The sequence below is a fragment of the Nakamurella endophytica genome, assembly GCF_014646215.1.
Classification (GTDB): Bacteria; Actinomycetota; Actinomycetes; order Mycobacteriales; family Nakamurellaceae; genus Nakamurella; species Nakamurella endophytica.
The window spans coordinates 1-57,167 of record NZ_BMNA01000016.1; the positions used below are offsets into that span (position 1 = coordinate 1).

Annotated in this window: 50 protein-coding genes and 3 pseudogenes (1 of these 53 running past the window's edge); 18 read left to right on the forward strand and 35 right to left on the reverse strand. The window is 73.8% G+C overall.

Translation table 11 applies throughout. The features are described 5' to 3' along the window. Positions 1–115 precede the first annotated feature (115 nt). Complete coding sequence (gene ypfJ, locus IEY37_RS19875) at positions 116–1,072, forward strand: KPN_02809 family neutral zinc metallopeptidase (RefSeq protein WP_188944676.1); 957 nt, start codon at positions 116–118, stop codon at positions 1,070–1,072. Positions 1,073–1,082: 10 nt separating this feature from the next. Here ypfJ and IEY37_RS19880 read toward each other — a convergent pair whose 3' ends face one another. Beyond that, positions 1,083–2,771: an LLM class flavin-dependent oxidoreductase gene (locus IEY37_RS19880; RefSeq protein WP_188944677.1), complete on the reverse strand. Its 1,689-nt coding sequence runs from the start codon at positions 2,769–2,771 to the stop codon at positions 1,083–1,085. A gap of 129 nt (positions 2,772–2,900) precedes the next feature. Between IEY37_RS19880 and IEY37_RS19885 the strand changes: the two genes are divergently transcribed. Next, positions 2,901–3,482 carry a MarR family winged helix-turn-helix transcriptional regulator gene (locus tag IEY37_RS19885; protein ID WP_188944678.1) on the forward strand — a complete coding sequence of 194 codons (582 nt, stop codon included), beginning with the start codon at positions 2,901–2,903 and terminating at the stop codon, positions 3,480–3,482. A 100-nt stretch (positions 3,483–3,582) separates the two neighbouring features. Here IEY37_RS19885 and IEY37_RS19890 read toward each other — a convergent pair whose 3' ends face one another. Beyond that, positions 3,583–4,842: an alpha-amylase family protein gene (locus tag IEY37_RS19890; protein WP_188944679.1), complete on the reverse strand. Its 1,260-nt coding sequence runs from the start codon at positions 4,840–4,842 to the stop codon at positions 3,583–3,585. A gap of 71 nt (positions 4,843–4,913) precedes the next feature. On the opposite strand from IEY37_RS19890, the gene IEY37_RS19895 reads away from it, so the two are divergent. Beyond that, positions 4,914–5,525: a TetR/AcrR family transcriptional regulator gene (locus IEY37_RS19895; protein WP_188944680.1), complete on the forward strand. Its 612-nt coding sequence runs from the start codon at positions 4,914–4,916 to the stop codon at positions 5,523–5,525. Between the two features lie 102 nt (positions 5,526–5,627). On the opposite strand, the gene IEY37_RS19900 is transcribed toward IEY37_RS19895, so the two are convergent. From IEY37_RS19900 to IEY37_RS19925, 6 genes are read right to left on the reverse strand one after another with little or no spacing between them, the layout of a single operon-like run. Beyond that, positions 5,628–6,434 (reverse strand): GntR family transcriptional regulator, encoded by an 807-nt coding sequence (locus IEY37_RS19900; protein WP_188944681.1) that lies wholly within the window; start codon positions 6,432–6,434, stop codon positions 5,628–5,630. Beyond that, a complete protein-coding gene (locus IEY37_RS19905; protein WP_188944682.1) occupies positions 6,434–7,435 on the reverse strand; it encodes a proline racemase family protein in 1,002 nt (333 codons plus the stop codon). Before IEY37_RS19905 ends, IEY37_RS19900 begins: the two co-directional genes overlap by 1 nt. 7 nt (positions 7,436–7,442) lie before the next feature. Then, complete coding sequence (locus tag IEY37_RS19910; RefSeq protein WP_188944683.1) at positions 7,443–8,339, reverse strand: dihydrodipicolinate synthase family protein; 897 nt, start codon at positions 8,337–8,339, stop codon at positions 7,443–7,445. Next, positions 8,336–9,889 (reverse strand): FAD/NAD(P)-dependent oxidoreductase, encoded by a 1,554-nt coding sequence (locus IEY37_RS22700; RefSeq protein ID WP_188944684.1) that lies wholly within the window; start codon positions 9,887–9,889, stop codon positions 8,336–8,338. The genes IEY37_RS19910 and IEY37_RS22700 overlap by 4 nt, the downstream gene beginning before the upstream one ends. Continuing rightward, complete coding sequence (locus IEY37_RS19920) at positions 9,873–10,145, reverse strand: (2Fe-2S)-binding protein (protein WP_188944685.1); 273 nt, start codon at positions 10,143–10,145, stop codon at positions 9,873–9,875. The genes IEY37_RS22700 and IEY37_RS19920 overlap by 17 nt, the downstream gene beginning before the upstream one ends. Next, positions 10,142–11,290, reverse strand: coding sequence for an NAD(P)/FAD-dependent oxidoreductase (locus IEY37_RS19925; RefSeq protein ID WP_188944686.1), 1,149 nt, complete (start codon positions 11,288–11,290; stop codon positions 10,142–10,144). Before IEY37_RS19925 ends, IEY37_RS19920 begins: the two co-directional genes overlap by 4 nt. Before the next feature lie 76 nt (positions 11,291–11,366). Here IEY37_RS19925 and IEY37_RS19930 point away from each other — a divergent pair, with 76 nt between their 5' ends. From IEY37_RS19930 to IEY37_RS19955, 6 genes are all read left to right on the forward strand, one after another. Next, positions 11,367–12,386 carry a proline racemase family protein gene (locus tag IEY37_RS19930; RefSeq protein WP_188944687.1) on the forward strand — a complete coding sequence of 340 codons (1,020 nt, stop codon included), beginning with the start codon at positions 11,367–11,369 and terminating at the stop codon, positions 12,384–12,386. Further along, entirely contained in the window at positions 12,383–13,339 is a 957-nt protein-coding gene (locus IEY37_RS19935; RefSeq protein WP_229674686.1) for an ornithine cyclodeaminase family protein, read from the forward strand. The genes IEY37_RS19930 and IEY37_RS19935 overlap by 4 nt, the downstream gene beginning before the upstream one ends. 222 nt (positions 13,340–13,561) lie before the next feature. After that, positions 13,562–14,206 carry a TetR/AcrR family transcriptional regulator gene (locus IEY37_RS19940; RefSeq protein ID WP_188944688.1) on the forward strand — a complete coding sequence of 215 codons (645 nt, stop codon included), beginning with the start codon at positions 13,562–13,564 and terminating at the stop codon, positions 14,204–14,206. A 101-nt stretch (positions 14,207–14,307) separates the two neighbouring features. After that, complete coding sequence (locus tag IEY37_RS19945; RefSeq protein ID WP_188944689.1) at positions 14,308–15,987, forward strand: MDR family MFS transporter; 1,680 nt, start codon at positions 14,308–14,310, stop codon at positions 15,985–15,987. Between the two features lie 182 nt (positions 15,988–16,169). Beyond that, positions 16,170–16,640, forward strand: a complete 471-nt coding sequence (locus IEY37_RS19950) for a hypothetical protein (protein ID WP_188944690.1) — start codon at positions 16,170–16,172, stop codon at positions 16,638–16,640. A 202-nt stretch (positions 16,641–16,842) separates the two neighbouring features. Next, positions 16,843–18,006: a DUF5005 domain-containing protein gene (locus tag IEY37_RS19955; RefSeq protein WP_188944691.1), complete on the forward strand. Its 1,164-nt coding sequence runs from the start codon at positions 16,843–16,845 to the stop codon at positions 18,004–18,006. Positions 18,007–18,025: 19 nt separating this feature from the next. On the opposite strand, the gene IEY37_RS19960 is transcribed toward IEY37_RS19955, so the two are convergent. Beyond that, positions 18,026–18,733: a GNAT family N-acetyltransferase gene (locus IEY37_RS19960; protein WP_229674687.1), complete on the reverse strand. Its 708-nt coding sequence runs from the start codon at positions 18,731–18,733 to the stop codon at positions 18,026–18,028. 129 nt (positions 18,734–18,862) lie between these two features. Here IEY37_RS19960 and IEY37_RS19965 point away from each other — a divergent pair, with 129 nt between their 5' ends. The 3 genes from IEY37_RS19965 to IEY37_RS19975 all read left to right on the forward strand — a co-directional run bounded on the left by IEY37_RS19965 (position 18,863) and on the right by IEY37_RS19975 (position 21,328). Next, positions 18,863–19,852 (forward strand): NAD(P)H-quinone oxidoreductase, encoded by a 990-nt coding sequence (locus IEY37_RS19965; RefSeq protein ID WP_188944693.1) that lies wholly within the window; start codon positions 18,863–18,865, stop codon positions 19,850–19,852. Positions 19,853–19,967: 115 nt separating this feature from the next. Further along, positions 19,968–20,504 carry a bacterial proteasome activator family protein gene (locus IEY37_RS22600; protein WP_188944694.1) on the forward strand — a complete coding sequence of 179 codons (537 nt, stop codon included), beginning with the start codon at positions 19,968–19,970 and terminating at the stop codon, positions 20,502–20,504. A gap of 149 nt (positions 20,505–20,653) precedes the next feature. Beyond that, on the forward strand, positions 20,654–21,328 hold the full coding sequence (locus tag IEY37_RS19975; RefSeq protein WP_188944695.1) for a DUF1345 domain-containing protein: 675 nt from the start codon (positions 20,654–20,656) through the stop codon (positions 21,326–21,328). Positions 21,329–21,402: 74 nt separating this feature from the next. Here the strand turns inward: IEY37_RS19975 and IEY37_RS19980 are convergent, their stop codons facing one another. Beyond that, on the reverse strand, positions 21,403–21,732 hold the full coding sequence (locus IEY37_RS19980; RefSeq protein ID WP_188944696.1) for a VOC family protein: 330 nt from the start codon (positions 21,730–21,732) through the stop codon (positions 21,403–21,405). Between the two features lie 88 nt (positions 21,733–21,820). Between IEY37_RS19980 and IEY37_RS19985 the strand changes: the two genes are divergently transcribed. Further along, positions 21,821–22,696 carry a sigma-70 family RNA polymerase sigma factor gene (locus IEY37_RS19985; RefSeq protein ID WP_188944697.1) on the forward strand — a complete coding sequence of 292 codons (876 nt, stop codon included), beginning with the start codon at positions 21,821–21,823 and terminating at the stop codon, positions 22,694–22,696. 226 nt (positions 22,697–22,922) lie between these two features. On the opposite strand, the pseudogene IEY37_RS22910 reads toward IEY37_RS19985, so the two are convergent. From IEY37_RS22910 to IEY37_RS20030, 9 genes and pseudogenes are all read right to left on the reverse strand, one after another. Next, a pseudogene (locus IEY37_RS22910) lies at positions 22,923–24,125 on the reverse strand (saccharopine dehydrogenase family protein); the annotation flags it as partial. Between the two features lie 120 nt (positions 24,126–24,245). Then, positions 24,246–25,169, reverse strand: a pseudogene (speB, locus tag IEY37_RS22915) (agmatinase); the annotation flags it as partial. 88 nt (positions 25,170–25,257) lie between these two features. Continuing rightward, complete coding sequence (locus tag IEY37_RS20000) at positions 25,258–26,181, reverse strand: pentapeptide repeat-containing protein (protein WP_188944698.1); 924 nt, start codon at positions 26,179–26,181, stop codon at positions 25,258–25,260. Positions 26,182–26,217: 36 nt separating this feature from the next. After that, the gene (locus IEY37_RS20005) at positions 26,218–27,648 is read right to left on the reverse strand and encodes an NAD(P)/FAD-dependent oxidoreductase (RefSeq protein WP_188944699.1); all 1,431 of its coding nucleotides are present in this window, start codon (positions 27,646–27,648) and stop codon (positions 26,218–26,220) included. An 83-nt stretch (positions 27,649–27,731) separates the two neighbouring features. Continuing rightward, complete coding sequence (locus IEY37_RS20010) at positions 27,732–29,300, reverse strand: aminobutyraldehyde dehydrogenase (RefSeq protein ID WP_188944700.1); 1,569 nt, start codon at positions 29,298–29,300, stop codon at positions 27,732–27,734. 5 nt (positions 29,301–29,305) lie between these two features. Continuing rightward, positions 29,306–30,205, reverse strand: coding sequence for an ABC transporter permease (locus IEY37_RS20015; RefSeq protein WP_229674689.1), 900 nt, complete (start codon positions 30,203–30,205; stop codon positions 29,306–29,308). A gap of 4 nt (positions 30,206–30,209) precedes the next feature. Then, on the reverse strand, positions 30,210–31,172 hold the full coding sequence (locus tag IEY37_RS20020; protein ID WP_188944701.1) for an ABC transporter permease: 963 nt from the start codon (positions 31,170–31,172) through the stop codon (positions 30,210–30,212). Next, entirely contained in the window at positions 31,169–32,260 is a 1,092-nt protein-coding gene (locus IEY37_RS20025; protein WP_373298402.1) for an ABC transporter ATP-binding protein, read from the reverse strand. The genes IEY37_RS20020 and IEY37_RS20025 overlap by 4 nt, the downstream gene beginning before the upstream one ends. Positions 32,261–32,382: 122 nt before the next feature. Continuing rightward, a complete protein-coding gene (locus IEY37_RS20030) occupies positions 32,383–33,726 on the reverse strand; it encodes a polyamine ABC transporter substrate-binding protein (protein ID WP_229674691.1) in 1,344 nt (447 codons plus the stop codon). Between the two features lie 574 nt (positions 33,727–34,300). On the opposite strand from IEY37_RS20030, the gene IEY37_RS20035 reads away from it, so the two are divergent. The 3 genes from IEY37_RS20035 to IEY37_RS20045 all read left to right on the forward strand — a co-directional run bounded on the left by IEY37_RS20035 (position 34,301) and on the right by IEY37_RS20045 (position 37,640). Next, positions 34,301–34,810, forward strand: coding sequence for an Lrp/AsnC family transcriptional regulator (locus tag IEY37_RS20035; protein ID WP_229674692.1), 510 nt, complete (start codon positions 34,301–34,303; stop codon positions 34,808–34,810). A 77-nt stretch (positions 34,811–34,887) separates the two neighbouring features. Continuing rightward, complete coding sequence (locus IEY37_RS20040; protein ID WP_373298403.1) at positions 34,888–36,210, forward strand: aspartate aminotransferase family protein; 1,323 nt, start codon at positions 34,888–34,890, stop codon at positions 36,208–36,210. Positions 36,211–36,245: 35 nt separating this feature from the next. Next, positions 36,246–37,640, forward strand: a complete 1,395-nt coding sequence (locus tag IEY37_RS20045) for an NAD(P)/FAD-dependent oxidoreductase (RefSeq protein WP_229674693.1) — start codon at positions 36,246–36,248, stop codon at positions 37,638–37,640. A 52-nt stretch (positions 37,641–37,692) separates the two neighbouring features. Here IEY37_RS20045 and IEY37_RS20050 read toward each other — a convergent pair whose 3' ends face one another. Continuing rightward, positions 37,693–37,887 (reverse strand): hypothetical protein, encoded by a 195-nt coding sequence (locus tag IEY37_RS20050; RefSeq protein ID WP_188944704.1) that lies wholly within the window; start codon positions 37,885–37,887, stop codon positions 37,693–37,695. A 152-nt stretch (positions 37,888–38,039) separates the two neighbouring features. Between IEY37_RS20050 and IEY37_RS22920 the strand changes: the two are divergent. Next, positions 38,040–39,156: pseudogene (locus tag IEY37_RS22920) on the forward strand (NADH:flavin oxidoreductase/NADH oxidase). 103 nt (positions 39,157–39,259) lie between these two features. Here the strand turns inward: IEY37_RS22920 and IEY37_RS20060 are convergent. The 11 genes from IEY37_RS20060 to IEY37_RS20110 form a co-directional block, all read right to left on the reverse strand. Then, positions 39,260–40,138, reverse strand: coding sequence for an HAD family hydrolase (locus tag IEY37_RS20060; protein WP_229674695.1), 879 nt, complete (start codon positions 40,136–40,138; stop codon positions 39,260–39,262). Next, entirely contained in the window at positions 40,135–40,767 is a 633-nt protein-coding gene (locus IEY37_RS20065; RefSeq protein WP_188944705.1) for a TetR/AcrR family transcriptional regulator, read from the reverse strand. The genes IEY37_RS20060 and IEY37_RS20065 overlap by 4 nt, the downstream gene beginning before the upstream one ends. 250 nt (positions 40,768–41,017) lie before the next feature. Then, the gene (locus IEY37_RS20070) at positions 41,018–43,825 is read right to left on the reverse strand and encodes a molybdopterin-dependent oxidoreductase (RefSeq protein WP_188944741.1); all 2,808 of its coding nucleotides are present in this window, start codon (positions 43,823–43,825) and stop codon (positions 41,018–41,020) included. 8 nt (positions 43,826–43,833) lie between these two features. Beyond that, entirely contained in the window at positions 43,834–44,655 is an 822-nt protein-coding gene (locus tag IEY37_RS20075) for an FAD binding domain-containing protein (RefSeq protein ID WP_188944742.1), read from the reverse strand. A gap of 28 nt (positions 44,656–44,683) precedes the next feature. Next, positions 44,684–45,529, reverse strand: a complete 846-nt coding sequence (locus IEY37_RS20080) for an ABC transporter permease (protein WP_229674698.1) — start codon at positions 45,527–45,529, stop codon at positions 44,684–44,686. Between the two features lie 44 nt (positions 45,530–45,573). Next, entirely contained in the window at positions 45,574–46,422 is an 849-nt protein-coding gene (locus tag IEY37_RS20085) for an ABC transporter permease (protein ID WP_229674699.1), read from the reverse strand. A 1-nt stretch (position 46,423) separates the two neighbouring features. Further along, on the reverse strand, positions 46,424–47,314 hold the full coding sequence (locus IEY37_RS20090) for an ABC transporter ATP-binding protein (protein WP_188944706.1): 891 nt from the start codon (positions 47,312–47,314) through the stop codon (positions 46,424–46,426). A gap of 37 nt (positions 47,315–47,351) precedes the next feature. Next, entirely contained in the window at positions 47,352–48,554 is a 1,203-nt protein-coding gene (locus tag IEY37_RS20095; RefSeq protein WP_188944707.1) for an ABC transporter substrate-binding protein, read from the reverse strand. A 287-nt stretch (positions 48,555–48,841) separates the two neighbouring features. Continuing rightward, on the reverse strand, positions 48,842–49,852 hold the full coding sequence (locus tag IEY37_RS20100; protein WP_188944708.1) for a formylglycine-generating enzyme family protein: 1,011 nt from the start codon (positions 49,850–49,852) through the stop codon (positions 48,842–48,844). Positions 49,853–49,931: 79 nt separating this feature from the next. Then, the gene (locus IEY37_RS20105) at positions 49,932–50,930 is read right to left on the reverse strand and encodes a tagatose 1,6-diphosphate aldolase (protein ID WP_188944709.1); all 999 of its coding nucleotides are present in this window, start codon (positions 50,928–50,930) and stop codon (positions 49,932–49,934) included. Positions 50,931–51,018: 88 nt separating this feature from the next. After that, complete coding sequence (locus IEY37_RS20110; RefSeq protein ID WP_188944710.1) at positions 51,019–52,278, reverse strand: ADP-dependent glucokinase/phosphofructokinase; 1,260 nt, start codon at positions 52,276–52,278, stop codon at positions 51,019–51,021. A 221-nt stretch (positions 52,279–52,499) separates the two neighbouring features. Between IEY37_RS20110 and IEY37_RS20115 the strand changes: the two genes are divergently transcribed. Continuing rightward, a complete protein-coding gene (locus IEY37_RS20115; RefSeq protein ID WP_188944711.1) occupies positions 52,500–53,324 on the forward strand; it encodes a DeoR/GlpR family DNA-binding transcription regulator in 825 nt (274 codons plus the stop codon). A 46-nt stretch (positions 53,325–53,370) separates the two neighbouring features. Here IEY37_RS20115 and IEY37_RS20120 read toward each other — a convergent pair whose 3' ends face one another. The 4 genes in view from IEY37_RS20120 to IEY37_RS20135 are tightly spaced (at most 23 nt apart) and all read right to left on the reverse strand, a layout consistent with a single transcriptional unit that may run on beyond the window. Beyond that, positions 53,371–54,294 (reverse strand): Gfo/Idh/MocA family protein, encoded by a 924-nt coding sequence (locus tag IEY37_RS20120; protein WP_188944712.1) that lies wholly within the window; start codon positions 54,292–54,294, stop codon positions 53,371–53,373. Positions 54,295–54,298: 4 nt separating this feature from the next. After that, positions 54,299–55,738, reverse strand: coding sequence for a sulfatase family protein (locus IEY37_RS20125; RefSeq protein ID WP_188944713.1), 1,440 nt, complete (start codon positions 55,736–55,738; stop codon positions 54,299–54,301). Further along, positions 55,735–56,571: an ABC transporter ATP-binding protein gene (locus tag IEY37_RS20130; protein WP_188944714.1), complete on the reverse strand. Its 837-nt coding sequence runs from the start codon at positions 56,569–56,571 to the stop codon at positions 55,735–55,737. The genes IEY37_RS20125 and IEY37_RS20130 overlap by 4 nt, the downstream gene beginning before the upstream one ends. A gap of 23 nt (positions 56,572–56,594) precedes the next feature. Continuing rightward, on the reverse strand, positions 56,595–57,167 hold the 3' portion of the coding sequence (locus IEY37_RS20135; protein WP_188944715.1) for an ABC transporter permease. It continues 219 nt past the right edge of the window; 573 of the gene's 792 nt are visible here — the last part of the coding sequence; its start codon lies beyond the right edge, outside the window; its stop codon occupies positions 56,595–56,597.

A 57,167-nucleotide genomic window follows, 5' to 3' on the forward strand; every position in this document is an offset into this window, starting at 1 on the left:
ACACCGCCATCGGAGGTCAACCACCCATCACCAGATTGACCAACCTCCCTGGGCAGTACACCTAGACTCGGGTACTGCTCCGGACAGGCAGCACGACGTCGCACAGGAGTGGTGGATGAGGTTCAACGACAACGCCGGGCTCGACGTCTCGCAGGTCGAGGACCGCCGCGGCGGCGGCGGAGGCGGCGGGATCGGGCTGGGCGGCGGGTTGGCCGCCGGCGGCGGCGGGCTCGGCCTGGTGGGCCTGCTGGTGATCGTGCTGATGAACGTCTTCGGCGGCAGCGGCGGCGGACCCGACCTGGGCCAGGCGACGTCCGGCTCGGGCTACTTCCAGCAGGCCGGCGCCGGCGGCGGCACCGGCACCTTCGACGACTCGCAGCTGCAGTCCGAGTGCCGCACCGGCGCGGACGCCAACACCAACGACGACTGCGCGGTGGTGGCCATCATCAACTCCGTGCAGGCGTTCTGGAGCCAGCAGCTGGCGCGGTCCGGGACCACCTACACCGAGTCCGACACGGTGTTCTTCGCCGGCTCGACCCCGACCGGGTGCGGCACCGGGCAGACCGGCATGGGGCCGTTCTACTGCCCCAGCGACCGCAAGGTGTACATCGACCTGAGCTTCTGGGACACCCTGCGCAGCCAGTTCGGCGCCGACGCCGGCCCGTTCACCCAGGCCTACGTGCTGGCGCACGAGTACGGGCACCACGTCCAGGACCTGCTCGGCACGAACTCGCGGGTCGGCACGGCGACCGGCCCGACGTCGGGGTCGGTCCGGCTGGAACTGCAGGCCGACTGCTACGCCGGGGTCTGGGCCAACCACGCGTCGACGACGGCCGGCCCGGACGGGCAGGTGCTGATCCAGGACATCACCCAGCAGGACCTGGCCAACGCCGTCGCCACCGCCGGCAAGATCGGCGACGACTACATCCAGACCCACCTGGGCTCCGGCTCGACCGACCCGAGCTCCTACACCCACGGCACCTCGGCGCAGCGGCAGAAGTGGTTCCAGCAGGGCTACACCACCGGCAACCCGGCGTCCTGCAACACCTTCGACACCAGCAACCTGGGCTGACCGCTCCCGGTCAGTACATGCCGAGCCGGGCCAGCGGCTCCACCAGCTCCCGCTCCTCGTAGGCCAGGTGCGACAGCAAGGTGTCGCCCAGCAGGTCCACCGCGGCGCGCAGCCCGGGCATGCCGTCCGGCACGGACACGAAGTCCACCAGCGCCCGGTCCACCGCCTCCAGCACGTCGTGGATGGCGTGATGCTCGACCTCGAGCCGGTCGATGACCGGCCCGAGCCGCGGGTCGCCGGCGCGCAGGTGCGGGAACATCGAGCGGTCCTCGATGGTGTGGTGCGTGGTGACGATGCGGCAGTAGGACTCGCAGTAGGTGCCGAGCGTCCACTTGTTCTGGCGCAACGTCATCGTGTTGATGTGCGACCGCGCCGCGCCGGCGTCCAGGGTTCCCGCGGCCACCTGGTCGACCAGGTCGTACAGCTGGGCCAGCTCCGCGCGGAGCCCGTCGTGCACGTCGACGAGGTGCTGGGCGGTCGCCTGGTCGTGCGCGGTGTACGTCCGGTCCGGGTCCGGCGCCGGGCCGGTGGGCCGCTCCGTCTCGTCCCACACCCGGCGGTTGCTGCGCCGGACGCCGTCGTCCGGGGTGGGCGTCACGGCGAAGCCGGCGCGGGCGACCGCGGGACGCGCCGTGGCGGACCCGGCGGGTGGCTGGGCGGTTGAGCCGGCGGGTGGCTGGGCCGGTGAGCCGGCGGCCGGCTGGGCGGGTGACCCGGCGGCCGGCGCCGGTGTCGATGTGGCTGTCGATGTGGCTGCCGATGTCGGTGTCGATGCCGGTGTCGATGCCGGTCCCGGGTCGGCGGCGCGGGCGGCGCGTTCGGCGTCCACGATCTCGCGGACGGCCGGCACGACCTCACCGGCCCAGCGACGGAACAGGTCCGGGTCGTCGCCGGACAGGATGAACACGCTGACGCCCTGGTCCAGCGTCCACCCGGCCAGCTCCTCGGCCCACTGCGCGGGCGGTCCCTGCAGCGGTCCCCGACCGCCGGCGGCGAAGGTGCCGTTGATGTTCAGCAACCGCCGGACGTCGGCGGGCGACCGGCCGGCCGCGGCCGCGGCGTCGTCGATCCGGGCGTTGCCGCTCTCGAGGTCGCCGGGCTGCAGGTACCCCAGGGACGGCAGCCAGCCGTCGGCCCGCTGCCCGGTCAGCGCGAGCATGCGCGGCCGGTAGGCGCCGAGCCAGAGCTCGACGTCGTGCGCCGGCGCGGGGCCACGCTTGGCGCCCAGCACCCGGTGATGCCGGCCGGCGACCCGCACGCCGCCGCGCGTCCCGGTGTCCCAGGTCTGCCGCAGGACGTCGATGCCCTCCGCCAGCGCCTGCACCGCCTCCCCCGCCGACAGCCGCCCACCGCCCATGGCCTCGATCCCGTCCCAGAATGCCCCGGCGCCGAGGCCGAGCTCGACGCGGCCGCCGCTGAGCAGGTCGAGGCTGGCGACGCTGCGCGCCAGCACGGCCGGTGGCCGCAACGGCAGGTTCAGCACGTTGGGGGCGAGCCGCACGGTCTGCGTCCGGGCGGCCACCCAGCTGAGCAGGGTCCAGGTGTCCAGGAACGCCGGCTGGTACGGGTGGTCCTGGAAGGTCACCAGATCGAGGCCGAGCTGTTCGGTGAGCACCGCCAGCTCGACGGTGCGCCGCGGGTCCGCCGCCGACGGCGTCACGAAGGTGCCGAAGGCCAGCGGGTGCAGGTAGTCGGTCACGGCCGGGCTGCCAGGTGGTGCACCGTCACGGGTCGGCCCCTTTTCTCGACGTCGGTCACTGGGTAAATGCTCTGCCCGACAGATTATCTGTTTTGGCGATCGTCTGCGTGTCCGCGGTACGGTCGACCCATGACGGACACCGGCGACCTCCCGCCGCTGGACGGCGACCTGGGCTGGATGCTCGGGGTGCTGTTCCGGGCCTACGTCCGGGCGTCGGACCATGCGCTGCAGGACCTGCCGGGCGGTCCGCGCGGGTACCAGGTGCTCACCGCGGCGGTCGCACGGCCGCCGCGGAACCAGGTGGCGATCGCCGACGAGCTCGGCCTGGACCGCACCGTGCTCACCTACCTGATCGACGACCTGGAGGCCGCCGGGCTGCTCACCCGGCGGGCCGATCCGGCCGATCGCCGGAGCCGGCTGGTCGAGGCCACGGACGCCGGGCGGGCGGCGTGGAGCGGGCACCGCCAGGTCCTGGACCGGGTCGAGGCCGGGTTGCTCGGCCCGCTCGACGCCGCGGACACCGACACCGTGCGCCGGCTGCTGCAGCGACTGGCCGGTGCGGCGCAGCGGCGGGATCCCGTCGCGGACCTGTGCCAGGTGGCGGAGCGGGTGCAGCGCGACGCGGATCCGGGACCGCACCCGGCTCCCGGCGCGGCGGCGCGGCGGCCGGCCCGGAGCCCGCGGCGGCCCCGCCGGACGGCCGCCGGCTAGGGCGTGCGGCTCGGGGCGCCGTCCGCGCCGGACGTCGGTCCGCGGCGCCGGCGGCATCCGAATCCGCGCTCAGGACGGGCGATCCCGGCGCCGGCCGCCGTCAGCGTGGGGAGTCGAAGACCGTCGCGCCGGCGGCGTCGGTGATCCGGACCGTGGGTCGCCCCGTGACGTCCAGCTCGACGACGAGGTGCTGCCCGCCGTCGGCCGATCGGGCCTCGTACCGGTAGCGGGTGTTGCCGAGCTCGAGCGCGCGGGTGCGGGCCCGCACCAGCCACGGGTGCCGGCGGCGGAGGCCGATCAGGTCCTGGTGCACCCGCAGCAGGCGGGCCTGACCCGCGTCGGCCGGCTCGGCCGGAGCCGCGGGAAACGCGGGCCGAACCGCGTCGTCGCCGCCCAGCCGGTCCTCCTTGACCCCCGTCCGCCCCCACTCGTCGCCGTAGTAGACGGACGGGATGCCGCCGACGGTCATCAGCACGGCCAGGGCCAGCTCGGCCGCCTGCGGGCCGACCCGGCTGGCGATCCGGGTGACGTCGTGGTTGCCGACGAAGGTCTGCGGCAGCAGCCGGTCGAGCAGGTCCGCGTGGCGCTGGAGCGCCCAGTCCAGCTCGAAGAAGTTGCGGTCCGCCAGGCTGCTCCAGATCGCTTTCCAGAGCTCGTACTGGGTGACCGAGTCGATCCCGGACCGCCGCGCGAGGTCGGCGTAGTCGCCGTGGATCACCTCGCCGACGAACCACGCGTCGGGGTACTGCTCGCGGACCCGCGGCAGGACGTGGGCCCAGAACGCCGGCGGCACCGCGTAGGCGGCGTCCAGCCGCCACCCGTCGACCCCGCGGTGCAACCAGTGGTCCAGGACGCGGACCGTGTGGTCGGCCACCGCGGGACTGTCGTGGTCGAGGGTGAGCAGCCCGTCGTGACCCTCGAACGGCACCGGTCGACCGTCGGCCGCGCGCCGGAGCCAGCCGCCGGCGTCGGGCCTGCCATCCCCCGCCGTGGCCGGCGCGGCGATGGCGGCGGGATGCCCGGCGCCGACATGGTTGAAGACGCCGTCCAGCACGACCCGCAGGCCGCGCTCGCGACAGGCCCGCACCAGGGCGTCGAAGTCCTCGTCGGTGCCCAGTCTCTCGTCGATCCGGAAATGGTCCAGCGTGTCGTACCCGTGCGTCTCGGCGGCGAACACCGGTCCCAGCAGCAGCCCGTTGACGCCCAGCCGGACGGCGTGGTCCAGCCACCGGACCAACCGCCGCAGCCCGTCACCGGGCGCCGGGCCGTCGCCGGCGGACCGGTCCCGGATCGGCGCCCCGGCGAAGCCAAGCGGGTAGACGTGCCACCAGATGCAGTGCTCGATCCAGTCCGCCGCCATGATCCCCTCTTACTGAGTCGTCCTCACTAGCTCGGTCGAGCGTAGCGGACGGCCGTCACTAGGCTCTCGGCATGCCGCGCGCCGACCGCCGGCCGCGCGTGCGGCTCGACCCTTCGGCGCGGCGCGAGGCCTTCCTGGCGGCCGCGCGCACGGCGTTCGCCGGCCAGCCGTACGAGGCGGTCGCGATGGCCGCCGTGGCCAGGGACGCCGGCGCCTCGGAGGCGTTGCTGTACCGGTACTTCCCGAGCAAGGCGGCGCTGTACACCGCCGTGGCGCAGGAGGCGGTGGCGGCGCTCCAGGCGCGGGAGGCCGCGGCGCAGGACGGCTTGCCGCGGCACAGTTCGGCCCGGGACCGGGTGCGGGCGGCGCTGCTGGCCTACCTCGACCACATCGCGGGCCACCCCGTCGGCTGGGAGTCGTTGCTGCGTCCGGGATCCGCCGCGCCGGCAGCCGCCGTGCGGCTGCGCCGGCAGGCGCTGGAGGCACACGTCGAGCGGCTGCGGACGCTGCTGGGCGCAGCGCGCGACGGCCGCGACGACTTCGCGCTGTGGGGCTACGCCGGCTTCCTCGACGGCGCCTGCCTCCGCTGGGTCGAGCAGGGTGCCGACCCGGACCTGCGGTGGCCCCTGGTGGACGCCGCGCTGGGCGCGCTGGAGGGCGCCCTGGGCGACTGGCGCGGGTGATCGGCGACCGTGTTCGGCGCGGGGATCGGCGCAGTCCGGGAGATGGGCCAGCCGGCGGGGGGGCGCTGCCGAGCACCGGGTCAGCCCTGACCCGCCGGCCGCTCAGTCGCCCGACTGCCGCTGCTGCTCGCCGGGGCGGCCGGTGGCCCAGGCCCCGCGGACGTGTCCGATGTGCCGGCGCATGAGCTCTGCGGCGCCGTCGGCATCGCCCGCGGCGACCAGGTCGACGATCTCGGCGTGCTCGTGCGCGGTGGGGTGCAGCGCGCCGGCGTCCGCCAGCCGCGCCTGCCCGTACAACCGGGACCGGGTGCGCAGGGTCCGCACCAGCTCGACCAGCGCGCGGTTCCCGGCCAGGGCCAGCAGCCGGCTGTGGAACTCCAGGTCGGCGCGGTTCAGGGCGATGAGATCCTGCGCTGCTGCCGCGGTGTCGATACGGTCGGCCAGCTGTCGCAGCTCGGCGGCCTCCACCCGGCTCACCCCACGACGGGCGACGTCGGCCACCGTGGGCACCTCGACGAGCAGCCGCAGCGCGGTGAGCTCGTCCAGTTCCGCGTCGGAGAGCTCGACCACCCGGAAGCCCTTGTTGCGGACGGTCTCGACGAGTCCCTCCTTGACCAGGTCGAGCATGGCCTCGCGGACGGGCGTGGCCGACATGCCCAGCTGCGCGGCGAGCGTCGGTGCCGAGTAGAGGACACCGGGACGCAGCTCGCCGGCCACGATCGCCGCCTGCAGCGTCGCGATGGCCTCGTCCCGCAGGCTCGGCCGGGCACCGACCGCCCGCAGCGCCGGACCCGTCCGCAGCCCCGCCCCGGCCCCGGCTCGGCCCGCGCCGTCGACCTCGCCCGTGGCGCCGCCGTCGCCGGCCGGGTCCCGCGGGTCGCCGGGTCCCGGCGCTGCGTCCGCGGGCATCAGAACCGGAACCCGGCCGGGAACGGATCCGTCGGGTCGAGCAGGTACTGCGCGGTGCCGGTGACCCACGCCCGGCCGGTGATGGTCGGCACCACCGCCGGCCGGTCACCGACCGACGTCTCGCCGATCAGCCGGCCGATGAACCGGGTGCCGATGAAGGACTCGTTGACGAAGTCGGTGTCCAGGTCGAGTTCCTTGCGGGCGTGCAGCTGCGCCATCCGCGCGCTGGTGCCGGTCCCGCACGGGGACCGGTCGAACCAGCCGGGGTGGATCGCCATGGCGTGCCGCGAACGCTCGGCCGTGGACCCCGGCGCCACCAGCTGCACGTGGTGGCAGCCGCGGATGGAGGCGTCCTCGGGATGCACCGGCTCGTCCACCCGGTTGATCTCCGCCATGATCGCCAGCCCGGCCTGCAGCAGCTCCTGCTGCCGGGACCGGTCGAAGGGCAGACCGATCCGGTCGAGCTCGACCATGGCGTAGAAGTTGCCGCCGTAGGCCAGGTCGTAGTCGACCCGGCCGAGACCCGGCACGGTGACGCTGCAGTCGAGCGCGACGGAGAACGCCGGCACGTTCTGGATGGTCACCGACGTGGCGGCGCCGTCCCGTACGGCCACCTCGGCCACCACCAGGCCGGCCGGCGTGTCCAGCCGGATGGTCGTCACCGGCTCGACCACCGGCACCATCCCCGTCTCGACGAGAACTGTGGCCACGCCGATCGTTCCGTGGCCGCACATCGGCAGGCACCCGGACACCTCGATGTACAGCACACCCCAGTCGGCGTCCGGCCTGGTCGGCGGCTGGAGGATGGCGCCGGACATGGCCGCGTGACCCCGCGGCTCGGTCATCAGCAGCGTGCGCAGGTCGTCCATGTGCGCCAGGAAGTGCTCGCGCCGGCGGGCCATGGTGTCGCCGGGGATGACGCCGACCCCGCCGACGATCACCCGGGTCGGCATGCCCTCGGTGTGCGAGTCGACGGCGTGCAGCGTGCGGATCGACCGCATGGCGGCCTCAGGCCAACCCGGCCGCGAGGGCCTTCTCGGTCGCCTCGCGGACGACGGCGGCCTGCTGCTGCGACAGCGGCCCGCGCGGCGGCTGGCACCGGCCGCCGTCGACGGCGTCCGCCACCAGGTCCATCGACAGCTTGATGGCCTGGACGAACTCGGTCTTGGAGTCCCAGCGCAGCAAGGGGTGCAGCGTGCGGTACAGCGGCAGCGCCCGCTGCAGGTCGCCGGCCTGCGCCCGCTCCCACAGCTCGACGCACGCGCGCGGGAACGCGTTCGGGTACCCGGAGACCCAGCCCGGCGACCCGGCCAGCGCCAGCTCCATCGCCACGTCGTCGCTGCCGGCCAGCACTTCCAGGTCCGGAACCAGCTCGGCGAGCTCCCAGTACCGCCGCACGTCGCCGGTGAACTCCTTGACGGCGACGATGTAGCCCTCCCCGAACAGCCGCGCCAGCAGCTCCGGGACCAGGTCGACCTTGGTGTCGAAAGGGTTGTTGTAGGCCACCACGGGCACGCCGACCTCGGCGACGATCCGGTAGTGCTCGATGACCTCGTCGACGTTGGCCCGGTAGGAGTTGGGCGGCAACAGCATCACCGCGCGGCAGCCGGCCTCCGCGGCCACCTCGGCGTTCCGGCGCGCCTGCCGGGCGCCGTAGGCGCCGATGCCGGGCATGACGTCGAAGCCCTCGGGTGCGGCCTCGACGGCGGTGCGCACCACGGCGTCCCGCTGCGCGTCGGAGAGCACCTGGTACTCACCGAGCGAGCCGTTCGGGGTCACGCCGTGGCAGCCGTTGGCCGCGAGCCAGGCCACATGCCGGGCGTAGCTCTCCAGGTCCGGGGTGTCGTCGTCGCGCCAGGGCAGCGCGGTGGCGACCAGGACGCCGTGCCAGGGCTTGCGGGTCATCGGTGTTCCTCCAGCGAGTTCGGGTCCGGGATCGGGTTCGGGTTCGGGATTCGGGGCAGCGCATCGGCCGGGGCCGGGTGCAGGCCGCCGCGGGCCACCAGGCCCAGCGGGACGGGGGTGGCCACCGGCCGGTCGGCACCGGCGGCCAGGTCGGGCTCGGTGCCCAGCCGGTGGGCGGTGAGACAGCTGGTGGCGTAGCCGCACTCGCGGCCCTGGCACCAGCCCATGCCGGATCGCGAGAGCAGCTTGACGGTGCGGCCGTCCCGGGCCCCCAGCCGGATGGCGTCGTCGATGTCGGCGACGGTGACCTCCTCGCACCGGCAGACGACGGTGTCCCCGTCCAGCTGGGACAGCCACGCCGGCGGCACCGGGTAGACCTGGTGCATCGCGGTGGCGAAGCGCCGCAGCCGGTCCCGCCGGGCGCGGGCCCTGGCCACGTCCGCGTGGGAGCGCAGGCCGGCGGACCGGGCGGCCGCGGCACCGGCCAGCAGGCCCTCGGCGACGGCGAGCTGCGCGCCGCCGACGCCGGTGATCTCGCCGGCGGCGAGCACCCGCGGGTTGTTGGTCCGCTGCTCGTCGTCCACGGTGACGGCGACGGTCCCGTCCGGGGTGACCCGGACGGCGCAGGCGGCCTGCAGCGGCAGCTCGGACTGGGCGGTGAACCCGTAGCCGACGGCGAGGACGTCGACCGGCACGGTGCGGCGGGTGCCGGGCCGCACCCGGCCGCGGGACGAGAGCCGGGCCAGCGTCACCGCGGTCACCCGGTCGGTGCCGTGCGCCCGCACCACTACCGAGCGGTGCCGCAGCGGGATGCGGTGGCGGGCGAAGACGGCGGCGTACCCGGCGGCCTCGGCGACCTTGGTAGGTGCGGCACCCAGCGCGGGCAGCCGCCGCAACCACCCGGCCGGGTGGGCGGCCTCGTGCACGCCGACCACGGTCGCGCCGCGGGCCGCCAGGCCGGCGGCGACCGGCAGCAGGAAGGGACCGGTGCCGGCGACCAGCACCCGCGGGCCGACGACGACGCCGCTGCCCTTGAGCAGCGCCTGCGCGGCACCGACCGTCATCACCCCGGGCAGGTCCCACCCGGGGAACGGCAGCTGCCGGTCGTATGCGCCGACGGCGAGCACGAGATGGTTCGCCGCGACCCGGATCTCGGTGGGCCGGGCGGGATCGGTGCGGTCCACCGCCAGAACCGTGGTGCCGCCGTCGCCTTCGCGGGTCAGCGCCCACACCTGGTGCTGCAGCAGCAGCCGCACCGATCCGGCCGCCACCGCCCGGTCCAGCCGCGCCGACAGGTCGGCGAAGACCGCGCGGTCGTGGTGCAGGTCGGCGTCCGCCGCCACGCCGGCGGCGCCGTGCCGCCAGTACTGGCCGCCGATGCGCAGGCCGGCGTCGACCACGGTCACCGCCATGCCGGACTCGGCCGCCGTCACCGCAGCTGCGAGCCCGGCCGGTCCGGCACCGACGACGGCCAGTCCGGGACGCGCCTGCGCCGTCACCGCAGCCGTGACCGCGGCGGCCTGCTGGGCACCGTCAGCCGACGAGATCATCGCGTCCCGTCCCTATCTGGGTGCGCACGTCCAGTCCCGGCGCGGCCGGGCGCAGGCAGGCCCGCTGGTCCGGGACACCGTCGACGGTGAGCAGGCAGTCGAAGCACACCCCGATGCCGCAGAACAGCCCGCGGGGCCGGTCCCGCCGGCGCGTCCGGCGCCAGCTGTACACGCCGGAGGCCAGCAGCGCGGCGCCGACCGTCTGACCCTCGGTGAAGGGCACCGGGCGGCCGTCGAAGGCGAAGGTCCCGGTCATGCCGCCACCCCGAGCAGCCGATCCGGCGAGAACGCCGCGGCGTCCACCGATGTCGGTGCCCCGGTGATCAACTGCGTGACCAGCTCACCGGTCGCCGGGGCCAGGCCGATGCCGGCGCCCTCGTGCCCGCAGGCGTGCAGCAGTCCGCCGATCCGGCCGTCGAACCCGATGGCGGGCAGGTGGTCCGGGCAGTACGGCCGGAACCCGCCGTACACCCGCAGGAGGTCCACCGACGCCAGCGCCGGGAACAGCGTCACCGCATGGCCCGCGAGCCGGCGGACGATCGGCACGGACACCGTCCGGTCGAAGCCGACCCGCTCGCGGCTGGCGCCGATCAGCACCGTGCCGGCCCGGGTGCCCTCGACGACGCACGAGCTCTCCAACCCCTCGTTGTCGGAGGCGACGTTGGCGACGTAGTCGGCGGAGTAGACCTTGTGGCGAATCGCGCCCTCCGGCAACGGTGCGGTGACCAGGATGAAGCCGCGGCGCGGCAGGATCGGGACGGGCGCACCGAAGCGGGCGGACAACTCGCCACCCCAGGTGCCGGCGGCGTTCACCACCACGTCGGCGGCGACCGTGCCGCCGTCCGTCTCCACCCCGGTGACGGTGCCGCCGTGGGTCCGCAGGCCGGTCACCTCGACCCCGAGCTCGAGGCGGGCACCGCGCCGGCGGGCGCGCTCGAGCAGCCGCGCCGCCGCGAGCGCCGGCTGCACCTGCATGTCCCCCGGGTACAGGACGCCACCCGGCAGCTCCGGGGAGATCCACGGCTCGAGCCGGCGCAGGCCGGTCGCGTCCACGGGCTGGCTCTCGACGCCGAGAGTCCGCTGCTCCGCGGCGAACTCGACCAGGGCCGCCAGCCCGTCCGGAGTGGAGGCGACCACGACGCCACCCTTGCGCTCGAGCTCGAACGTGGCCCCGCCCAGGTCCTCCCCGATCTCCGACCACAGCCGCGACGAGCGCAGCGCCAGGTCCAGCTCCGGGCCGGCCTCCTTGTCGGACAGCAGGAGGTTTCCCTCCCCGGCCCCGGTGGTCCCGGCGGCGACGGCCCTGCGGTCGAGCACGGTGACGTCCAGACCGGCGGCGGTGGCGAAGTAGGCGCAGGCGGCGCCGACGACCCCGGCCCCGACGATCGCCACTCGCTGCACGCCAGTACTATGTCACACAGCAGTGGGACCGCACCACCACGACATCGCGGCAGCGCGAGCAGCGAGGGGATCCGGGATGAGCTGGCGCACGGTCGACTACCACACCGCCGGGGAGCCGTTCCGGATCGTCGTCCAGGGTCCCGAGATCGCCGGGGACACCGTGCTCGGCCGCCGCCAGAGCGCCAGGACGGCCGGCGGCGAGGCGGACCGGGTCCGCGCACTGCTCTGCCGGGAGCCGCGCGGCCACGCCGGGATGTACGGGTGCTACCTCGTGCCGCCGGACCCCGCGCCCGACCCGGCGGTCACCGGGGTGCTGTTCTGGCACAACGACGGCTTCTCGACGGCCTGTGGCCACGGCACCATCGCCCTGGGCTGCTGGGCGGTCGACGAGGGTCTGGTGCCGGCACCGGACGACGGCGCGGTCGACGTCCCGTTGGACGTACCGAGCGGCCGCGTGGTGGCGACCGTGCTGCGGTCCGCCGGCCGGACCACCGCCGTCCGGTTCACCAACGTGCCGTCCTTCCCGGTCGCCCGCCGGTTGCCGGCCACGGTCGGCGGCCGCACCGTCGAGGTCGACGTCGCCTGGGGCGGCGCCCTGTACGCCTGCATGCCGGCCGAGGCCCTCGGGCTATCGGTGACCACCGCGGACCTCTCCCGGCTCGTCGAGGCGGCCCGCGAGGTGCAACGCGTGCTCGACGCGCACCCGGCGTCCCGGCACCCCACCGACGACCGGCTGTCCGGCATCTACGGGGTGGTGTTCTTCGACGAGCTCGGCGACACCGCGGCCGCCGTCCGCCAGCGCACGGTCACCGTGTTCGCGGCGGGGCAGGTGGACCGGTCGCCCTGCGGGTCCGGCACCAGCGCCCGCCTCGCCCTGCTGCACGCCGACGGGCGCGTCGGACCGTCCCGGCCATTGGAGCACCGGAGCATCGTCGACACGGTCTTCACCGGCCGGGTGCTGGACCGGGACGGCGGCCGGTCCTGGTCCGGTGACCCCGCGGTGGTCACCGAGGTGGAGGGAATGGCACGCCGCACCGGCGAGCACCGGTTCGTGCTGGACCCCGAGGACGAGCTGCCGCAGGGGTTCCTGCTGTGACCGGCGCCGCGGTGCCGTCGCTGGACGCCGCCGCCACCGCAGAGCTGCTGCCGTGGCCGGCCGTGCTCGCCGACCTGGAAAGGGCTTCTGGTGACGCCGCCACGACCACGACACCTCCGCGGATGGCCGTGCCGGCGCCCGGCGGCGAGTTCCTGGTCATGCCGTCGGTCTCCGACCGCTGGGCCGGCGTGAAGATCTCCGCGGTCGGCGACGGGCACGATCCGGCGCTGCCGCGGATTCAGAGCACCTACACCGTGTTCGACGCGGTCACGCTGACCCCGCAGGCCCACCTGGACGGCGCTGTGCTCACCCTCCGCCGGACCGCCGGGCTGTCGGCGCTGGCCGTCCGGTTGCTCGGCGCCCAGAGCGACGGCCGGGTGGTGGTCGTCGGCACCGGCCCGCAGGCGGTCGCCCACGCCGAGGCGCTGGCGGCCGCAGGACTGCTCGGGCGGGTGCGGCTGATCGGCCGCCGCCCGGACGCCGCCGCGGCAGCCGCCGAGCAGCTGCGGGACCGGGGCATCGCCGCCGCGCCCGGTACCCCTGGCGACCTGGCCGACGCGGACGTCGTGGCCTGCTGCACGTCCGCCCGAACGCCGCTGTTCGACTCCGCCGTGCTGCGCGCCGGGTGCCGGGTCGTCGCGATCGGCTCGCACCGGCCGGCCGAGCGCGAGCTGGACACCGCCCTCCTGGACCGGGCGTTCGTCGTGGTCGAGGACCGGGCGACGGCCCGCCGGGAGGCCGGCGACGTCGTACTGGCCGAGACCGAGCTGGGTCGGCCGGTGGTCGACGCCGAGCTGGCCGACCTGGTGGACGGGCCGCCGCCGGAGCCTGGGCGGACCGCGGTGTTCAAGAGCGTCGGCGCGGGCTGGCAGGACCTGGCGGTGGCCGCGGGGCTGCTGGCTCGGCGTGCCGACGCCACCGGACACCGGGCCGCCGACCTGCCGGCGCACTGAGCCGCCGGCGCCCGTGGTGCTGCTGCGCCGCTGAGCCGCCGGAGAGCCCGCCACGCCGCCGGTGCTGCCGGTGCCGCCGGTGCCGCCGGTGCCGCCGGTGAGGCGCACGGTCCGGAGCCGTCATGCAGTCGCCGCTCCGACTGGCCGGGCGCTGGCGCACCTCACCGCGACCGACTCCCCAAACCGCCGCGCAAACTTTCAGTTCGTGCAAAACTGCGTGGCATGCACGTTGAGCAGGACGCCCCCGTCGGGCTGCGCGAGGCCAAGAAGCAGGCCACCCGCCGCCGGCTGACCTCGGCCGCCCGCCGGCTCGCCGTCGAGCACGGGCTCGACCAGGTGACCGTCGAGATGATCTGCAGCGAGGTCGGCGTCTCGGTGCGGACGTTCTTCAACTACTTTGACAGCAAGGAGCAGTCGGTCGTCGGCCCGGAGATGCCCGTCGGTGACGACGCGACCCGGGCCGCCTTCGTGGCCGGCGGCCCGACCGGCCGGCTGCTCGACGACGCGCTGGAACTGTTGGACCCGACGGCCGCGGTGGAGGACGAAGGTCGGGACGAATTCCGGCTCGCCATGCAGCTCTTCGTCACCGAACCGCGGATCGTGGCCCTGCAGCTGGCCCGCGGCGTCGCCGCCGAGCGGGACCTGGCCGCCCTCATCGAGCGTCGCCGCCGCGGCGTCCGGATCCCCGGTCAGAGCCGGGGCGTCGCGACCCGGCCGGCCGTCGATCCGACGAGCGCGACACTGGCCGCCGTCGCCGGCACCGTGCTGCGCCGGGGGCTCGTCGACTGGGTGGAGAGCGGCGACGACCGGCCGCTCACCGCACATCTGGCCGACGCCGCACGCGCCGCCGCCCAGCTCTTCGACTGACCTGCAGCACCCGCACCTCCCAGCCCGGCACCAGCGGCACCACCTGCACCGCAGCTCCACCCGCCCACCCGCGAGACACCCGCCCCCGACCGGAGAACTTGATGTCCGCCACCGCCACGCAGCCGATCGTGCTCACCCAACGCCGTATCTGGTTGATCTTCTCGGCCCTGCTGGCCGGGATGTTCCTGTCGAGCCTGGACCAGACGATCGTCTCGACCGCCATGCCGACGATCGTCGGCGACCTGGGCGGCGTGGCCTATATGGCGTGGGTGACGACGGCGTACCTGCTGGCCACCACCATCGTCATGCCGATCTACGGCAAGTTCGGCGACATCTGGGGCCGCCGCACCCTTTTCCTCGTCGCCATCGGGCTGTTCACCCTCGCGTCGCTGGCCGCGGCGCTGTCGACGAACTTCTGGGAGTTCGTGGTCTTCCGCGGCATCCAGGGCCTGGGCGGCGGTGGACTGATGATCCTGTCGCAGGCGATCATCGCGGACATCGTGCCGGCCAAGGAGCGCGGCAAGTACATGGGCCCGATGGGTGCGGTGTTCGGCATCTGCGCGATCGGCGGCCCGCTGCTGGGCGGGTTCTTCACCGACCACCTGACGTGGCAGTGGTGCTTCTGGATCAACGTCCCGGTGGGTGTCGCAGCGTTCGTCATCGGCTGGCGCTTCCTGAGCCTGCCGCGCAAGCGCAACACCAAGCGGCTGGACTACCCCGGCGTGCTGCTGCTGTCCACCGCCACCACGTGCCTGATCCTGGCCACCGACTGGGGCGGCAAGCAGTACGCCTGGACGTCGCCGACGATCCTGGCCCTGATCGCCGCCGTGGTGCTGGCGGTGCTGGCGTTCATCGCGGTCGAGAACCGAGCGCAGGACCCGATCATCCCGATGTCCCTGTTCCGCAAGCCGGCCTTCGTCATCCCCACGGCGATCGGCCTGGTGCTGGGCCTGGGCATGTTCTCCGCGTTGGCGTTCATCCCGACGTTCCTGCAGATGGCCAGCGGGACCTCGGCATCGGTGTCCGGACTGCTGACCATCCCGATGATCGTCGGTCTGATCCTGACGCTGACCCTGTCGATGCGGGCGATCACCCGCACCGGCCGGTACAAGCTCTTCCCGATCGTCGGCACCGTGATCACCGCGCTGGGGATGCTGTGGCTGACCCGGCTGACCGGCGGCACCCCGATCTGGGTGGTCTGCGCCATGCTGTTCGTGCTCGGCGCCGGCCTCGGTTTCATCATGCAGGTCATCGTGCTGGTGGTGCAGAACGCCGTCTCCCCCGCCGATGTCGGCACCGCGACCAGCACCAACAACTACTTCCGCGAGGTCGGAGCGTCGCTGGGCGTCGCGGTCTTCGGGTCGATCTTCACCAGCCGGCTGGTGACCAACCTGACGGACGCGTTCCAGACCAACGCCGCCCAAGCAGCCTCTGCGCGGCTGGACCCGGCGAACCTGGTGCCGGCTCAGGTCAAGGCGGTCGGCGAGCCGTTGCACGGAGCGATCGTCAACTCCTACGCCGATGCCCTGGCCCCGGTGTTCTGGTACCTGATCCCGTTCGTGGTCGTGGCCTTCCTGCTCGCCCTGCTGCTGCCGGAGATCCCGCTGTCCGACGAGGCCGGCATGGTCGCCCGCGGCGAGGCCGTGCTGGAGAGTGCACCCGGCTCGACGGGTACCACGCCGGAGACCGTCGACCGCGCCATGGACGCAGGCGGCACCGGTGTCCAGCGGGCGGACGACGCCGGGACGCCGGTGGAGCGGGTCGGCGCCGACCGCCGATAACTCTGCCCGACGAAGGCCGGGCTCCACCCGTCCAGCACACTCCAGGAGCACCGGCAGCCACTCGCTGCCGGTGCTCCGGTCTGCAGCGGGCAGCACAGCACCGCCCGGGCACGTGCTCGGCACACCGCGGCGCCTGTCCGGAGGCGGGAACCGCCGCCGGCCGTGCTCCGTCCGAAGAGGTGATGCAGCTCCAGCTCCCCTCCCCCGCCTTCGACACGACCCCGCACGAGGACCGGCGGCCGGTCGCACGCTGGCGCCCGCCCCGCCCGATCCCGCCGCTGGCCTCACTGTCGGTCGCGGCCGCCGTGGTCTACGTCGGCCTCCTCGCGGTCGTCGGCATCGGCCTGCTGGCGACTCGTGACGAGCTGTCCCGCCGCGGTCAGGAGGCGGCCGACACGGTACTGCTGCTGTCCGGCGCCACCGCGCTGCTGTACGTGGTGGGCGTCGTGCTGCTGGTCCGGCGCACCAGCCCGGTGCCGCTCATCGTCCTCGGCGTGCTGGATGTCGTCGTCCGGCTGTGGTCCGCGGACGGGCCGCTGACCGGCCGAGACGTCCTGCTGCTCCTGCTGATCGCCGCCATCCCGGGCCCGCTGCTGTCCCCGTCCGTGCGGGGCTACTTCGACGGCAGCACCACGGTGGCCGGCCGGTCCTGACCCTGCCCGGACGTGCCAGTCAGCTGCAGTCCGGTCGGGTGCCCGGACCCCCGTCGTTGCCGCTCTGGAGGTCTTCTGCAAGGCTAACGATCGTTCCGGACGACAGAGCTGTCCACGGAGAGGGGCGATCGTGCGAGGTCTCGGTAGGCGTTGGGTCCGACTCGGGACGGCCGCCGGCGCGGCGGTGCTCGCGCTGTCGGCGGTGACGGGCACGGCCGCGGCGCAGGTCCCGACCGGCGCCGGGGCGGCACCGTCCGCGCATCGGGGCGGCGGCCACGGCTACGTCGCGACCGAAGCGTGCGTGGGCGGGACGAGCAAACTGCCGGCCCCGACCGTCACCTCCGCGGTGCTCGACACCAGATGGACCGACACCTTCCGGCGTTTCGGCGACTCCGGTGGTGGCTGGCCGGACCACGGCGGCTGGGCCGCCTCGGACGGGACCTACTCGACGACGCTGCCCGGCGGCCGCGTCGCGTGGATGTTCAACGACACCTTCCTGGGTCCGGTCAACCGGGACGAGAGCCTGCCGCGCGATGCAGGTTTCGTGCACAACTCGATCGCGCTGGCGGGTCGGGACGGGGTGCCGCGGGTCACCGTCACCGGTGGCACCCGGCGCTCGCCGGAATCCCTGGTCGGTGCGACGGTCACGGCGCCGCCGTGGGATCCCTCGGGGACCAACAGCCGCTGGTACTGGAACGGCGACGGCATCGTCGACGGCGGCAAGCTGCGGATCCTGGAGTACGCGCAGAAGCCGACGGACGCCGCGCCGCCGTGGAACTTCCAGTGGACCGACACGATGATCGCGACGTTCTCGCTTCCCGGCCTGAAGTTGGAGAGCGTCACGCCGACGTACGACCAGAGCAACATCTCCTGGGGTGTCGAGCTCTTCCGGTGCGGCGGCTGGACGTACATCTACGGCATGGAATCCGGCAACATGCACGTGGCCCGGGCCAGGGCCGGCCACCTCACCGACAATCTGTGGCAGTTCTGGACCGGCTCGGGATGGTCGACCGACCCGACGGCGTCCGCCCCGGTCATCGACAACGTGGGGTCCTCGTACGCGGTCACCCCGGTCGGCGGCTCCTTCGTGCTGACCACCAGTGACCACTACCTCGGCGACAAGATCTACACGGCCACCGCTCCCGCACCGACCGGGCCGTTCACCCACCGCAAGGAGATCTTCACCGCGCCGGAGGCGGGCGGGAACATCTACGCCCCGTACAACATCGCCGCGCACCCGGAGATCAGTGCGCCCGGGCACCTTGTGATCTCGTACAACGTGAACAGCCAGAAGATCGACGACCTCTACGCGAACGCGAACAACAACCGGCCGCGCTTCGTCGACCTGACCCTCGGCCGGTCCTGACCGCAATTGGCGGACCCGGTCACCCGACGCCCGGGTCGACGAGTTCCGGCCGGCCGAACCACGCGCCGCAGTCCCGCAGACCCTCGACCCCTACCGCCCAGTCCGGCCGCCGGAAGCGGTCCGGGGTGAGCAGCAGCCGCTGGTCCACCGCCGCGACCCCGGGATGCCGCAGCACGACCCGCGTCCCGTCCGGCACGTAGCCCACCTTGGCCGAGACCCGCAGCGACGCGAGGTTGTCGGTGAACGCCCCGCTCTTGGCACGGGTGGCACCCAGGTGATCGAACGCGAATTGGACGACGCCATTGCGCATCTCGGTCCCGATGCCGGCGCCCTGGTGCGCCGCGCCGAGCCACGAGCCGGTCGTCACGGACCGGGTGACGGCGAAGTCCCGGGCCTGCAGCTCCTGGATGCCGACCAGCTCGCCGTCGCGACGCACGGCCAGCGGCAGGGTCCACCGTTCCGGAACCGCCTCGGCGCGGGTCCGCCAGTGGTAGGCCAGCACGCCGCGGGCGACGTCGTCGGGCGCCCCCACGGTCCACGCGACGAAGAACGGCATCCGGTCCGCCGGGTGCACGCCCGCCAGGGCCAGTGCGACGAGCTCGGCCAGGTCGTCGTCGCACACCGGCGCCAGCTCGAGCCGCGGCGTCGTCAGCCGCAGTCCGAGCACCGGCAGGTACCGGTGCAGGGCGGCGCGGGTGGTCGGGCGGGTATCGGCCGTCGTCTGCACGGCGCCAGCGTCGCAGCGCCCGGCCGCCGACCGCCACCGGATTGCCACCGTGCGGCACCCGAGCGGCACCAGGCGAGCACGGAACCGGCACATCGGGGCATCACCGGGCGTGGCTCTACCCTCGGTCGCATGCGCGCGATCACCGTCACCAGGCCGGGCGGACCGGACGTGCTGCAGCCGGCCGACGTCCCGGACCCCGAACTGGGGGACGGTGAAGTCCTGCTCGACGTGGCGGCCACCGCGGTGAACCGCGCCGACCTGCTGCAACGGCAGGGCCGCTACCCCGCGCCGCCCGGAGCGTCCGACATTCTGGGCATGGAGTGCTCGGGGACGGTCGCCGCCGTCGCCCCCGGCGTCACGGCGTGGCACGTCGGCGACCAGGTCTGCGCGCTGCTGGCCGGCGGCGGGTACGCCGAGCGGGTCGCCGTCCCGGCCGTCCAGGTGTTGCCGGTCCCGGCCGGTGTCGACCTGGTCGACGCGGCGGCGCTGCCCGAGGTGGCGTGCACGGTCTGGTCGAACCTGGTGCAGGTGGCCCGGCTGGCCGCCGGCGAGACCTTGCTGGTGCACGGCGGCGCGTCCGGCATCGGCACCATGGCCATCCAGGTCGGCGTCGCCCTCGGCGCCACGGTGGCGGTCACCGCGTCGCGGCCGGCGGCGCTCGACGCCTGCCGGGCGCTCGGTGCGACGGTCACCGTCAACTACGCCGAGGACGACTTCGTGGAGCGGATCCACCAGGCCACCGAGGGCCGCGGCGCCGACGTCGTGCTCGACGTCGTCGGCGCCCGCTACCTGGATCGCAACGTCGCCGCGCTGGCCGAGGGCGGCCGGCTGGTGATCATCGGCATGCAGGGCGGCACCCGCGCCGAGCTGGACATCGCCGCGTTGATGGCCAAGCGCGCCTCCGTCGCCGGCACCACGCTGCGGTCCCGCCCGGTCACCGGGCCGCGGTCCAAGCAGGAGGTGGTGACCGCCGTGCGGGAGGGCCTGTGGCCGCTCGTCGAGCAGGGACGGGTGCGCCCGGTGATCGACAGCGTGCTGCCGCTCGACCGGGCCGGCGATGCGCACCGGCGGCTGGAACAGGGTGGCCACGTCGGCAAGGTCGTGGTGGCTGTCCGGTGACCGGGCACCGGCGAGGGCACGGTGCGCCGGCAGGCGTCGTCGCCGTCGCCCACCGGGGCGCGGCCGGCCGGGACCGGGCACGGCAGACTGTGGGAGAGACGAGAGGGGAACCGCGGTGAGCGGACCGGGAGAGCAGCGCGTGGTGGTCATCGGACCGGACGGGGCACCCGTCGGGACGGCCGTGGCCGGACAACCGGCCGGGGACGGCGGGCCGGGACCGGTGAACCCGGGGGACGCCATCGGCGAGCCGGCCAAGGTCATGCGCATCGGCACGATGGTCAAGCAGCTGCTCGAGGAGGTCCGTGCCGCGCCGCTGGACGATGCCAGCCGCGCCCGGCTCCGGGAGATCCACGCCCGGTCGATCAAGGAGCTCGAGGAGGGCCTGACGCCGGAGCTGCGGGACGAGCTCGAGCGGCTCTCGCTGCCGTTCACCGACGACTCGGTGCCCAGCGACGCCGAGCTGCGGATCGCCCAGGCGCAGCTGGTGGGGTGGCTGGAGGGCGTCTTCCACGGCCTGCAGACGGCGCTGGTGGCGCAGCAGATGGCGGCCCGGATGCAGCTGGAGCAGATGCGCGGTCGGGCCCTGCCGCCGGGGATCGTGCCGCAGGACGGCGTCGAGTCCCGCGGCAGCGGCACCGGCCAGTACCTCTGACGGATCTCCGGCCGCCGCGCACCTGAGGGCGATGGTCGGCGTCGGCGGGGTCCGCCCCGCCGGCCGGCGGTGACACCCGGCGGTGACCTGCCCGGCCCGACGGCGTGGCGGGGCGCCGGGCACGCCGCCGCCCGGGTAGAACGCGGGTCGTGGCCACTCCCAGCGCGCCCGTGCTCGCCGTGGCCAGCCGCGCCGTCGAGCTGGCCCTGGTCGCGCTGGGAGTGCTGTTCACCTTCGTCGTCGAGGACGAGCACTCGTCGCTCGAGGTCCTGCTGTGGTGGGTGCTGCTGGCGATGGTCTACCTCGTCGCCGGCGGGATCCGGCTCCGCCGGTCGCGGATCCGGCCCACCGGTGCGGTCGGCGCGCCGGGCGGCCTGTCCGGGCACCGGCTGCGCTTCACGTTCCTCTTCGCGATGATCAGCAGCCTCACCGGGCTGACCACCGCGTTCGACATCGCGCTGTCCAGCAGCCAGACCGACACCGAGCAGGCGCTGGAGGCGCTCGGCGGGGTGGCCATGATCCTGTCCTGGCTGCTGCTGCACTCGGGCTACGCCCGCAGGTACGCCCAGCTGTTCGACCGCGGCGGCGGGCTGCGGTTCCCGCAGCCGGACGCCGAGGCGCACCCGGCCGGCACCGTGCTGCCCCGCCCGACGAGCGTCGACTTCCTCTACTTCGCGTTCAGCATCGGGGCCACCTTCTCGACCTCCGACGTGCAGGTCGTGCAGTCGCGCATGCGCTGGCACGTCCTCGTGCACTCGGTGCTCAGCTTCTTCTACAACGCCGCGGTGGTGGCCTACGCGATCACCGTGCTGCGCGAGGTGTAGCAACGCAGCACCGCAGCACCACGGCCGGTCGGTCCCGGGGGACGGCGACGGGAGCCGCCGTCCCCCCGGGCGGGTCAGCGCCCGCGCAGGCCGAACGGGTTGCCGTCGGCGTCGGCCAGGACGCAGACGCGGGCCCCCGGCGCGACCTCGCGGGGGGCGCTCCGCTCGGTCGCGCCCGCGGCCAGCACCGTCGACCGCACCCCGTCCAGGTCCTCGACGTCCGCGTAGGCGACCGGCCCCTCGCTGACGTCACCCGGGGTCAGGCCGACCTCGAAACCGTCCACGTTGTAGCCGACGTAGTACGGGGTGTCGGTGTGCGGAGTGCCCAGCAGCGCGGTGTAGACCGCCTTGGTCCGCTCGATGTCGGACACCGGGACGACCAGGCTGCGGATGGTGGCGCTCACGTCTGTCTCCTCATGATCGGGCCGCCCACGCGGGCGGCCGCTGCTCTGTCCCCCACCTGACGGACGGACCCCGCAGAATGTGACAGCGATGGACGACCTGAGCGTGGAGTTCGAGAACCGGCGCACCCACCTGCGCGCCGTGGCCTACCGGTTGCTCGGTTCGGTGCACGAGGCCGACGACGCGGTCCAGGAGACCTGGCTGCGGCTGCAGCGCAGCGACGTGTCGCAGACCGGGAACCTCGGCGGGTGGCTGACCACCGTGGTCTCCCGGATCTGCCTGGACCAGCTGCGCGCCCGGGCGTCCCGCCGCGAGGTGCTGGGCGGTGACGCCGCCGCACCGGACTCGCTCCGCGACGACCGGGCCGTCGACCCGGCCGCGGAGGCCGAGCACGCCGACACCGTCGGGCGGGCACTGCTGGTCGTGCTGGACACCCTGCCGCCCGCCGAGCGGCTGGCGTTCTGCCTGCACGACCTGTTCGGGCTGTCGTTCGACGAGGTGTCCGCGGTGCTCGGCCGGAGCAGCGTGGCCTGCCGGCAGCTGGCCAGCCGCGGCCGCCGCCGGGTGCGCGGCCGCACCGACGAGGTGGAGGCCGACCGGGTCCGCCACCGCGACGTCGTGGAGGCGTTCATGGACGCCTCCCGCAACGGCCGCTTCGAGCGGCTGCTGGAGCTGCTGCACCCCGAGGCGGCGGTGTCGTCCGACGCGGCCGCGGCGGCCATGGGCTCCCCCGCGCTGGTGTCCGGTCGGGACGAGGTCGCCGGCTTCTTCTCCGGTCGGGCCCGTGCCGCCCGGCGGGCCGAGCTGGACGGGTTCGCGGCCGCCCTGTGGTCGCTGCGCGGCGAGATCAAGGTGGTCTTCGCGTTCACCGTCGAGGACGACCTGGTCCGCGAGATCGAGCTGCTGGCCGGCGACGTCGACCGACTGGACGTCCGCACGCTGCCGGCCAGGCGCAGCGCCGACTGACCGGCGTCCCGACCCGAGCGGGGACGGCAGGGCGCGCTGGCAGACGCGGTGGGACGGCCTCCGCTGCGGCCGTCCCACCGCCGGGTCACAGCGCCCGGGTGTGGTCCGGCACGCCGGCCGGCACCGGCGGCTGCGCCCAGGTGGCGGCACGGGCGGTGCCCAGCGACGCCGCGGCGGCGGCCCGGTCCACCTCGGCGGTGCCGGCCCCGTCGGGCGCCTCCGGCCCCTGCTCGCGCAGCGCCCAGGGAGAGCCGTACTCGCCGAGCAGCTCCAGGAACGGCACCGAGTCGAAGGCCTCCGGACCCAGCACCCCGGCGCCGGTCCAGGTGCCGCGGGCGATGAGCTCCATGGCGATCACCGGGCAGACCGCCGTCTGCCACACCACGGCCTGCGACCGGTACTCCCGCATCGACCAGGCGTTGTCGACGACGTGGTACAGGTACACCTCGCGGGCCCGGCCGTCCTTGCCGACGCCGCGCACCCAGGTACCGGCGCACGTCTTGCCGTGCATGCGGTCCCCCAACGTCGCCGGGTCCGGCAGCAACGCCGCGATCACGTCCCGCGGCGACACGCTGACCGAGCCGACCTGCAGGCGTTCCACCCGGTCGATGCCCAGCTTGTGCTGCAGCTTGAGCATCTCGATGAACTCCTGGCCCAGGCCGTACTTGAAGGTCACCCGGCCGACGTCCAGCCACCGCGGGATCAGCAGCACCTCTTCGTGTTCGACGTTGACGCACTCGACAGCGCCGATGCCCTCGGGGAAGTCGAACATCTCCGGCTCGGAGAACGGCGCGGTGGTGAAGTGTCCGCGGCCCCGCTCGTAGATCACCGGCGGGTTCAGGCACTCCTCGATCGTCGTCCAGATCGAGAACGTCGGCGCGAAGTCGTACCCCTCGACGGTGAGGTTGCCGCCGTCGCGGACCCCGATCTCGTCGATCCGCTCGAAGAGGTGGTCGGCGGCGTACCGGGCGAAGACGTCCGCCATCCCCGGCTCGACACCGATGCCCACGACAGCCATCCGGCCCGCGGCCTTCCAGTCCCCGTCCCGGGCGAACTGCTCGTCGCCGAGCTTGACGCCGGGCACGTTGTACGGGTCGGTGGGATGCGGCCGGGACAGCGACATGGCCATGTCCAGGTAGTGCGCCTTGGCCTCCAGCGCGGCGGTGAACAGCGGCATGACGAACCGCGGGTCGGTGGCGTTCAGCAGCGCGTCGCAGCGGTGCGCCCGCAAGAGCTCCGCCACCTGCGCCGGGTCCGTGGCGTCGACCTGCGCGGCCAGGAACCGGCCGTCGCCGACCCGTTCCACCGCCTGCCGGGCCCGGTCCAGGTCGTAGTCGGCCACGACCATGGCCTCCACGTACTCGCGCCGGGCCGCCGTGGCGACCACCGCGGAGCCGACCCCACCCGCGCCGACCAGCAGGATGCGCAGCTTGCCGGGACCGGACCGGACCGCGGGCTCGGCACGGCCGGCCAGCACCGGGGTCGACTCGTCCCAGCGGGTGCCGCTGGCCTCGTCGGCCCGGCGGCGGGCGATGCCGGCCAGGGTCTCCAGCACCACCCGGTTGCCCAGCATGGCGGTGACGTCGGCCTGGTCGTACGGCGGCGCCACCTCGACGATCTCCATGCCCACCAGCCGGGTGTCCCGGCCGATCTGCCGCACCGCGTCCAGCAGCTCCCGGCCGGTCAGCCCGCCGGGTTCCGGGGTGCCGGTGCCGGGCGCCATGCCCGGGTCGACCACGTCGATGTCGACCGACAGGAACACCCCGTCGGTGTCCCGCCCGGCCAGCTCGATCACCTCGGCGATCACCTCGTCGAGCCCGCGCCGGCGGATCTCCGCCATCTCGTACCCGCGCATGCCCTGCTCGGCCATCCAGGCCAGCTCCGGCGGCTCGGGCCAGTACCCGCGCAGCCCGACCTGGAAGAACTTGTGCCCGGGGACGGCACCGGACTCGATGACCCGGCGCATCGGCAGGCCGTGCCCGTACAGCGATCCGAACTGCAGGTCGCCGGTGTCGGCGTGGGCGTCGAAGTGGATCACCGAGATGCGGCCGTAGCCGTAGTGCTCGGCCAGCCCGGTGATGTCGGCCATGGCCACGGTGTGGTCGCCGCCGAGGATCACCGGGATCTTCCCGGCCTCGGCCAGCCCGCGGACCACGTCCTGCAGGGCCCGCAGCGAGCGGATCGTCTCGGTCGGGGCCATCTCGACGTCGCCGGCGTCGACCACCCCCAGGTCGCCGAGCGGGTCCACCCGCAGCGACAGGTGCGGGCGGGATCCGGTGTGCTCCGAGTAGTCGCAGACCCGCAGGGCCATCGGGCCCATGCGGGCGCCGGAGCGGTAGGAGGTCCCGGAGTCGTACGGAGCGCCGACGATCACCGCGGTGGCGTTCTCGTAGCTGCTCGGGTCGGACAGGTCGCACCGCGGGACCCCGGTGAAGGTCACGTCGGGCCCGTACATTGCGCCGTAGCGCGCCATGGGGAGTTCCAGTCCTTCGGTTCGGTGGTACCGGGCGGCGGCTCTCGCCGCCCGTGCCGGGCCCGCGCTCTGCGGTGCCCGGGACGGCTCAGCTTGTCCCGGCGCCTCCTCCCGCGGCAAGGCGTCGGCCGGGCGGCCAGTGCCGCGGCCGGGCCAGGCCGTCCGGGAGCCGGGTGGACGCGTCGCCCCGCGCGGCCGCCGCCTGCGGCCCGGTCAGGTACAGCACACCGCGCAGGTCGGCGCCGGCGAGCCGGGCGTCGCGCAGGTCCGCGCCGAGGAGGTCGGCGCCCCGCAGGTCGGCCCCGGACAGGTCGGTGGCGAGCAGCACCGCCCCACGCAGCTCCGCCGCCCGCAGGTCCGCACCGCGCAGGTCCCGGCCGGCGAGGTCCGCGCCGGCCAGGTCGGCCCCCGGGCGGAACCGGCCGCGACCGCCCCTCCCCCGGCCGCCCCGTGCCGACCCGCCCACCGCGGGGTCGGCCCGCCGCACCGCCGCGCTGACCGCACCGAGCACCGGTCCGACCTGCTGCCGCAGCCGCCCGACATCGACGGCAGCCAGCTCGTCGGAGGTGCCGGCCGCGAGAGCCTCCACCGTCGCGACCAGGTCGCGGACCCGAGCCGCGAGCTCGCCGGCGCCGGTCGCGGTCCCCCGGGCGGCGGCCACGGCGGCGCCCGCCTGCCCGAGCAGCAGCAGGATCTCGTGCAGGTCCCGCACCACCAGCAGGGCGGCGAACATGGACGCGGCCAGCGCGGGATCGGTGCGCCAGTCGCGGCCGTGGAAGGTCTCCCGGGTGACGCGCTGCCCCGCGCCGAAGCAGTCGAACACCGTGCATCCGGGAAAGCCCTCGGGTCGCAACCGGTCGTGGATGCCGCAGCGGAAGTCGCCCTGCAGGTGCACGCACGGCACGCCGGCCGGCTTGTCGATGGCGAAGTCGGCGGACCGGCCGAAGGGCAGCGCCACGCAGCACAGCCCCGAGCACCGGCTGCAGTCGGCCGCCAGCTCCACCGTGCTCATCGGGAAACCGTGCTCATCGGGAGACCCTGCGGCCGTTCACGAGTCGAACCCCAGCCCGAACCGGTCCAGCGAGCGCAACCACAGGTTGCGGTGGCCGGCGCGGGCGTCGGCCCTGGCCGCGGACCAGCGGGTCAGGTTGATCACGGTGGAGCGCAGGGGTTCCGGCGGGAACGGCACCGGCTTGCCGCGGATCGTCGGCATGGACGTCAGCTCGGTGCGTTCGCCGGAGAGCAGGTCGAGCATGACTTGCGCCCCGAACCGGGTGGCGCCGACGCCGAGCCCGGTGTAGCCGACCGCGTACGCCACCTGTCCGTGGTGCCCGGTGCCGAAGAACGGGAAGAAGCGCGAGCAGGTGTCGATCACGCCGCCCCAGGTGTGCGTGAACCGCACGCCCTCGAGCTGGGGGAACGTCGCGAAGAAGTGGTCGGCGAGCCGGGCGAAGGTCTCCGGGCGCTGGTCCAGCGCCGGGTCGATGCGGTTGCCGTAGTGGTAGACCGCGTCGTAGCCGCCCCAGATGATGCAGTTGTCGTCGGTGAGACGGTAGTAATGGAACAGGTTCCCGGCGTCGGAGACGCCCTGCCGGCCCTGCCAGCCGATGGTCGCCAGCTGCGCCGCCGACAGCGGCTCGGTGGCCATGGCGTAGTCGTAGACCGGCACCACGTACGGCCGGACCCGCTTGAGCAGCGACGGGAACGCGTTGGTGCCCAGGGCCACCTGGTCCGCGGAGACCGAGCCGTGCGGCGTGGTCAGGCAGATCCGCCGGCCGTCCCGCACGAGGGTCTCGACATGGGTGTTCTCGTGGATCCGCACGCCGAGCCGCTCGCACGCGTCGGCCAGCCCCCACACCAGCCGTGCCGGGTCCAGCAGCACGGTCTTGTCCTTGCCCCAGATGGCGCCCAGGTAGGTGGGCGAGTTGACCAGGGCCCGGGTGGCCGCCACGTCGAGCAGCTCGGCGTCGTCGCCGAAGTCGAGCATCCGCTCGTAGTCGGCGGCCAGGTCGCCGATCTGGTAGCTCTCCGTCGCGACCTTGAGCTCGCCGGTCTTCTCGAGCTTGCAGTCGATGCCGTGGTCCTCGATGGTGCGGACGATGCCGGCCAGGTTGGCGCGGCCGAGCCGCTCGAGCCGGGGCATGTCCTGCGGGTACCAGTCCATCCCGTTGGCCTGGCCGTGGGTCAGCGACGCCGAGCAGAACCCGCCGTTGCGGCCGGACGCCGCCCAGCCCAGCGTCCGCCCCTCCAGCAGCACGACCTCGCGCGACGGGTCCTCCTGCTTGGCGAGCAGGGCCGTCCACAGTCCGGAGTAGCCGCCGCCGACGACGGCCAGGTCCGCCCGCACCGGGCCGGACAGCGGCGGTCGCGGCTCCGGCGCGTCCGTGTCGTCGAGCCACCAGCAGACCGGCTCGCTGTCGGACAACGCGTGCCGGACCGCGCGCGCCCGCGACCTGCCGCCGGGCAGCAACGGGGACATCCGGGTACACCTCTCGGTCGGTGCGGGTCGACGGACGGCGGGCGGCACGAGGAACGTCAGAGGTCCCCACGCCACCGCGGCGGTCAGTCGGGCAGCCCGAACACCGTCCGGTGCCAGCTCTTCCGGCCGATCCCGGTGCGGTCCATCGCGACGTGCTTGATCTGGGTGTACTCCTGCAGCGAGTACACCGACATGTCCTTGCCGAAGCCCGAGGCGGCGAACCCGCCGTGCGGCATCTCGGAGAAGATCGGGATGTGGTCGTTGATCCACACCGTGCCGGCGCGCAGCTCCGCGGACGCGCGCAGCGCCCGGGTGACGCTGCCCGTCCAGGCCGAGGCGGCCAGCCCGTAGGCGGTGTCGTTGGCCAGCTCGAGTGCCTCGTCGTCGGTGTCGAACGGCAGCACCGCCAGCACCGGCCCGAACACCTCCTGCCGGACGATCTCCGAGCGCTGCGCGGCGCCGACGACCAGTGTCGGCCGGTGCCAGAAGCCCCCGCCCAGGTCGCCGCCGGGCAGCCGGCCCGGCGCGAGCACCGTCGCGCCGTCGGCCTCCGCCCGCGCCACCATGGCGGCGACCTTGTCCCGGTGCCGCGCCGAGGACAGCGGCCCGAGGTCGGTGGCCGGATCGTCCGGAGCACCGAGCACGATGCCGGCGAACAGGTCGGCCACCCCGGAGACGAAGCGGTTCAGCAGGTCCCGGTGCACGTAGGCGCGGGTGGCCGCGGTGCAGTCCTGGCCCGTGTTGATCAGCGAGCCGGCGACGGCGCCGTGCACGGCCGCCTCCAGGTCGGCGTCCGGGAACACCACGAACGGCGCCTTGCCGCCGAGTTCGAGGTGGACCCGCGCCGACCGGGCGGCGCACTCGGCCATCACCCGCCGGCCCACCGCGGTGGACCCGGTGAAGGAGACCATGTCCACGCCGGGGTGGGCGACGAGCGCCGCTCCGGCCTCGGCGCCGGTGCCGGCGACGACCTGCACCACGCCGTCGGGGATTCCGGCCGCGGCGGCCGACTCGGCCAGCAGCACCGCGGTCAGCGGGGTGATCTCGGCCGGCTTGAGGACGACGGTGTTGCCCGCCGCCACCGCCGGCAGGATCTTCCAGGCCGCCATCTGCAGGGGGTAATTCCAGGGCGCCACGGAACCGACCACACCCACCGGCTCCCGCCGGACCAGCGACGTGTGGTCCGGCGAGTACTCGCCCGCCGCCGATCCCTCGAGCACCCGGGCGGCGCCGGCGAAGAAGGCGGTGTTGTCCACGGTGCCGGGGACGTCGAAGCCCGTCGACAGCTTGTGCGGCTTCCCGGTCTGGGCGGACTCCGCCGTCGCCAGCTCGCCCGCGCGGCGCTCCAGCTCGGCGGCCAGCGCGTGCAGCAGGGTGGAGCGCTCGGCGGGGGTGGTCCGCGACCAGGACCCGAACGCGGCCCGCGCCCGGTGGACCGCCGCGTCGACGTCGGCGGCCGTGGCCGTGGCGTACCGGGTGAGCGGCCGGCCGGTGCACGGGTCGAGGACGGTGAACGGCTCGCCCGAGCCGCCGCTCGGCGTCCCGGCGACCGGGGGTGTCGTGCCGGACGCCGGGACCGCGGGGGCCGGGGCGCTGCGCGCGCGGTCCGTCCCGACACCGGCGGAGGTGGCGACGTTCCCGGTCTGCGACATGGTGGTCAGCGCCTCCCGGCGGCCGGGCGGCGGCGGCGCAGCAGCAACCCGCCGCCGACCACGACGAGCGTGATCAGCAGCATGGCCGTGCCGATGACGTTGACCTGCACCGGCAGCGCCCGCTGGTAGGCGCCCCAGACGAACATCGGGAAGGTCACCGTCGACCCGGAGTTGAAGTTGGTGATGATGAAGTCGTCGAAGGACAGCGAGAAGCTCAGCAGCGCGGCCGCGACGATGCCGGGCAGCACCAGCGGGAGGGTGACCCGCAGGAACGTCTGGGTGCGGTTGGCGTACAGGTCCATGGCCGCCTGTTCCAGCCGCGGGTCCATACCGGCCAGCCGGGCCTTGACCGTGACGATGACGAAGCTGACGCAGAACATGACGTGCGCGATGAAGATCGTCAGCTGGCCCAGCGGGACGCCGATGTTGATGAACAACGTCAGCAGCGACGACCCGGCCACCACCTCCGGGGTGGCCATCGGCAGGAAGATCAACACGTTGGTGACGGCGCGGCCGCGGAACCGGTGCCGGCCCAGGGCGAACGCGGCCAGGGTGCCGAGCAGGGTGGCGGTCAGCGTCGCCAGCACGCCGATCTTGATGCTGACCAGCAGCGAGTCGCACATGCCGGAGACCGCGCACGGGTGCGCCCAGGCGTTGGTGGAGAACCGCACCCAGGTGTAGTTGAAGCGGCCGGTCGGCTGGTTGAAGGAGAACAGCACCACCACGAAGATCGGCACGAACAGGTAGAGCAGTCCGAGGGCGCCGAAGAACACGACCAGGTGCTCGCGCAGCCAGCGGCCCGGACGCGGGCGCGGCCGCGGGGCCGGCCGGCGGGCGTCGGTCGCCGACACCCGCGACCGGGCCGAGGGGGTCGATGTGGTGGCGGCGGGGCTCAGCGAGGTCACGGCGTCACACCAGCTCGTCCGTGCCGGAGCGGCGCACGTACACGGTCACCAGGACGACGATCGCCACCATCAGCACCAGGGACATGGCCGCGGCGCTCGGGTAGTCGCGCTGGGTCAGCGCCAAGGAGTCGATGACGTTGCCGGTCATGGTCTCGGACACCGACCCGAGGAACTGCTGGTTGACGAAGTCACCGGCGGCCGGGATGAAGGTCAGCAGGGTCCCGCCGACCACCCCGGGCAGCGACAGCGGCCAGGTCACCCGCCAGAACCCCTGCCAGGCGTTGGCGTACAGGTCGCCGGAGGCCTGCAGCAGCGCCGGGTCGATCTTCTCCAGCGAGGTGTACAGCGGCAGCGTCATGAACGGCAGGAAGTTGTAGGTCAGGCCGAGCACCACCGCCACCGGCGTCGCCAGCAACCGGCCCGACGTCAGCCCCAGCCAGTCGGTCACCGACATCAGCCCGGTGGACTTCATGATCGAGACCACCCAGCCCTGGTCGGCCAGGATCTGCCGCCAGGCCAGCGTGCGGATCAGGAAGCTGGTGAAGAATGGCGCGACCACCAGCGCCAGCAGCACGTTGCGCCACCGACCGGCCCGGCGGGCGATGGTGTAGGCCAAGGGGTAGGCGATCAGCAGCGCGAACAGGGTGGCGGCGGCCGCATAGGCGAAGGACCGCAGGAACTGCGGCCAGTACTGCGTCAGCACGTCGCCGTAAGTGGCCCAGTGCCAGGTGATCGAGTAGCCCTGCTGGAGGTCGCCGGTCTGCAGCGAGGTCGACGCCAACGTCAGCGTCGGCAGGACGTAGAACACCACCAGCGCCAGCAGCGCCGGCAGCAGCAGGAAGTACGGGGTCAGCCGGCGTGAGCCGACCGGGCCGGCGGAGTCCGGGCCCGCGCCGCGCACGGGGCCGTCCGGTCCGCCGGTCCGTTCCACCGAGGAGATGCCGACCCCGGCCGCCGCCACGCTCATGAGGCGGTCTCCGCGGCGGTCGCCCGCTCCCAGGCGCCGGTCTCCAGACCGAAGGTGTGCTCCGGGCGCCAGGACAGGGTGACCTGCTCGCCGACCCGACGCAGGTGGGTGGACAGGTTCTGGGTGAAGACCGTCAGCTCCTCGTCCTGCCGGGTGCGGACGAGGTACTGCGTCGAGACGCCGATGAAGGACGCGTCGACCACCGTGCCGTCGATCCGGTTCCAGCCCTCCTCGGCGACGCCGAGATCGCCCAGGTGCACCTTCTCCGGCCGGACGCCGACCTCGACGTCCGGCCCCGGCACGGACAGCCGGGCCGCCGGCATGAGGATCCGGTTGCCCTCGGCGGACAGCTCGACGACGTCGCCGTGCCGGGCCACCACCCGGGCCGCCAGGAGGTTGGACTGCCCGAGGAACCCGGCGACGAACGCGGTGCGCGGGTTCTCGTACAGCTCGACCGGGGCGCCGAGCTGCTCGACCCTGCCCAGGTTCATCACCGCGATGGTGTCGGCCATGGTCATGGCCTCTTCCTGGTCGTGCGTCACGTGGATGAACGTGATGCCGACCTCGGTCTGGATGCGCTTGAGCTCCAGCTGCATCTGCCGGCGCAGCTTGAGATCCAGCGCGCCCAGCGGCTCGTCGAGCAGCAGCACCTTCGGCCGGTTGACCAGCGCCCGCACCACGGCGATCCGCTGCTGCTGGCCGCCCGACAGCTGGGCCGGCTTCCGCTGGGCCAGGTGGGTCAGCTCGACCAGCTCCAGCATCTCCATGACCTGACGGCGGACGTCGCCCACCTTGCGCCGGCGCAGACCGAAGGCGACGTTCTCGAAGATCGTCATGTGCGGGAACAGCGCGTAGTTCTGGAACACCGTGTTGGTCGGCCGCTGGTAGGGCCGGGTGCCGGCGACGTCGCGGCCGCCGATGTGGATGGCGCCGGCCGTCGGCTCCTCCAGGCCGGCCACCATCCGCAGCGTGGTCGTCTTGCCGCAGCCCGACGGGCCGAGCAGCGCGAAGAACGACCCCTCCGGCACCGAGATGTCGATGCCGTCGACGGCGCGGGTGGCGCCGAACGCCTTCACCAACCCCCGGATCTCGACACCGCCGCCACCGTCCGGGGCGGCCGCGACCCGGCGACCGGCACCGGGCGCCGGGACCGCAGCGGTCGCCGGCCCGGGACCGGTCACCGCACCGCGCACCGCACCGGTCACCGCGCTCACGCCCCGGAGAGCTTGGCGAACGCGGCGTTGTACCGCTTCTCCTGGTCCGGGTCCAGCTCCATGAAGCCCTTGGCCTTGGACAGCGTGGCCGCGTCCGGGAAGATCAGGACGTTCTTGGCCGTCTCCGGATCCTGCTTGGCCAGCACCTCCTTGGTGCCCACCACCGGGGTGATGTAGTTGACCGCCTCGGCCACCTGCGCGGCGACCGCCGGCTGGTAGTAGTAGTTGATCAACGTCTCGGCGTTCTTCTTGTGCGGCGTCAGGATCGGGACGACCAGGTTGTCGCTCCACAGCGTGTAGCCGGCCTCCGGCAGCACGTACTGCAGGTCCGGGTTGTCCGCCTTGAGCGTCACCACGTCGCCGGTCCACGCCAGGCACGCGGCGATGTCGCCGGCGACCAGTCCCTGCGCGTAGTCGTTGCCGGTGAACTGCCGGATCTGCTTGGCGTCCACGGCCGCCTGCAGCTTGGCCATGGCCTCGGTGAACTGCTCGTCGGTGAAGTCCTCGGGGTTGTAGCCGAGATCGAGCAGCGTCAGCCCGACGGTGTCGCGCATCTCGGTCAGCAGGGTGACCTTGCCGCGCAGCGACGAGTCGGTGAGCAGCTGGTCCATCGACTCGACCTTCTTGCCGCCGAGCGCCGCGGGGTTCTGCGCGATGCCGGTCAGACCGGACTGCCAGGTCAGCGAGTACTTACGCCCCTTGTCGAACGGCACGTCCATCAGCGCCGGCTGCAGGTTCTTCAGGTTCGGGATCAGCGCGTGGTCCAGCGGCTGCACCCAGCCCAGCTGGATGAGCTTGCCGGCCATCCAGTCGGTGACCACGAACAGGTCGGCGTTGATCGGACGACCGGCGGACAGCTGCGGCTGGATCTTGGCGAAGTACTGGTTGTTGTCGTTGACGTCCTCGGTGTAGGTGACCTTGATGCCGGTCTCCTTGGTGAAGGCGTCGAGCGTCGGGTGGTCGCTGGCGTTGTTCTCGCCGACGTCGATGTATTCCGGCCAGTTGGACCAGTTCAACGTCTTGTCGGTGTCCGACCGGTCGGCGACCGACGGGACGGAGGCGGACGCGCTGCTCGAGGTGCCGGCCGACGAGCCGGAGGTGGCCGCACCGGAGGCCGACGACCCGGCGGGTGCCGCGGCCGACGAGGACACACCGGTGGACGAGGACGACGCGCCGGTGGAGGACGACGAGGCCCCGCTGCCGGTCCCCTTCACCCCGCAGGCGGCCAGCAGGGCGGCTGCCCCGCCCATCCCGGCGCCGCGCAGCAGCGTGCGCCGGCTCAGGCCGGCACGGCGCAGCTGCGCCAGGATCTCCTGCTGGTCACGGTCGGGAACGGGCATACGAAAACCTCCTGGCGGTCATCGGTCGAGCGATCGTCACATCACCGGGGGGCTGCCGCAAGGGATTCCGTCGCTCGGTAGCACGATCGCAACGTAAACCGCCTCTGGCGCTTCCGGTGTCGCCTGAACGGGGCGGAAACCCCGGCCAGGCGCGGCCCCGTCGCCGCTCCGGCCCCGGCATCCGGTCCGGCATGCCCGGTTCGGGTGCCGGTGACCGGTTGGCCGTCCGGACGAACCCCCGGAGCGGCGGCTCGGCGCCGGCCTCGCACCGGTTGCCCTGGCCGCCCAAGGACCCGGGCCGGGCTCAGCGTACCGAGCGGCCGCGCGACCGGCGGCGACGCGGACGGGCAGCAGGACCGGGACGGCATCCCGGCCGGGCGACACGGCACCGTCGACGACGATCCGCACCGGTGCACCTCCCCTGACACTCCCCGCACCGCTGGCCCCTGGTCACGACGGTTATCGCATCCCCGGCGGCCACAAGCAAGGCTTTCCGCGTCCAGTGGACGCTCGATCGACGGATCGACGCATGGTGGGGTTGCACCGGCGGCCCGGCGATTGCCATCATCGAGGGGTGACCCGTACCGCGCCCGGCCCCGCCAGCGATGGCGAGCTGCGGGTGGTCCGGTCCCGGCCGGCACTGCTGGACGACCACTCCAAGGCCATCATCGAGCAGCTCCAGCAGGACGGACGCCGGCCCTACGCGGCGATCGCCGCGGCGGTCGGCCTGTCCGAGGCGGCCGTCCGGCAACGGGTCGGTCGGCTGGTCGGCAGCGGCGTGGTGCAGATCGTCGCGGTCACCGACCCGCTGCAGGTCGGCTTCACCCGCCAGGCCATGATCGGCCTGCGGGCCGAGGGCAACCTCGACCCGGTGGTTCAGGCCCTGGTCGACATGGACGAGGTCGACTACGTCGTGATCACCGCCGGCTCGTTCGACATCCTCGTCGAGGTGGTCTGCGAGGACGACGACCACCTCCTGACGCTGCTCAACGAGCGGATCCGCACCATCCCGGGCGTGCGCTCCACGGAGTCGTTCGTCTACCTGAAACTGTCCAAGCAGACCTACCACTGGGGTACCCGATGAGTTCGCCGAACACCGTCCTGGACGACACCTCGAGCTTCGTGCCGCAGGAGGGCGGCCAGGACGCCGGCCACCTGTGGATGCACTTCACCCGCATGTCCAGCTACGCGGACAAGCCGGTGCCGGTGATCGAGCGCGGCGAGGGCGCCTACATCTACGACAGCAACGGCAAGCGGTACCTGGACGGGCTGTCCGGGCTGTTCACCGTGCAGGCCGGGCACGGCCGGGCCGAGCTGGCCGACGCCGCGGCGGCGCAGGCCCGCAAGCTGGCGTACTTCCCGATCTGGTCGTACGCGCACCCGACGGCCATCGAGCTGGCCGACCGGCTCGCGGCGCTGGCCCCCGGTGACCTGAACCGGGTGTTCTTCTCCTCCGGTGGCGGCGAGTCCGTCGAGACCGCCTGGAAGGTCGCCAAGCAGTACTTCAAGCTGACCGGCAAGCCCGGCAAGCACAAGGTGCTGTCGCGGGCCATCGCCTACCACGGCACCACCCAGGGTGCGCTGTCGATCACCGGCGTGCCGCCGTTCAAGCAGGCGTTCGAGCCGCTCGTGCCGGGCTCGGTCCGGATCCCCAACACCAACTTCTACCGCGCGCCGTACTTCGTCGCGGACGACGAGAAGGCCTTCGGGCTGTGGGCGGCGGACCGGGCCGAGGAGGCCATCCTGGCCGAAGGGCCGGACACGGTGGCGGCGGTGTTCGTCGAGCCGGTGCAGAACGCCGGTGGCTGCTTCCCACCGCCGCCCGGCTACTTCGACCGGTTGCGCGAGATCTGCGACCGCTACGACGTCCTGCTGGTCTCGGACGAGACGATCTGCGCGTACGGCCGGCTGGGCACCATGTTCGGCGCCGACAAGTACGGCTACCAGCCCGACATCATCACCACCGCCAAGGGTCTGACGTCCGGTTACGCGCCGCTCGGCGCGGCGATCATCTCCGACCGCATCTTCGAGCCGTTCGCGCACGGCGACACGATCTTCGCCCACGGCTACACGTTCGGCGGCCACCCGGTGTCCTGCGCGGTGGCGCTGGCGAACCTGGACCTGTTCGATCGGGAGGACCTGCTGGGCAACGTCCGCCGCAACGAGAACCTGTTCCGCTCCACCCTCGAGCGGCTGCACGACCTGCCGATCGTCGGGGACGTGCGCGGCGACGGGTACTTCTACGGCATCGAGCTGGTCAAGGACAAGAAGACCAAGGCGACCTTCTCCCCCGAGGAGAGCGAGCGCGTGCTGCGCGGTTTCGTCTCCGGGGCGCTGTTCGAGGCCGGTTTGTACTGCCGCGCCGACGACCGCGGCGACCCCGTCGTCCAGGTGGCCCCGCCGCTCACCTGCGGCCAGGCCGAGTTCGACGAGATGGAGCAGATGCTGCGGTCCGTGCTGACCCGCGCCTGGGACCAGATCTGACGAGCGCCGCGGAGCCCGACGCGGCCGTCCCGCCCGTGTCGCCCGTGCCGCCGAGCTGGCCCTACCGCGGGCTGAGCCTGTGGCTGGACCGGTTCCCCGGCTCGCTGGCCCGGCGGTCACCGCTGCCGGGCGACCGCTCGTTCGACGTGGCGGTGGTCGGGGCGGGCTTCACCGGGCTGTGGACGGCGTTCCACCTGCGGCGTGCCGACCCGTCGATCCGGGTGGCGGTGCTCGAGGCGGAGACCGCCGGGTTCGGCGCCTCCGGACGCAACGGCGGTTGGTGCTCGGACCTGTTCCCGGCGTCCTGGGAGCGGATCGCCCGGCGACACGGCCGGCCGGCCGCGCTGGCGATGAAGGCCGCGATGCGGCAGAGCATCGACGCGGTCGCGGACACCGTCGCCGCGGAGGCCATCGACTGCGGCTGGGTCCGCGGCGGCACGGTGGCGTTCGCCCGGTCCGCCACGCAGTGGCAGCGCGCGCAGGACGAGGTGGCCCACGCCTACGCATGGGGCGACACCGAGGACGACGTGCGGCTGCTCGACCGGCGGGCCACCGCGGAGGTGGCCGGTGTCGCGGGCGCGCTGGGCGCGTCGTTCACCCGGCACTGCGCCGCAGTGGATCCCGGAGCGTTGGTCCGCGGGTTGGCCGACGCGGTCGAGCGGGCGGGGGTGGCGGTGTTCGAGGGCACCCGGGTCCGCCGGATCGAGCCGGGGCGGGTGCTCACCGACCGCGGGACGGTGACCGCCGACGTGGTGGTGCGGGCGACGGAGGCGTACACGGCGGGGCTCGAGGGCTCGCACCGGGACCTGGCGCCGGTGTACTCGTTGATCGTCGCCACCGAGCCCCTGGACGCCGCGACGCTCGACGCGGTGGGCCTGGCGACGCGGCCGACGTTCACCGATCACCGGCACCTGATCAGCTACGGGCAGCGGACGGCGGACGGTCGCATTGTCTTCGGCGGGCGGGGCGCGCCCTACCACGCCGGTTCCCGGATCCGGCCCGACTTCGACCGCGATCCGGGGGTCTTCGACCGGCTCCGGCGCACCGTCGTCGACCTGTTCCCGGCACTGGCCGGTGCCCGGTTCACCCACGCCTGGGGCGGCGCGCTGGGTATCCCACGGGACTGGCACGCCGGGGTCGGGCTGGACCGCCGCACCGGGCTGGCCTGGGCCGGCGGCTACGTCGGCGACGGCGTCGCCACCGCCAACCTCGCCGGCCGCACCCTCGCGGACCTGGTCACCGGACGCGACACCGAGCTGACCCGGCTGCCCTGGGTCGGCCACCGCTCCCGCCGCTGGGAGCCCGAGCCCCTGCGCTGGCTCGGCATCAACGCCGGCCTGCGCGCCATGGCCACCGCCGACCGGCGCGAGGAGCGGACGGGGCGGGCGTCGCGGGTGGCCGAGGTGGTGCAGCGGGTGGTCGGGGGCTGAGCCATCAGGAGACCGGGAAGACGACCGGCGCCGTCATTCAGGTCTCCTCGCCTCACCCCAGGGGCGGCGGCGCGGTCGGGTCCGGCTCGGGGATCGTCGGGTCGGGCAGCGGGCCGCCGGGGTTCGGGCGGGCCGGCTCGGGGGTCGCAGGGCGCGGCTCGAGCGGGACCGGGGGGCGGTCGGGGCTCAGCGGCCCCGGTTCCGAGGGACCGGGCACGTCGGGGTGCGGGACGTCGGGAACGGTCATCGGCCCAGTGTGCCTCCGCACTGCGAGGGCCGCCCGCCGGCCGAGAGTCGCCCCGCCGGCCGTTCCGGGCCCCGCGCTGCGGCGCCGGGCCGGGAGACCTACCCCACGCCGGGCGGGGGAACAGCCGGCCGGCGGCACCGGTTCTGCCTGGCGTGGCTCATCTCTTCACCCCCATCTCCCTGCGCGACCTCAGCGTGCCCAACCGGATCTGGCTGGCGCCGATGTGCCAGTACTCGGTCACCGAGCAGGACGGCGTGCCGACCGACTGGCACCTGGTGCACCTGGGAGCCCGCGCGCAGGGCGGCTTCGGGCTCATCCTCACCGAAGCCACTGCGGTGACCCCGGAGGGCCGGATCAGCCCGCAGGACACCGGCCTGTGGAACGAGGAGCAGACGGCGGCGTGGGCGCGCATCGTCGACTTCGTCCACGGCCAGGGTGCCGCCATCGGTGTCCAGCTCGCGCACGCCGGCCGCAAGGCCTCCACCTACCGTGGCTTCCCGGGCGAGCCCACCGGCACCGTCCCCGCCGACGAGGGCGGCTGGCCGACCGTCGGCCCGTCCGCCGACGCGTTCCCCGGCTACGCCGCCCCGCGCGAGATGACCGCCGACGACCTCACCGCGCTCAAGGCCGCTTTCGTCGACGCCACGCGCCGCGCCGACCTCGCCGGCTTCGACGTGGTCGAGCTGCACGCCGCGCACGGGTACCTGCTGCACCAGTTCCTGTCCCCGCTGAGCAACCACCGCACCGACGGGTACGGCGGCGACTTCGACGGCCGCACCCGGCTGCTGCTCGAGGTCGTCGACGCCGTCCGCGGCGCCTGGCCGGCCGGCAAGCCGTTGTTCGTCCGGCTGTCGGCCACGGACTGGATCGAGGGTGCCTGGGACACCGCGCAGTCCACCCGCCTCGCCGGGCTGCTGCTGGCCCGCGGCGTCGTACGTGGTCGACGCCTCCAGCGGCGGCCTGCTGCCCGCCGAGATCCCCGTCGGTCCGGGGTACCAGGTGCCCCTGGCGGCCGAGATCCGGCGCGGCTCCGGCATCGTCACCGCCGCCGTCGGCCTGGTCGACGACCCGCACCACGCGGAGCAGATCCTCGCCGACGGCGACGCCGACGCGATCCTGCTGGCCCGCGCCGCCCTGCGGGAACCGGCCTGGCCGCTGCGCGCCGCCGCCGCCCTCGGCCTGACCTGGCGCGAGGCGCCCTACCCGGCGCAGTACGCCCGCGGCCGCTGGGACGACGCGCCGCACCTGGAGCCGGTCGGCGCCCACTGATCCGGCGCGGGCGGCCGGGACACCGGCCGCCCGCACCCGGCGGGTCGGCGCACCGCTGCCCCCCCGCGCCGTGGGCAGAGCCCGGCCGACGGCCGCAAGACCGTCAGAACCAGCGCTCCAGCACGGCAGCCACGCCGTCGTCGCCGTGGTGCGGTGCCTGCTCGTCGGCCGCCGCGACGACGTCGGGATGGCCGTTGCCCATGGCCACACCGCGCCCGGCCCACCGCAGCATCTCCAGGTCGTTCGGCATGTCGCCGAAGGCCACCACCTCCGCCGCGTCGATGCCCCACTCCGCGGCCAGCCGGGCCAGGGTGCTGCCCTTGTTGACACCCGCCGCGGCGATCTCGATGAGCCCGTCGCTGGAGGAGAACGTGATGGCCACCTGGTCGTCACCCACCGCGCGGGCGGCGGCGGCCAGGGTGTCCGAGTCGTGCCCCGCCCGCACCAGCATCTTGGCGGCGGGCGCGGACAGCAGGTCCTCGCGGTCGGTGAGCCGGAAGTGCCCGGTGCTCCACGGGTGGTCGTAGTCGGCCTCGGCGAAGCACTCGTCCACGGTGGTGCCCAACCGCTCGACGGCGACCGAGAAGCGGTCCGCGCCGGCCAGTTCCCGCTCCAGGCCGGACAGGAAGTCCTGCATGGCCTCGGGTGTCAGCGGGCTCGCGGACACGATGTCGCGGGTGCCGGTGTCGTACACCACCGCTCCGTTCATGCACACCGCCGTGCCACGGAAACCCGTCTCCAGCACGGGATCCAGCCACCACACCGGGCGCCCGGTGGCGATCACCACCCGCGCGCCGCGGTCCGCCGCCCGGCGCAGCGCGGCGACGTTGCGGTCGCTCACCCGGGCACCGGAGAGGTCCAGCAGCGTGCCGTCCATGTCGCAGGCCACCAGCCGCGGCACCGGCGACACGGTGGCGCCGCTCGGCACGGCGGCGGCAGGGATCGACGGGGACGCGGCAGCGGCGGACGGCAGGGCACTCACCCCTCCATTGTCCCCGACCCGGCGGCGGGCTCCGCCGGCCGCGCGTCCACCGGGACGGCGCGGCCGGCCAAATCCCTGGCGAAGCTCCGCAGCGTGACACCGGCGGCGTCCGCGTCGCCGTCGACCAGGTACTGCAGCGCGATCCCGTCCAGCGCGGCGATCACCGTGCGCGCCACCGCCGGCACCGGTGCGGTCCACCGCACGCCCGCCCGCTCGGCCAGCCGGGCCAGCGCCTGCTCGGTGACCTCCCGGTACCGGCGGTACTGGAAGCGCACCAGGTCGGGCTGGACGGCGCCGCGCAGCCCCGCCACGGTGATCTCGTAGAGCACCGTCCGGATCCTCGGGGTGTCCCGCAAGGTCTCCCAGTCCAGCAGCAGCGCGGCGACCAGCACCTGCTCGAACGGTGTCGCGGGGTCGACGTCGGTGGACCGCGCCACGATGCCCTCGATCAGCTCGGACAGCACCTGGTGCAGCAGCTCGTCCCGGCTGGCGAACAGGTGGTGGAAGGCGCCCTGACCCATGCCGGCCTCGGCGCAGACGGCCCGCGTCGTCACGCCGGCGACCCCGTCCCGGTCGATCACCCGCCGCGCGGCTTCCAGCAGCAGCGTCCGCCGCGCGGCCGCGGACATGCGCGGCATGGCTCCCCCGATCCGGTCCGTCCGCACCTCCGGCGCCGGCCCAGCGGGCCATGCGGGCTCCGTGCGCCCCTCGTCCCCCGGCCCCGCCGACCCGAGCCGGAACCGGGTGGAGGGCAGTGACCGCCGGGCCGAGGGGTGGGCGCGGCGGCCACTGCCGCGCCGACTGTGCCGTCCGCCCCGAGCCGCGTCAAGCGGTCGCCGGAACCGACTTGGTCACACGACCAACTCCGCGTCCGGACGGTCACCCAGCGTGCACCCCGGCGTCCCGGAGGGCCCGCCAGACGACGTCGCGGGACAGCGGCAGGGAGCGGATCCGGACACCGGTGGCGTCCGCGACGGCGTTGGCCAGCGCCGGCGCGACCGGGTTGTACGGCGACTCGCTCATCGACTTGGCGCCGAACGGACCCAGCTCGTCCACGGTCTCCGCGAAGTGGACCTCCGTCACCGGCACGTCCGCCAGCTGCGGCACGTGGTAGTTGCGCAGCGCGCGGGTGGCGACCGCCCCGGACGGGTCCTGGAACATCCGCTCGTACAGCGCCGAGCCGATGCCCTGGGCGACCCCGCCCTCGATCTGACCGCGGCACTGGCCCGGGTTGATGACGACTCCGGCGTCGGCCGCCTGCACCGACTGCAGGATGCGGATCTCACCGGTGCCGGTGTCCACGGCGACCCGGAAGCCCTGCACGTTGAACGCCAGCGACCGCACCGCCCCGGTGTCCCGCCCGCGCCCGACGATCCGCCCGTCGACCCGCCGGTGACCGGCCGCCGCCAGCACGTCGTCCAGGCCGATCAGGGCGTCACCGCACCGCACCCCGTCCGGGCCGAGGTCGCCCGGCGCGTCACTCCTGGCGGCGGACGCATCGACCAGCGTGGCGGCCACCTCGAGGATCTGCCGGCGCAGGTCCGCGGCGGCGGCGGCGACCGCCTTGCCGGCGACCACGGTCCCGGTGGACCCGTAGGCGCCGGTGTCGTAGTCGACGAGATCGGTGTCCGACTGCCGCACGTCGATCCGGTCGGCGCCGGTACCCAGCACCTGCGCCGCCAGCTGGGTGTGCACCGTCGTCGTGCCGTTGCCGAACTCGGCGGTACCGACGCGGATCTCGTATCGCCCGCCGGGGCAGAGCGCGACCGTGGCGTCCGAGAAGTGGCCGCGCGGCGGGATCGTCGCGATCATGGCCAGCGCGAGGCCCTGACCGGTGCGCCACTGCGGGCCGACCGGCGCCTCGAGACCGCGGCCGCCGGCCAGCGCGGCCGAGACCAGGTCCAGGCACTGCTCCGCGCCGTGCGAGCCGAAGACCAGGTCGTTGTGGGCGATGTCGGTGGACACCAGCGGCTGGTCGGGCCGGACGACGTTGCGCCGCCGGAACTCGGCCTGGTCCAGCCCGAGCCGGTCGGCCAGGTCGGCCATCGCGGACTCGACAGCGAAGGTCACCTGGCCGAGGCCGTAACCGCGGAACGCGCCGGACGGCAGGGTGTGCGTGTAGACCGACACGGCGTCGACCCGCTTGTTCGGGCAGTGGTAGACCGCGACGGACTCGCTGCAGCCGTGGAACAGCACGCCGGGGCCGTGGTTGCCGTAGGCGCCGGTGTCGGCCAGCACGTCCAGCTCCAGCGCGGTGAGCACGCCGGCGGCCGTCGCGCCGACCCGGACGCGCACCCGCATGGGGTGTCGCGACGGGGTCGCGGTGAACTGCTCGGTGCGGGTCAGCTCGAGGGTGACCGGGCGGCCGGTGCGCAGCACCGCGAGCGCGACGACGTCCTCGACCAGCATCTCCTGCTTGCCGCCGAACCCGCCGCCGACGCGGGCCGTCAGCACCCGCACCCGGTCCGGCGGCAGGTCGAGGATGCGGCACAGCTCCCGGCGCACCAGGAACGGCACCTGCGAGCTGGTGCGGATCACCAGCCGGCCGTCGTCGTCGAGCCAGCCGACGGCGCCGTGCGTCTCGAGCGCCACGTGGTTGACCCGCCCGGTGGTCCACTCCCCCTCCACGACCGCGTCCGCCTCGGCCAGACCGTCCGCCACCGAGCCGAACTCGGTGTGCGACTCGGCGACCACGTTGCGGGCCGGGTCGGAGATCCGCGACAGGGGCCCTTTGTCGCCGTGCACCAGCGGGACCCCGGGATCGCGGGCCCGTTCCGGGTCCAGCAGGGCGGGCAGCACCTCGTACCGGACGTCGACCGCCCGCCGCCCGGCGTCGGCGGCCGCGGGTGTCTCGGCGACGACCACGGCGACCCGCTGCCCGACGAACCGCACCCGCTCGTCGAGCATCCGGGTGTCGTCCGGGTCCTCGAGCCGGTTCTGGTGCCGGCCGGTGGAGTACAGGACGTCCGGGACGTCGTGGTGGGTGAGCACGGCGACCACGCCGGGCACCGCCAGCGCCGCGACGGTGTCCACCGCGACGATCCGGGCGTGCGCGTACGGGCTGTGCACCAGGACGGCGTGCAGGGTCCCGGGAACGAGCCCGTCCAGCGTGTACGGCTCGGTGCCGGTCACCACCCGCCGACCGGCCGGCGGCCGGACCGAGGCGCCGACGCCGCTCGCGGCGACCCGGTCCGCGTCCGGGGCGTCGGCGGTGACCGGCGGCTCCGCGGCCCCGGCTCCGACGTCGGCCGGGGCCGGCTCGGTGCCCTGCCGGAGCGCCTCCGCGATCGGCCGGTAGCCGGTGCAGCGGCACAGGTTTCCGCGCAGCGCCGCGGGCAGGTCCGCCCGCTCCGCGTCGTCCAGGGCGGCGCCGGTGACGATCATCCCCGCGGTGCAGAAGCCGCACTGGAAGGCGCCCCGGTCGAGGAAGGCCTGCTGCACCGGGTGCAGCCGGTCGGGGGTGCCCAGCCCCGCGACCGTGGTCACCGAGCGGCCGTCCACCCGGAACGCAGGGTGGATGCAGGACTGCACCGCGCGGCCGTCGACGAGCACCGAGCAGGCGCCGCAGTCGCCCGCGTCGCAGCCCTTCTTGACCTCGACGTGGCCGGTCTCCCGCAGCCACGTCCGCAGGCACTGCCCGGGCCGCGCGTCGGCGACCACCTCGCGGCCGTTGACGGTGCACCGCAGCGGGCCGGTCATGCGGCGGTCCCGCCCGACAGCTCGGCGACGACCTCCCGGGCCAGCACCCCGGTGACCGCGCGCCGCCAGTCCGCGGCGCCGTGCGCGTCGTCGTGCCACAGGTCCGGGTCGATGCCGTCGACCGCCGACGCGAGCAGGTCGGGTCCGGGCGGCGCCGGCCACCGCAGCACCACCGGCCGGACCGTGGCGGCGCTCACCGCGAGGTGGAAGCCGTCGGCGTCGCGCCGGCCGATCACCACCGCGCCGGACCTGCCCAGCGGCGACAGCGCGATCTTGCGGAAGGCGGTCCGGGCGGCCAGCGCGGCGGCCGGCAGGGCGAGGCTGCGGACGACCTCGCCGGCGCGGAGCGCGGTGCGGGTGTCCCCGAGGACGAACTCGGTCACCGGCAGCCGACGCTCGCCGCCGTCCGGGCACCAGAGGCACACCGACCCGTCCAGGGCCGCGGCGAGCGAGATCATCGGCCCCGCCGGGTAGGCCATGCAGAGATTGCCGCCGACCGTGGCGGACCGCTGGACCTTCGGCGGGGCGAGGAACGCGGCACAGCACTGCGCGAGCAGCGGCCGCGCGGCCCAGCCGGCCGGCAGTTCGAGGCCGGCCAGCACCGCCACCGGGCAGGTGGCCGCGACGGTGAGCCCGTCGTGCGACACCTCGACGTCCGGCCAGCCCAGGCCGGTGAGGTCGACCAGGGCCCGCAGGTGGTCCTGCGGCTCGGAGAAGAGCCAGGTGCCGCCGGCCAGCGGTGCGGTGTCGGGACCGAGCTCGGCCAGGTCGGCCCGGGTGCGGGCGACGACGACGCGCTCGACGGTGTGCAGGTCCAGCGCACTCACCCGGCCCGGCCGGCCGGCATCAGCGGCGACCGGCGCTGGGTCCCCACGCGGACAGCACCACGGTCTCCACGATGCCCACCACGGTGTAGAGGGCGATCGAGGCTCCGGTGACGACCACGACGATCGCCCACACCAGGTTGTACTGCACCTGCGCGTTGGCGCGGAAGATGGCCGCACCCAGACCCTTGGCACTGAACAGCCACTCGTACAGCATGGCCCCGATGACCGCTCCCGGCACCGAGATCCGCAGCGCGGCGAACAGGTTGGGCAGCGCCGACGGGACGGCCACCATCCGCAGCGCTGTCCATCTGGAACCGCCGTTGACCCGGACCACGTCCAGCGACTGCTGCGACGCCGACCGCAGCCCCAGCGAGACGTTGACCAGCACGGGGAAGAACACGACGATGCCGCCGATGGCGGCCGCGCCGGCAATCCCGCGCCCGAACACCAGGCCGATCAGCGGCGCCATGGCCACCAGCGGGACGGACCGCAGCAGCATGGCCAGCGGCAGGAATGCGAACTCCAGCGGCCGCACGAGCGTGAACAGCACGGCCACCAGCACGGCCAGCACCGTGCCGGACACGAACCCGATCGCCGCGTCGGACAGCGTGATGCCCAGGCCGGACAGCAGCGCCGACCGGTTCTTCGCGGCGGCCGGCACGTCGAACAGGTACCGCCACACGTCGACCGGCCGCTTGCCGACGAACGAGTCGATGCGGAAGACCGAGAGGAAGGCGTACCAGAGCAGGACCAGCACGACGGCGGACACCACGAAGGTCAGCAGCGAGACGCCGACCCGGCGCAGCACATCGGCCGCCACCGAGCGCGACGGCCCGTCCGGCGCGGGGGTCGCCGTGGTCGGCACGGCGGGACGGTCGGTGCCGCGGCCGCCCGCGGGCGCGTCCACGGTCACGGCCGTCCCCTGCCCGGGTCGTCGGCACCGGTCGACCACGGCGCCACCAGCCGCGCCAGTAGCCCGACGAGCGCGTACCCGGCGCCGGCGACCGCTCCGGAGATCAATGCCAGCGCCCAGATCTGCGCCACCCGGAGGTTGGTCTGTGCCGCCGTGATGACGACGCCCATCCCGGAGTCGACGCCGCCGAAGTACTCGCCCAGGACCGCACCGAGGAAGGCGGCGGGGGCGGCGATCTTGAGTCCGGCCAGGATGTTCGGCAGCGCCGCGACCAACTGCACCTTGCGCAGCTGCGCCCACCGGCCGCCGCCGTACGCCCGCACCAGGTCGAGCGCAGCGCGGTCCGCGGCCCGCCAGCCGAGCAGGCAGGCCACCACCGTGGTGAAGAAGACGCTGATCGCGGCCAGGAACACCGAGGTGGCCCGGGAGCCGGCGTCCGAGACGATCAGCACGATGGGCCCGATGGCGGTCAGCGGGATGCAGTAGGACAGCACCGCCACCTGGGTGGCCAGCCCCTCCAGCACCGGCACCAGCAGCGCCACCGTGGCCACCGCGACGGCGGCCAGGTTGCCCCACAGGAAGCCCTGCACCGCGGACCAGGTGGTGACGCCGACGTTCGGGCCGTACAGCGCCCAGCCGTCGGTCCACAGCTGGCGCACCACGGCGATCGGCGTCGGCACGGCCCCGCTGCGGGCGAAGACCGTCACCGACAGCAGCCACCAGACCAGCAGCACCGCCACCGCGCCGGCTGCGGCGCCGACCCACCGGGGGAGGTCCGCGACGGAGCGCCGTGTCGCCGGGACACCGGCCGGCGCGGTGGCGACCAGCGTGCTGTCGACCACCACCTCAGTCCCCCACCGGGTCCGGCCCGACCGTGCCCTGCGCACCGAACAGGAGCTCCGAGAGCTGGTCGGTGTACGCGTGGAACTCGGTGCTGCGCATCAGGTCCGGGGTGCGCGGTCGGGGCAGGTCGATGGGGACCACGGCGCTGACCCGGCCCGGCCGGGGGCTCATCACGGCCACCACGTCGGACAGGAACACGGCCTCCGAGATGCCGTGCGTCACCATCAGCGTGGTGGCCGGCTGCGCGGTCCAGATGCGCAGCAGCTCGAGGTTCAGCCGCTGCCGGGTCATGTCGTCGAGGGCCCCGAACGGCTCGTCGAGCAGCATGACCGTCGGCCGGACCACCAGGCACCGGGCGATCGAGACCCGTTGCCGCATCCCGCCGGACAGCTGCGCCGGTTTGGCGTTCTCGAAGCCGGTGAGGCCGACCAGCTCGATCAGCTCCCGGATCCGGCCGGGTTCCGGCGTGATCCCGGCGACCTCGAGCGGCAGCCGGATGTTCGCGGCGACGCTGCGCCACGGCAGCAGCGCCGAGTCCTGGAACGCGATCCCGAGCTGGTGGTTCCGCTGGATGTCCGCCGTCGACCGGCCGTTCACCAGCACCCGCCCGGTCGTGGGTGTCTCGAGCCCGGCCAGGATCCGCAGGATCGTCGACTTCCCGCAGCCCGACGGGCCGATCAGCGACAGGAACGAGTCCTTGGTGGTGCCCAGGTCCGTCGCCTGCAGGGCCTGGACCGACCGGCGGCCCAGCGTGAACCGCTTGCTCAGCTCCTGGATGTCCAGCCCGGTCGCCAGCGCCGGTTCCTGCGCCGGCCGGCTGGTCGCCCGTGCCCGCGCTTCGCCGACGCCCGATCCCAGCACGCCGGGGATGCTGCCGGTCGGTGCCGTGGTCATCGCCGTGTCCCGGGCCGGGAGGGGGGCCCCGCGGGCGTCACGCCGACCTCAGGTCCGGGTTCTCCCGGTAGACCTCGTCGAGCAGCGACAGGTCGTACAGCTGGGCCGCGGTGATGGTCACGCCGATCGCCGCGAGCGCCTTGATCCCGCCGTCGACGAGCTCCTGGGTCATGGTGAACAGGCCGTTCTTGCGGGTGTCGGCCGAGACGATGAGATCGTTCTGCTTCGTCGCCTCTTCCGTCTGCTCCTTGAGGTCGAGCTTCTGATCCTTGCCGTAGGTGTTCACGGCCAGCGCCGCCGATGCCGCGGGATCCGCGACAGCGTCGGTCCAGCCGCGGATCTCGGCCTTCAGGAATGCCTTGAGCAGGTCCCGCTGGGTGTCGATGGTCTCCTGCAGCACGGTGAACGTCTCCGCGGTCAGCGGCAGCCCGTTGTCGGCGAAGGCGATGGTCACCGGCGTGAAGCCCCGGCTGGCCAGCAGGATCGGCTCGTTGGTCAGGTATGCCATGAACCCGTCGACGTCGCCGGTGGTCACCACCATCGGGTCGTACTGCACCGGCACCACGGTCAGGTCCGACGTCGACATCCCGTTGGCCTTGAGCAGACCCTCGAAGATGGTCTCGTTGCCGCCGGTCTGGACGCCGATCTTCTTGCCCTTCATGTCGGCCACCGAGGTCATCGGCGTCTTCTCCTTGATGGAGACGATGCAGAAGGGGTTCTTCTGGTAGGTGCTGCCGATGATCTTGAGCGGCGCCGACTCGTTGACGATCGCCGGCGCGGTGACGGCCGGTGAGGACAGGCCCACCAGCGCCTTCTTCGACAGCACCAGCGCCTCGGCGGAGGTCCCGGCGGCACCGCCGGCCAGGAGGTCGACCTTGGTGAAGCCGGCCTCGGTGTAGTAGCCCTTGGAGTCGGCGAAGAACTCGCCGGCGAACTCGATGTTCTTGATCCAGGACAGCTGCACCGCGATCGTGCCGTACGTCCCGGGGGCGACGGACGCCGCCGATCCCGCCGCCGACGAGCCGGCCGCGGACGAACCCGTGGCCGCGGAGGTCGCCGCGGAGGACGCCGACGAGGTGCTCGTCGCTGCGGACGAGGAGCCCGCGGATCCGCTGTCGGAGCCGCAGGCGGCCAGCAGCCCGGCTCCGCCCAGGGCCGCGGCGGACAGCCCGGCCGCGCGGAGGAAGGTCCGCCGGCTGTAGGCCTCGCGGGCCGACGGTCGGATCAGGGGATGCGGCATGGGTGGGCTCCGAACTCGGGTGCGCCGCCGGTGCGGCGGTACAGGGCGGGCGGGACGGGCGATGCCGACCGACGGTCGCTGCACTGGCGTCCGTCGAATCGCCGCGGGTCGGCGGCGAGGCACCACGCCACTGCACCGTCCCGGCGACGTACGAACTGTAGGCAGCCGTCCGAGCGCCCAGATGAAACGTCGGTTACAGGCCTGTTGCGCCTGCGACGACCTCCGCGGGTCCGTGTCCGCAGCCGGTCGGACCCGACCGGATTGGTCCGTGGGACTGGCAGCGACCGTCAGCCGCCCGTCGTCCGTCGCGCCACGGTCCGGAAGCCGGTATGCGCCGCGGAGGAGTCCGGGCTGTTCGCCGACCGGGCCGCCGTCCGGTAGCGGTTGCACCAGGAGTCATGGCACAGGAACGAGCCGCCACGGATCACGCGGGTGGCCCCCGTGTCCGGGCCCTGTGGGTCCTGCGCCGGCGAGGCCCGGTAGTAGTCGGCGGCGAACCGGTCGGCACACCACTCCCAGACGTTGCCGACCGTCTGCCAGAGACCGTACCCATTGGGTCGGAAGCTGCGGACCGGCGCCGTCGCGATCCAGCCGTCCTGCGCGGTGTTGATGGTCGGGAACTCGCCCTGCCAGATGTTGCACAGCCACGAGCCGTCGGCGGCGAGGAGGTCGTCGCCCCATGGGTACCTGGCGCCGGCGAGGCCCCCGCGCGCGGCGTACTCCCACTCCGCCTCGGTCGGCAGCCGGCGACCCGCCCAGTCGCAGTACGCCACGGCGTCGTACCAACTGACGTGCACCACCGGGTGGTCGTCCAACCCGTGGAGATCGCTGCGACGGCCGGCCGGATGCCGCCAGTCCGCACCGCGGACCGCCAGCCACCAGGGTGTGGCCGGGACCTGGCCGAGGACGTCCTCGCGGTCGGCGTCCAGGACCGGCTCGGGGACGGCCGAGAAGCCGTCGCGCTCGGCGATGGTCCGATGTCCCGTCGCCGCCACGAAGCGTGCCCAGTCCTGGTTGGTCACCGTTGTGGCGTCGACGTCGAACGCCCCGACACCGACCTCGTGCAGGGCGTCCTCGCCGTCGGCGGCCCACCCGTCGCCATACTGGTCGCCCATGACGAAGCGACCGGCCGGCACACGCACCTGCTGCACCAGGTGCAGTTCGACGCCTGGCTCCGCGGCGGCGCACCCGGCGGCCCCCTGCCGGTCGGTCAGCAGCGGCAGGTCGGCCGGTCCGGTGGCCGCCCGCGCCGGCGCGCAGCACGAAGACGCCGCCGCCGGCTCCGGGCTCCCGGTCATGGGCGTGACCATAGTGACGTCCCGGTGGCGGCCGGGACGGCGCCGCAGCCGGCAAACGCCCTCCCCGGCCGCGGGGCCGTCAGCCCTGCGGGTGCCAACCGGCGAACCAACCGTCGGGCATGGCCGTCAGGACGTCGGCGAGCGGGCGGGCCGGCGAATACGGACGGCCGTAGCTGCGCGCGACCTTGTTCAGCTCGTCCAGCCGGCCGCGTGCCGCCTGGATCCCGGCGGCCCGCTCCGCCGGGTCGTGGTGCGAGACGGCGTCCCGCCAGATCGACCGCCCGGCCAGATACCCTGATGCACCGGCCCGGCTTGAAATCTCGACCTGGGTCTTGAAGTCCTCGTAGCCCACCCCGGCCGACAGGATCACCCACGGCAGGTCGATGCCCTCGTGCAGCCGCTGGCAGGCCGCCAGCGCGGCGTCCTGGCCGGCCGATGTCTCGACGTAGCCGGGGAATTCCACCTTCAGCATGTCGATACCGGCGGCGGCGGCGTGGAACGCCGACGTCAGGATTCCCTCCACCCGGTCCTGGCGCCACTGCTCGCTGGTCGGGTCCTCGCCGTCGACCGGGTACCAGATCGGCTCCACCACCAGCGGCAGGCTCAGTCGGGCACACTGCTCGACCAGACTGCGCAGCACGAACCGCTGGTGCTCGGCCGTGTCCGGGTCCAGGTCAGGACGGTAGAACCACAGCAGCTTGGCCATGTCGGCGCCGATCAGCTTGATCTGGTCGAGGCTCCAACCCGTGCGGTGCCGCGTGCGCCGGGGCGCCGCCGGCAGCTTGTAGTCCTCGTCCTCGATCGAGAACATCAGCCCGGTGCGGGCCGGCAGGGCGCCGGTGGCGAGGACCTGTGCGCCGTAGCGAGCGTCGAGCAGGAACGCGGACACACTCGGCGACAGCTCCCTCACCAGCTGGTCCTTGGCCGTGACGATGTCCTCGAAGCCGACCGTGGAGGGGTCCGGCGCGAGCAGCTCGGCGAAGTCGGACAGGTGGTCGAGGGCGCAGATCTCGAAGAAGCCGGCGTCGCTGACGATGCCGGACAGTCCGCGGATCTTGCCGGGGTCGAGCGTGGGCATGAGGTCTCCTCGGGGACGGTGGTGCTCGGACGGGTCGGAGGGGCGGACCCGGCAGGGTGCCCGGTCACGCAGGTGGTGTGGACGGGGTTCAGGGCAGGCTGTCCGCCAGCAGCAGCCCGGCGACGAAGGTGTCACCGAGCCCGACGGTGGCGGACGGGCGGTGCAGGTACGGCGCGGGCACAGCGACGGCGCACCACTCGCGGTCGACGCGTCCGTCGGACGGACGGTCGTCCGCGTAGGTCGCCGCCGGCGGCGGTGCGAGCTCGGCGGTCGGCCGACCCGCCGCGGCCCGACCAGCGGCCAGCAGGCTGCCCGCCAACAGGGCCAGGACGGGCGGCTGCGCGCCGGCGCGGTGCACGGCCAGCACCCAGTCGTCGGCGTGCACGACGACCCGGTCGACGCCGGCCCGGACGGCCACGTCGCGCGCTCGGGGGGCGACCGCGCCGGAGCCGGCCAACGCGGTCAGCTCCGACAGACTCAGTCCCAGGGAGGTGCCGAGCCGGAGGTCGACCGCGGCTGCCAGGTGCGCCGGGGATCGGTACTCGGCCAGCTCGTGGTGCACCACGGCGAGGCCGCTGCCGCGCCACCTGCGATCCAGCTCGCTCAGGTACCGCACCGCAGCCGCGTCGTGCTCGGCGATACCGTTCAGACCGGAGAGCAGGCCGGCGCGGACGCCGGAGACGGTGGGGCTCACGGCAGCGAAGGCATCGTCGCACTCCACCGGCTCGTTCCCGAACCGGACGATGATCCGGGTGGCTCGGCGGACGGACACCGGTCCGGCGCCGACCCCGGGCACGCACTCCAGGATCAGATGCGGGTCCTTCGTCGGCGTGCCGGCCGGGCGGACGTCGCCGGCCGGTACGACCTCACGGCCGGAGCACAGGCCGACCCGGGTGTCGATCACCTCGAGCTGCTGCTCGCTGCGATCCTGCAGGGCCAGCACCGACGGTGCCCCGACGACAGCCAGCGCCCACGCCGCCTGCGGTCCCGTCCCGCCGACCTGCCGGCGGTCCGGGGCACCCAGCAGCGCGCGGAGCCGGTCGGCCGCACCCGGTCGACGCCCGACGAGCTCGCCTCCACGTCCTGCCACCACCCGGTCCAGGACCCGACCCACCAGCTCCGCGTCCGGGCCGCCGTCCGCCGCCGCAGCCGCCAGTCGGGCCAGGCGCTCGGCGTCGACCGTGAAGAGCTGGTCGACGCACGCGCTCTGACCGGTCAGCACCGGACCGGACAGCGTCGCCCCCCGGCCCACGATCTCGCCGACCGCCAGATAGCGGTCGCGCCACGCGGTGTCGCCGGACGTCCGCAGCTCCGGGCTCCCCGGTAGGGGCGCCGCTGGACACGTCACGTCGAATGCTCCACTCCGTCTCGTCGTCGCCTGCGGGCCGGATCGGACCGCGGACCTTGCCTTGTCGATGCGTGAGTCTGCGCTTCTCGGCGTTTCCTTGCGGTATCAGCGTAACCGTACGACCCCGACCCGCACCGGTCAAGACGAGAGCCGCACAGTCCGGCACAGAACGGCGATCATCCGCTAGTCTGGGCCGGCCGCGGCGTCGAAGGGGGACGAGGATGAGAGACGCGACCGACGCGGGCGTCCAGGACGTCGCGCTCCCGCGCCGCCGGCGCGCCCTGCTCACCGAATTCGTCAGCGCTCGGGGACAGGCGACGGTGACCGAACTGGCCGAGCAGTTCCACGTCTCCACCGACACGGTCCGGCGGGACCTGGACTGGTTGGCGACCGAGGGGCTGCTGGCCCGGACCTACGGCGGCGCCGTGGTTCTGAGCGGGCTGACCACCTCGGACACCGGGTTCTCCGATCGGGCCGAGCTGAACCAGGACGCCAAGCGGATGATCGCGCAGGCCGCCGTCGACCTGATCGGCGACGGCGAGACCGTGCTGCTCAACGGGGGGACGACGACGCTCGCCGTCGCCCGCGCGATAGGCGGCCGACGGGACCTGACGGTCGTCACCAACAACATCAAGGTGCCGGCCGAACTGCCGGCGGCCGCGGTCCGCGACGTCTACCTGCTCGGCGGCACCTGTCGGATGGAGTCGAGCGTGACCATCGGCCCGGTCGGCTTCCCCGGCATGGCCGGGATCAGTGCGGACGTCGCCGTCATCGGCGTCGGCGGTGTGTCGGCCCGGACGGGCCTGTCCACGACCAATCTGCCCGAGGCACAGATGATGGCGCAGATGCTCGAGTCCGCCCACCGCACGGTCGTGGTGGCGGACGCCACGAAGTTCAACCGCAACGCGTTCGCGCACATCGCGTCGCTGGAGGCGGTCGACACCCTGGTCACCGACGCTGCGCCGCCCGAGGAACTGACCGCCGCACTGGTTTCCGCCGACATCGACCTGGTCGTCGTCCCCGCTGCCGGACGACGAGAGCGCTGAACCGGTCACCGCTGCGGCCGATCGCCGGCAGTCACTCGGAGACCCGTCACACAGCCAACGCACGCTGCGCACGATCGATCCACTCGGACAATGCGGCGCCCCGCGCCACATCCGACGGCGGCCACGCATCCCCCGGCGCCTCACCGGCCCCGCGCACCACCCTCGCGAAGTCGGCGACGAGCCGGTCGGCGGCACCGTCCTGCGGTGCCGCCGACAGGTCGAAGGACCGCAGGCCCTGCCTGTCCAGGGCGTCGAGGACGATGCGGTGGCGCGGCACGCCGATCCGCGAGGACAGGGACAGGTCGCTGACCGTTCCGGAGCCGTGGCGCAGCAGCAGCGAGACCCACCGACCGCGGTCGCCCACCGCGGACAGCTCCTCGATCGGTCCGGCCGCAGACTCCGCGAGGTCCAGTAGGTGTGGTCCGAGGTCGAGCAGGACCCCGTTCTCGTCGCGCCAGTCCTGCTCGCCGGGCGGGCCGGACAGACCGGCACCCGAGACGAACAGCCCCCGCAGGCCGGTCGGCGGCACCGCCCGGCAGTGCCGCAGGTAGGGGCCGGCTGCCGCGGAGTACCGATAGGTGAGCGCCATCATCGAGGGCACGCCCAGCTCCAGGACGGCGTCCCGCAGCCGGAGCGCCGAGACGGCGTCCACGGCCAGCGGTTTCTCCAGCAGCAGGGCACAGCCCGCGCGGCCGGCGGCGACGGCGAGCGCCGGTTGCGCGGCCGGCGGCACGGACAGGGCCACCGCCGCGCACCGGTCGAACAGCTCCTCCGCGGAGCCCGCCGCCGCCACCCCGAGTTCGGCGGCGGCGGCAGCGGTGGACGCCGCCGATCGGGACCAGACCCCGACCAGCACGGTGTCGGGTCCTGCGGCCAGGGCCGGGCCGGTCACCCGGCGCGCCCACCGTCCTGCCCCGACGAGCCCCACCGCCACCGGCGCCGCGTCCGTCACGAAGGGATCACCCGCCACCGGCTCACCGGAAGTTGCTCGCCCATGCGGAGGTGTGCAACTCGCTCTCCGCCCGCCAGCGGTGGATGGCGGCGAGCAGCTCCGCCCGGACATCCGCGTGGCGCGGATCGCCCCAGAGGTCGCGTTCCTCGCCGGGATCAGCAGCCAGGTCGAAGAGCTGGCCGGTGTCCGGGTCGAGGTACTCGACGAGCTTCCACCGGTCGTCGCGGATCATGGTCATCAGCAGGGTGCCGGCCAGGATCGAGTCCCGGGCGTGCTCCGAGTAGGCCTGGGGACGCCCGGGATAGTCGTCGCCGCGCAGCGCCGGGAGCAGCGAGCGCGCCTCCATCCACGCCGGCGGGGTCAGCCCGGCCAGCTCCAGCACGGTGGGGCCGAGATCCATGTGGGCCGTCAGACCGGACAGCACCTGGCCGGCGCGCACCCGCCCCGGACCCCAGACGATCGCCGGGACTCGCACGCTCGGTTCGTACATCGTCCATTTCTGGCTGTGCCCGTGGTCGTTCAGGCAGTCCCCGTGGTCCGAGGTGAACAGCAACACCGTGTCCTGCAGGACCCCTCGCTCGTTGAGAGCCTGTAGTAGCGCGCCGATCTGGGCGTCGATCATGGTGATGTTCGCTGCGTAGTGCCGGCGTTGCCGGCGCAGCTGTTCGTCTGTCGGGTCCTCGAGGTGGACGACCGCGTCGTGGTCGTGGGTGTGGTGCTCGTGGCGGACGCCGTGCAGCACCTCCGGTTGCGCGTCCAGGTCCGCCCGGCTACGCAGCGGCATCGGTACGTCGCGGTCCGAGTAGGCCTGCAGCGCCTCGGGAGTCGGATCGTACGGCGGGTGCGGGCCCGGGAAGCCGATCTGCAGGAAGAACGGTCCGCTGCCCGTCCACCGGTGCAGCCACTCGCGCGCGAGGTCGCCGACGAAGTTGTCGGCGTGCAGGTCGGCCGGCAATTCCCACTGGAACGCGCCGAGCCGCTCTCGGTAGTCCGCGCGGTCGCGGAGGGTGACCCGGGTGGGCTTGCGCTCCCCGCGGACCCACAACGCCTTGTCCCAGTTGTCCAGGAAGAACGGCAGGGTCGGGGTGTCGCGGTCCTTGTTCTCCACCACGTGGCGCTCGTGGAAGCCCACCGGCGCCTCGTAGGGATAGGTGTGCATCTTGCCGACATTCACGCAGTGGTAGCCCGCGGCGGCCAGCAGCTCGACCCACGAGTGGTGCCACTCCTCCTCGTTGCGCAGGACGCCGGTCGAGTGCGGGTACATGCCGGAGAACAGGCTGGCGCGGGAGGGGGCGCAGGACGGCGCCGTCACGTAGGTCCGGGTGAATGCGGTGCCCTCGCGGACCAGCCGGTCCAGGTGCGGGGTGTCGACCCACTCGTACCCCAGCGCCGAGATGGTGTCGAACCGCTGCTGGTCGGTGATCACCAGGACGATGTTCGGACGCGCCGGCGGCGGCGTCATGCCACCACCTCCGGCGCCTGCGGGTCCGTCGCGGACCGCGAGGTCCGGTCCAGGCTCTCGATCTCGTGCCACAGCTGCACCGTCAGCTGCCGGAAGCGCTCAGTCCCGCGGGTCTCGTAGGTACGCGGCCGGGGGATGTCGATCGGGTGAATGCTGGCCACCCGCCCCGGCCGCGCGGCCAGGACGACGACCAGGTCCGACAGGTACACGGCCTCGTCGAGGTCGTGGGTCACGAACAGCACCGTCTTGCGCCGCTGTTCCCACAGCTGCAGCAGCTCCTCCTGCAGCTTGAGCCGGGTCTGCGCGTCCAGGGCGCCGAACGGCTCGTCCATGAGCAGCACTTCGGGGTCGGAGGCGTAGATGCGGGCCAGGTCCACCCGCTTGCGCATGCCGCCGGACAGCTGGCGCGGGTAGGCGTCCTCGAACCCGGTGAGACCCACCCGATCGATCCACTCCCGGGCGATGCCCCCGCGCCGGCTGCGATCGGTACGGCGGGCACGGAGGGCGTACTCGACGTTCTGCCGCACCGTCAACCACGGGAAGACGGCGTCTTCCTGGAAGACCATGCCCTTGTGCGCGTCCGCGTCGGTGATCGGCCGGCCGCCGAGCTCGGCGTGGCCGTTCGTCGGCCGCACCAGCCCGGCGAAGATCCGCAGCAGCGTGGACTTGCCGCATCCGGACGCACCCACGATGGACACGAAGGCGCCCGGCGGGACGTCGAAGGAGATGTCGTCCAGGACCAGCAGCGGCCGCTTGCCGCTGCCCGTCGGGAAGTAGTGCTGGATGGACCTGGCGGCCATGGCCGCCGTCCCGGCACCGTCCAGGGAGGGCACATCCGTCTCCTTCCGGCCGGCCGTCATCGGCGGGTCTCCGGCGACCAGCGCAGCAGCCACGACTCCACGGCTTGCAGCAGTGCGTCCATCAGGAATCCGATCACCCCGATGACGATCAATGCGACGATGACGATCTCGGTGTGGAAGAACTCCTGGCCGGCCTGCAGCAGGTATCCCAACCCGGTCTGGGCCGCGATGAGCTCAGCGGCCACCAGCGTGCCCCACGCCGCACCCAGCGCCACCCGTAGGCCCGCGAAGATGAACGGCACCGACGACGGCAGCGCGATGGTGAGGAAGATGCGCGTCCGGCGGGCGCCCATGGTGCGGGCCGCGTCGACGTAGACGGGAGGCACCCGGCGCATGCCGGCGGTCACGCTGACGATGCAGGACAGGAAGGACGCCACCCCGATCACCAGGATCCGCGCCGACTCCCCGATGCCGAACCAGAGGATGACCAGCGGGATGTACGCGAGCGCCGGGACCGGCCGGAGGGCGTCGACGATCGGGTCGAGGATGTAGCCGACGAAGCGGAACCAGCCGCGCAGGCTGCCGACGACGACGGCCACCGCACACCCGATCCCGTAGCCGATCGCGAC

What these genes read in the sequence shown, in the direction of transcription:
- ypfJ (WP_188944676.1), top strand. Translation starts at nt 116, where the DNA reads ATGAGGTTCAACGACAACGCCGGGCTCGACGTCTCGCAGGTCGAGGAC.
- IEY37_RS19885 (WP_188944678.1), top strand. Translation starts at nt 2,901, where the DNA reads ATGACGGACACCGGCGACCTCCCGCCGCTGGACGGCGACCTGGGCTGG.
- IEY37_RS19890 (WP_188944679.1), bottom strand. Translation starts at nt 4,842, where the DNA reads ATGGCGGCGGACTGGATCGAGCACTGCATCTGGTGGCACGTCTACCCG.
- IEY37_RS19895 (WP_188944680.1), top strand. Translation starts at nt 4,914, where the DNA reads ATGCCGCGCGCCGACCGCCGGCCGCGCGTGCGGCTCGACCCTTCGGCG.
- IEY37_RS19900 (WP_188944681.1), bottom strand. Translation starts at nt 6,434, where the DNA reads ATGCCCGCGGACGCAGCGCCGGGACCCGGCGACCCGCGGGACCCGGCC.
- IEY37_RS19905 (WP_188944682.1), bottom strand. Translation starts at nt 7,435, where the DNA reads ATGCGGTCGATCCGCACGCTGCACGCCGTCGACTCGCACACCGAGGGC.
- IEY37_RS19910 (WP_188944683.1), bottom strand. Translation starts at nt 8,339, where the DNA reads ATGACCCGCAAGCCCTGGCACGGCGTCCTGGTCGCCACCGCGCTGCCC.
- IEY37_RS22700 (WP_188944684.1), bottom strand. Translation starts at nt 9,889, where the DNA reads ATGATCTCGTCGGCTGACGGTGCCCAGCAGGCCGCCGCGGTCACGGCT.
- IEY37_RS19920 (WP_188944685.1), bottom strand. Translation starts at nt 10,145, where the DNA reads ATGACCGGGACCTTCGCCTTCGACGGCCGCCCGGTGCCCTTCACCGAG.
- IEY37_RS19930 (WP_188944687.1), top strand. Translation starts at nt 11,367, where the DNA reads ATGAGCTGGCGCACGGTCGACTACCACACCGCCGGGGAGCCGTTCCGG.
- IEY37_RS19940 (WP_188944688.1), top strand. Translation starts at nt 13,562, where the DNA reads ATGCACGTTGAGCAGGACGCCCCCGTCGGGCTGCGCGAGGCCAAGAAG.
- IEY37_RS19945 (WP_188944689.1), top strand. Translation starts at nt 14,308, where the DNA reads ATGTCCGCCACCGCCACGCAGCCGATCGTGCTCACCCAACGCCGTATC.
- IEY37_RS19950 (WP_188944690.1), top strand. Translation starts at nt 16,170, where the DNA reads ATGCAGCTCCAGCTCCCCTCCCCCGCCTTCGACACGACCCCGCACGAG.
- IEY37_RS19965 (WP_188944693.1), top strand. Translation starts at nt 18,863, where the DNA reads ATGCGCGCGATCACCGTCACCAGGCCGGGCGGACCGGACGTGCTGCAG.
- IEY37_RS19985 (WP_188944697.1), top strand. Translation starts at nt 21,821, where the DNA reads ATGGACGACCTGAGCGTGGAGTTCGAGAACCGGCGCACCCACCTGCGC.
- IEY37_RS20000 (WP_188944698.1), bottom strand. Translation starts at nt 26,181, where the DNA reads ATGAGCACGGTGGAGCTGGCGGCCGACTGCAGCCGGTGCTCGGGGCTG.
- IEY37_RS20005 (WP_188944699.1), bottom strand. Translation starts at nt 27,648, where the DNA reads ATGTCCCCGTTGCTGCCCGGCGGCAGGTCGCGGGCGCGCGCGGTCCGG.
- IEY37_RS20010 (WP_188944700.1), bottom strand. Translation starts at nt 29,300, where the DNA reads ATGTCGCAGACCGGGAACGTCGCCACCTCCGCCGGTGTCGGGACGGAC.
- IEY37_RS20020 (WP_188944701.1), bottom strand. Translation starts at nt 31,172, where the DNA reads ATGAGCGTGGCGGCGGCCGGGGTCGGCATCTCCTCGGTGGAACGGACC.
- IEY37_RS20030 (WP_229674691.1), bottom strand. Translation starts at nt 33,726, where the DNA reads ATGCCCGTTCCCGACCGTGACCAGCAGGAGATCCTGGCGCAGCTGCGC.
- IEY37_RS20040 (WP_373298403.1), top strand. Translation starts at nt 34,888, where the DNA reads ATGCACTTCACCCGCATGTCCAGCTACGCGGACAAGCCGGTGCCGGTG.
- IEY37_RS20050 (WP_188944704.1), bottom strand. Translation starts at nt 37,887, where the DNA reads ATGACCGTTCCCGACGTCCCGCACCCCGACGTGCCCGGTCCCTCGGAA.
- IEY37_RS20065 (WP_188944705.1), bottom strand. Translation starts at nt 40,767, where the DNA reads ATGTCCGCGGCCGCGCGGCGGACGCTGCTGCTGGAAGCCGCGCGGCGG.
- IEY37_RS20090 (WP_188944706.1), bottom strand. Translation starts at nt 47,314, where the DNA reads ATGACCACGGCACCGACCGGCAGCATCCCCGGCGTGCTGGGATCGGGC.
- IEY37_RS20095 (WP_188944707.1), bottom strand. Translation starts at nt 48,554, where the DNA reads ATGCCGCATCCCCTGATCCGACCGTCGGCCCGCGAGGCCTACAGCCGG.
- IEY37_RS20100 (WP_188944708.1), bottom strand. Translation starts at nt 49,852, where the DNA reads ATGACCGGGAGCCCGGAGCCGGCGGCGGCGTCTTCGTGCTGCGCGCCG.
- IEY37_RS20105 (WP_188944709.1), bottom strand. Translation starts at nt 50,930, where the DNA reads ATGCCCACGCTCGACCCCGGCAAGATCCGCGGACTGTCCGGCATCGTC.
- IEY37_RS20115 (WP_188944711.1), top strand. Translation starts at nt 52,500, where the DNA reads ATGAGAGACGCGACCGACGCGGGCGTCCAGGACGTCGCGCTCCCGCGC.
- IEY37_RS20125 (WP_188944713.1), bottom strand. Translation starts at nt 55,738, where the DNA reads ATGACGCCGCCGCCGGCGCGTCCGAACATCGTCCTGGTGATCACCGAC.